This window comes from Chryseobacterium sp. SIMBA_028, assembly GCF_046535285.1.
GTDB lineage: Bacteria > Bacteroidota > Bacteroidia > Flavobacteriales > Weeksellaceae > Chryseobacterium.
Window position 1 is genome coordinate 114,473 of sequence record NZ_JAWRWZ010000005.1, and the last position, 57,671, is coordinate 172,143.

53 protein-coding genes and 3 tRNA genes (2 of these 56 running past the window's edge) are annotated in these 57,671 nt (G+C 35.5%); 33 read left to right on the top strand and 23 right to left on the bottom strand.

The features are described from left to right. Both SCA31_RS08150 and SCA31_RS08155 read right to left on the bottom strand, forming a co-directional pair. Nucleotides 1-33: the beginning of a DUF3575 domain-containing protein gene (locus SCA31_RS08150; protein ID WP_410696458.1), read on the bottom strand. The gene continues 588 nt to the left of window position 1, outside the view; 33 of the gene's 621 nt are visible here — the first part of the coding sequence; it begins with the start codon at nt 31-33; its stop codon lies beyond the left edge, outside the window. A 9-nt stretch (nt 34-42) separates the two neighbouring features. Next, entirely contained in the window at nt 43-1,218 is a 1,176-nt protein-coding gene (locus SCA31_RS08155) for a thioredoxin family protein (RefSeq protein WP_410696459.1), read from the bottom strand. A gap of 352 nt (nt 1,219-1,570) precedes the next feature. Here SCA31_RS08155 and SCA31_RS08160 point away from each other — a divergent pair, with 352 nt between their 5' ends. The 14 genes from SCA31_RS08160 to SCA31_RS08225 all read left to right on the top strand — a co-directional run bounded on the left by SCA31_RS08160 (nt 1,571) and on the right by SCA31_RS08225 (nt 17,385). Continuing rightward, nucleotides 1,571-3,154 carry a histidine kinase gene (locus SCA31_RS08160; RefSeq protein ID WP_410696460.1) on the top strand — a complete coding sequence of 528 codons (1,584 nt, stop codon included), beginning with the start codon at nt 1,571-1,573 and terminating at the stop codon, nt 3,152-3,154. Nucleotides 3,155-3,266: 112 nt separating this feature from the next. Beyond that, nucleotides 3,267-5,849: a zinc-dependent metalloprotease gene (locus tag SCA31_RS08165; protein ID WP_410696461.1), complete on the top strand. Its 2,583-nt coding sequence runs from the start codon at nt 3,267-3,269 to the stop codon at nt 5,847-5,849. 10 nt (nt 5,850-5,859) lie between these two features. Next, a complete protein-coding gene (locus SCA31_RS08170) occupies nt 5,860-9,192 on the top strand; it encodes a SusC/RagA family TonB-linked outer membrane protein (RefSeq protein ID WP_410696462.1) in 3,333 nt (1,110 codons plus the stop codon). A 12-nt stretch (nt 9,193-9,204) separates the two neighbouring features. Then, the gene (locus tag SCA31_RS08175; protein WP_410696463.1) at nt 9,205-10,524 is read left to right on the top strand and encodes a RagB/SusD family nutrient uptake outer membrane protein; all 1,320 of its coding nucleotides are present in this window, start codon (nt 9,205-9,207) and stop codon (nt 10,522-10,524) included. Between the two features lie 74 nt (nt 10,525-10,598). Further along, on the top strand, nt 10,599-11,357 hold the full coding sequence (locus tag SCA31_RS08180) for a LytR/AlgR family response regulator transcription factor (protein ID WP_410696464.1): 759 nt from the start codon (nt 10,599-10,601) through the stop codon (nt 11,355-11,357). 40 nt (nt 11,358-11,397) lie between these two features. Continuing rightward, nucleotides 11,398-12,036, top strand: coding sequence for a hypothetical protein (locus SCA31_RS08185; RefSeq protein WP_410696465.1), 639 nt, complete (start codon nt 11,398-11,400; stop codon nt 12,034-12,036). Between the two features lie 219 nt (nt 12,037-12,255). Further along, nucleotides 12,256-12,594, top strand: coding sequence for a hypothetical protein (locus tag SCA31_RS08190; protein ID WP_410696466.1), 339 nt, complete (start codon nt 12,256-12,258; stop codon nt 12,592-12,594). 866 nt (nt 12,595-13,460) lie between these two features. After that, nucleotides 13,461-14,099: a hypothetical protein gene (locus SCA31_RS08195; protein WP_410696467.1), complete on the top strand. Its 639-nt coding sequence runs from the start codon at nt 13,461-13,463 to the stop codon at nt 14,097-14,099. 38 nt (nt 14,100-14,137) lie between these two features. After that, nucleotides 14,138-15,466 (top strand): hypothetical protein, encoded by a 1,329-nt coding sequence (locus SCA31_RS08200; protein ID WP_410696468.1) that lies wholly within the window; start codon nt 14,138-14,140, stop codon nt 15,464-15,466. Nucleotides 15,467-15,549: 83 nt separating this feature from the next. Continuing rightward, nucleotides 15,550-16,125, top strand: coding sequence for a hypothetical protein (locus tag SCA31_RS08205; protein WP_410696469.1), 576 nt, complete (start codon nt 15,550-15,552; stop codon nt 16,123-16,125). A gap of 33 nt (nt 16,126-16,158) precedes the next feature. Continuing rightward, nucleotides 16,159-16,338, top strand: a complete 180-nt coding sequence (locus SCA31_RS08210; RefSeq protein WP_410696470.1) for a hypothetical protein — start codon at nt 16,159-16,161, stop codon at nt 16,336-16,338. A 42-nt stretch (nt 16,339-16,380) separates the two neighbouring features. Continuing rightward, on the top strand, nt 16,381-16,611 hold the full coding sequence (locus SCA31_RS08215; RefSeq protein WP_410696471.1) for a hypothetical protein: 231 nt from the start codon (nt 16,381-16,383) through the stop codon (nt 16,609-16,611). Next, a complete protein-coding gene (locus tag SCA31_RS08220; protein ID WP_410696472.1) occupies nt 16,587-16,823 on the top strand; it encodes a hypothetical protein in 237 nt (78 codons plus the stop codon). Before SCA31_RS08215 ends, SCA31_RS08220 begins: the two co-directional genes overlap by 25 nt. 250 nt (nt 16,824-17,073) lie before the next feature. After that, nucleotides 17,074-17,385, top strand: a complete 312-nt coding sequence (locus tag SCA31_RS08225) for a hypothetical protein (RefSeq protein WP_410696473.1) — start codon at nt 17,074-17,076, stop codon at nt 17,383-17,385. A 158-nt stretch (nt 17,386-17,543) separates the two neighbouring features. Here SCA31_RS08225 and SCA31_RS08230 read toward each other — a convergent pair. Next, nucleotides 17,544-17,616 (bottom strand) — tRNA-Phe (locus SCA31_RS08230). Between the two features lie 379 nt (nt 17,617-17,995). Between SCA31_RS08230 and SCA31_RS08235 the strand changes: the two genes are divergently transcribed. The 3 genes from SCA31_RS08235 (at nt 17,996) to SCA31_RS08245 (ending at nt 20,919) form a co-directional block, all read left to right on the top strand. Then, nucleotides 17,996-19,009 carry a terpene synthase family protein gene (locus SCA31_RS08235; protein ID WP_410696474.1) on the top strand — a complete coding sequence of 338 codons (1,014 nt, stop codon included), beginning with the start codon at nt 17,996-17,998 and terminating at the stop codon, nt 19,007-19,009. A gap of 56 nt (nt 19,010-19,065) precedes the next feature. Further along, nucleotides 19,066-20,055, top strand: coding sequence for a terpene synthase family protein (locus tag SCA31_RS08240; RefSeq protein ID WP_410696475.1), 990 nt, complete (start codon nt 19,066-19,068; stop codon nt 20,053-20,055). A gap of 174 nt (nt 20,056-20,229) precedes the next feature. Then, nucleotides 20,230-20,919: a hypothetical protein gene (locus SCA31_RS08245; RefSeq protein ID WP_410696476.1), complete on the top strand. Its 690-nt coding sequence runs from the start codon at nt 20,230-20,232 to the stop codon at nt 20,917-20,919. Between the two features lie 107 nt (nt 20,920-21,026). Here the strand turns inward: SCA31_RS08245 and SCA31_RS08250 are convergent. The 4 genes from SCA31_RS08250 to SCA31_RS08265 form a co-directional block, all read right to left on the bottom strand. After that, nucleotides 21,027-21,099, bottom strand: a tRNA-Phe gene (locus tag SCA31_RS08250). 262 nt (nt 21,100-21,361) lie between these two features. Then, nucleotides 21,362-21,434: transfer RNA gene (locus tag SCA31_RS08255), tRNA-Phe, on the bottom strand. Between the two features lie 109 nt (nt 21,435-21,543). Next, nucleotides 21,544-23,385, bottom strand: a complete 1,842-nt coding sequence (locus SCA31_RS08260) for a lysophospholipid acyltransferase family protein (protein WP_410696477.1) — start codon at nt 23,383-23,385, stop codon at nt 21,544-21,546. Between the two features lie 22 nt (nt 23,386-23,407). Beyond that, the gene (locus SCA31_RS08265; RefSeq protein ID WP_410696478.1) at nt 23,408-24,646 is read right to left on the bottom strand and encodes an aspartate kinase; all 1,239 of its coding nucleotides are present in this window, start codon (nt 24,644-24,646) and stop codon (nt 23,408-23,410) included. A 325-nt stretch (nt 24,647-24,971) separates the two neighbouring features. Between SCA31_RS08265 and fbp the strand changes: the two genes are divergently transcribed. After that, nucleotides 24,972-25,988 (top strand): class 1 fructose-bisphosphatase, encoded by a 1,017-nt coding sequence (gene fbp / locus SCA31_RS08270; protein ID WP_106915080.1) that lies wholly within the window; start codon nt 24,972-24,974, stop codon nt 25,986-25,988. Then, complete coding sequence (locus tag SCA31_RS08275) at nt 25,989-26,993, top strand: o-succinylbenzoate synthase (protein WP_410696479.1); 1,005 nt, start codon at nt 25,989-25,991, stop codon at nt 26,991-26,993. It abuts the gene before it with no gap. Between the two features lie 7 nt (nt 26,994-27,000). Here the strand turns inward: SCA31_RS08275 and SCA31_RS08280 are convergent, their stop codons facing one another. The 3 genes from SCA31_RS08280 to SCA31_RS08290 all read right to left on the bottom strand — a co-directional run bounded on the left by SCA31_RS08280 (nt 27,001) and on the right by SCA31_RS08290 (nt 29,158). Continuing rightward, a complete protein-coding gene (locus SCA31_RS08280) occupies nt 27,001-27,156 on the bottom strand; it encodes a bacteriocin-like protein (RefSeq protein WP_410696480.1) in 156 nt (51 codons plus the stop codon). Nucleotides 27,157-27,370: 214 nt separating this feature from the next. Next, on the bottom strand, nt 27,371-27,538 hold the full coding sequence (locus tag SCA31_RS08285) for a bacteriocin-like protein (protein WP_273007021.1): 168 nt from the start codon (nt 27,536-27,538) through the stop codon (nt 27,371-27,373). Between the two features lie 489 nt (nt 27,539-28,027). Next, nucleotides 28,028-29,158, bottom strand: a complete 1,131-nt coding sequence (locus tag SCA31_RS08290; protein ID WP_410696481.1) for an alpha/beta hydrolase — start codon at nt 29,156-29,158, stop codon at nt 28,028-28,030. Nucleotides 29,159-29,313: 155 nt separating this feature from the next. Between SCA31_RS08290 and SCA31_RS08295 the strand changes: the two genes are divergently transcribed. Next, nucleotides 29,314-30,984, top strand: coding sequence for a glutamine--tRNA ligase/YqeY domain fusion protein (locus SCA31_RS08295; protein WP_410696482.1), 1,671 nt, complete (start codon nt 29,314-29,316; stop codon nt 30,982-30,984). A 217-nt stretch (nt 30,985-31,201) separates the two neighbouring features. On the opposite strand, the gene SCA31_RS08300 is transcribed toward SCA31_RS08295, so the two are convergent. After that, complete coding sequence (locus tag SCA31_RS08300) at nt 31,202-33,142, bottom strand: oleate hydratase (protein WP_410696483.1); 1,941 nt, start codon at nt 33,140-33,142, stop codon at nt 31,202-31,204. A gap of 89 nt (nt 33,143-33,231) precedes the next feature. Further along, entirely contained in the window at nt 33,232-34,110 is an 879-nt protein-coding gene (locus SCA31_RS08305) for a helix-turn-helix domain-containing protein (RefSeq protein WP_410696484.1), read from the bottom strand. Between the two features lie 304 nt (nt 34,111-34,414). On the opposite strand from SCA31_RS08305, the gene SCA31_RS08310 reads away from it, so the two are divergent. Next, on the top strand, nt 34,415-35,608 hold the full coding sequence (locus SCA31_RS08310) for an MFS transporter (protein ID WP_410696607.1): 1,194 nt from the start codon (nt 34,415-34,417) through the stop codon (nt 35,606-35,608). Between the two features lie 393 nt (nt 35,609-36,001). On the opposite strand, the gene SCA31_RS08315 is transcribed toward SCA31_RS08310, so the two are convergent. After that, nucleotides 36,002-36,289 (bottom strand): hypothetical protein, encoded by a 288-nt coding sequence (locus SCA31_RS08315; RefSeq protein ID WP_410696485.1) that lies wholly within the window; start codon nt 36,287-36,289, stop codon nt 36,002-36,004. Between the two features lie 27 nt (nt 36,290-36,316). After that, nucleotides 36,317-37,297 (bottom strand): YpdA family putative bacillithiol disulfide reductase, encoded by a 981-nt coding sequence (locus SCA31_RS08320; protein WP_410696486.1) that lies wholly within the window; start codon nt 37,295-37,297, stop codon nt 36,317-36,319. Nucleotides 37,298-37,441: 144 nt separating this feature from the next. Here SCA31_RS08320 and SCA31_RS08325 point away from each other — a divergent pair, with 144 nt between their 5' ends. Next, nucleotides 37,442-38,083, top strand: coding sequence for a hypothetical protein (locus SCA31_RS08325; protein ID WP_410696487.1), 642 nt, complete (start codon nt 37,442-37,444; stop codon nt 38,081-38,083). 35 nt (nt 38,084-38,118) lie between these two features. On the opposite strand, the gene SCA31_RS08330 is transcribed toward SCA31_RS08325, so the two are convergent. The 8 genes from SCA31_RS08330 to SCA31_RS08365 form a co-directional block, all read right to left on the bottom strand. Continuing rightward, nucleotides 38,119-39,414 carry a glycosyl transferase family 1 gene (locus SCA31_RS08330; protein WP_410696488.1) on the bottom strand — a complete coding sequence of 432 codons (1,296 nt, stop codon included), beginning with the start codon at nt 39,412-39,414 and terminating at the stop codon, nt 38,119-38,121. A 32-nt stretch (nt 39,415-39,446) separates the two neighbouring features. Next, nucleotides 39,447-41,981: a YfhO family protein gene (locus tag SCA31_RS08335; protein WP_410696489.1), complete on the bottom strand. Its 2,535-nt coding sequence runs from the start codon at nt 41,979-41,981 to the stop codon at nt 39,447-39,449. Nucleotides 41,982-42,012: 31 nt separating this feature from the next. After that, nucleotides 42,013-42,240, bottom strand: coding sequence for a hypothetical protein (locus SCA31_RS08340; RefSeq protein ID WP_410696490.1), 228 nt, complete (start codon nt 42,238-42,240; stop codon nt 42,013-42,015). 85 nt (nt 42,241-42,325) lie between these two features. Continuing rightward, nucleotides 42,326-43,375 (bottom strand): DUF6263 family protein, encoded by a 1,050-nt coding sequence (locus SCA31_RS08345; protein WP_410696491.1) that lies wholly within the window; start codon nt 43,373-43,375, stop codon nt 42,326-42,328. A gap of 35 nt (nt 43,376-43,410) precedes the next feature. Then, on the bottom strand, nt 43,411-44,148 hold the full coding sequence (rlmB, locus tag SCA31_RS08350) for a 23S rRNA (guanosine(2251)-2'-O)-methyltransferase RlmB (protein ID WP_076352383.1): 738 nt from the start codon (nt 44,146-44,148) through the stop codon (nt 43,411-43,413). 56 nt (nt 44,149-44,204) lie between these two features. After that, a complete protein-coding gene (locus tag SCA31_RS08355; protein ID WP_410696492.1) occupies nt 44,205-44,597 on the bottom strand; it encodes a four helix bundle protein in 393 nt (130 codons plus the stop codon). 33 nt (nt 44,598-44,630) lie between these two features. Continuing rightward, nucleotides 44,631-45,101: a DinB family protein gene (locus SCA31_RS08360; protein ID WP_076352382.1), complete on the bottom strand. Its 471-nt coding sequence runs from the start codon at nt 45,099-45,101 to the stop codon at nt 44,631-44,633. 332 nt (nt 45,102-45,433) lie between these two features. Continuing rightward, on the bottom strand, nt 45,434-46,771 hold the full coding sequence (locus SCA31_RS08365; RefSeq protein WP_410696493.1) for a peptide-N-glycosidase F-related protein: 1,338 nt from the start codon (nt 46,769-46,771) through the stop codon (nt 45,434-45,436). Nucleotides 46,772-47,011: 240 nt separating this feature from the next. Between SCA31_RS08365 and SCA31_RS08370 the strand changes: the two genes are divergently transcribed. The 11 genes from SCA31_RS08370 (at nt 47,012) to SCA31_RS08420 (ending at nt 57,292) form a co-directional block, all read left to right on the top strand. Further along, nucleotides 47,012-48,313, top strand: a complete 1,302-nt coding sequence (locus SCA31_RS08370; protein ID WP_410696494.1) for a hypothetical protein — start codon at nt 47,012-47,014, stop codon at nt 48,311-48,313. A 240-nt stretch (nt 48,314-48,553) separates the two neighbouring features. Next, complete coding sequence (locus SCA31_RS08375; protein ID WP_076352379.1) at nt 48,554-49,558, top strand: AAA family ATPase; 1,005 nt, start codon at nt 48,554-48,556, stop codon at nt 49,556-49,558. Continuing rightward, complete coding sequence (locus tag SCA31_RS08380) at nt 49,558-50,016, top strand: GNAT family N-acetyltransferase (protein WP_410696495.1); 459 nt, start codon at nt 49,558-49,560, stop codon at nt 50,014-50,016. The genes SCA31_RS08375 and SCA31_RS08380 overlap by 1 nt, the downstream gene beginning before the upstream one ends. Nucleotides 50,017-50,052: 36 nt before the next feature. After that, nucleotides 50,053-50,916 (top strand): DUF58 domain-containing protein, encoded by an 864-nt coding sequence (locus tag SCA31_RS08385; protein ID WP_410696496.1) that lies wholly within the window; start codon nt 50,053-50,055, stop codon nt 50,914-50,916. 53 nt (nt 50,917-50,969) lie between these two features. Further along, a complete protein-coding gene (locus tag SCA31_RS08390) occupies nt 50,970-51,866 on the top strand; it encodes a BatD family protein (RefSeq protein WP_410696497.1) in 897 nt (298 codons plus the stop codon). Next, nucleotides 51,859-52,851: a VWA domain-containing protein gene (locus SCA31_RS08395; RefSeq protein ID WP_410696498.1), complete on the top strand. Its 993-nt coding sequence runs from the start codon at nt 51,859-51,861 to the stop codon at nt 52,849-52,851. The genes SCA31_RS08390 and SCA31_RS08395 overlap by 8 nt, the downstream gene beginning before the upstream one ends. Further along, complete coding sequence (locus SCA31_RS08400) at nt 52,851-53,858, top strand: vWA domain-containing protein (protein WP_410696499.1); 1,008 nt, start codon at nt 52,851-52,853, stop codon at nt 53,856-53,858. The genes SCA31_RS08395 and SCA31_RS08400 overlap by 1 nt, the downstream gene beginning before the upstream one ends. Nucleotides 53,859-53,957: 99 nt before the next feature. Then, nucleotides 53,958-54,701: a tetratricopeptide repeat protein gene (locus SCA31_RS08405; RefSeq protein WP_410696500.1), complete on the top strand. Its 744-nt coding sequence runs from the start codon at nt 53,958-53,960 to the stop codon at nt 54,699-54,701. After that, complete coding sequence (locus tag SCA31_RS08410; protein ID WP_410696501.1) at nt 54,701-56,440, top strand: BatD family protein; 1,740 nt, start codon at nt 54,701-54,703, stop codon at nt 56,438-56,440. Before SCA31_RS08405 ends, SCA31_RS08410 begins: the two co-directional genes overlap by 1 nt. Before the next feature lie 44 nt (nt 56,441-56,484). Beyond that, entirely contained in the window at nt 56,485-57,087 is a 603-nt protein-coding gene (locus SCA31_RS08415) for a MarC family protein (RefSeq protein WP_076352372.1), read from the top strand. Nucleotides 57,088-57,091: 4 nt separating this feature from the next. Then, on the top strand, nt 57,092-57,292 hold the full coding sequence (locus SCA31_RS08420) for a hypothetical protein (RefSeq protein ID WP_076352749.1): 201 nt from the start codon (nt 57,092-57,094) through the stop codon (nt 57,290-57,292). 67 nt (nt 57,293-57,359) lie between these two features. Here the strand turns inward: SCA31_RS08420 and SCA31_RS08425 are convergent, their stop codons facing one another. Further along, on the bottom strand, nt 57,360-57,671 hold the 3' end of the coding sequence (locus tag SCA31_RS08425; protein WP_410696502.1) for a chorismate-binding protein. It continues 657 nt past the right edge of the window; only the last 312 of its 969 coding nucleotides appear in the window; the start codon falls outside the window, past its right edge; its stop codon occupies nt 57,360-57,362.

A 57,671-nucleotide genomic window follows, 5' to 3' on the forward strand; every position in this document is an offset into this window, starting at 1 on the left:
TGCTAAGGCACCTGCTAATACTCTGTACTTCATCAATATGTGTTATTTTATTTGATTTAATAATTCTTCTGCTAATTTAGAGTCCTTATTGGATTGGGTTGCTATATTCCTAGACATTTCAGCATAATTTTTTGCCATTTCCTTGTTACCGGTTAAAAAGTAAAGCTTACCAAGAATATAGGTGTTTTCAGATGTTTCTCCTCTCATTACTGATTTTTCAGCCCATTCAGTAGCTTTCTTTAATGAGGATGGGGTTTTTACATGATCTAAAAATACCCATGCAGCCCTTAACAATTCATCAGGATTAAATGAATCTGAGTTTTTGTAATAATCCAAGGCTGCTTTTTCATATTCAGGAAAATTGGCATTTTGTTCGTAATAGCTAAGTTTAGTCTGGTTAAGTTTAGCTGTAGCTACCTGCTTGCCAACCAATGGTTCTGCCATTTTCAGAAAATACTCATCATTGATTCTTTTATTTTTATCATCAATGGATTGTTCTACAATTTTTGATAGCTTCAGCTGGGCGTCAAATTCTTTATAAGTTTCTTCTGGAAGGTACTTGATAATGTCTGCCTTTCTTGCAGAAAAAGTTTTATAATTAGAATCTTCAGTTGATTTTAGGAAAAACAATAAAAATCCTATTTCATCCTTTGAAAACTCTTCAGTATTTTTTTTGTTTTCAAAATATCTTTCAGAGGCTTTCTTGGCAAATGCATAATCAGTATCAGAATTAAGTTTCATAATATTGATCAGGAATGTAGGATCCTTTTCTCCCTTGGCAAAGCGGTCTTTTAGTGAGTTTTTATTGTTTCCTGGTGAATTGATATCCTGAGCCATTGCTACAAATAGGCTTTCCTCCATATAGCCTGTATTTCTGGAAACAAGTTCACCGTCACCATTTAGGAAAAGATAAGTAGGATAGGAGCGGACTCCATACTTGGAAGCAATGTCTCTTCCTTCTCCTTTTTCCATGTCAAATCTTGCATTGATGAAGTTGGTATTGTAATAGTCTTTTACCGATTTCTGTGGGAAAACATTTTTCTCCATCATTTTGCAGGGGCCACACCAAGAAGCATATGCGTCAATAAAAACCAACTTTTTTTCTTTTTTGGCTTTTGCAATAATTTCCTTGAAAGGGAGGTCCTGGAACTGAATAGATTCCTGTGCTGAAATAATGATAGAACAAAAAATAGAGATTCCGGAGATGATCTTCTTCATTTTCAAATTAGATTTGTAGGCGAAGATAACTAATTTCAGAATATTTAAGAGCGTAATCTGCTGATTGAACATCTATATTAACTAATTTTAAGATTTGTAGCTTTTCGAATCCTGATCTAGGCATAGAGAAACTTATTTTTTTGGAAAAAATATTTTAACGACTAATTTTTACCTCCCAAAATAGTCCTATCCATTACTTGTTTTCATTTATTTTTAATTCACTTTTTGGTCCTGAAATCTTTGTTATATCTTTGCAAATTAATAAATTATCTACGAAAGAGATCATAAAATAGGTTTTACTATAAGTATTGCCTGGGTCTTACTTTTGAGGAAAATGACAATGTAGAAGAACTTGAGTATTCAATTTAAACATACCCTATCCCGAAAATCCGTTTACATTACAGCACTTTCTGTCTGCTTCATTGCAGTGGCGGCATTTGCTGTTCTAAGTCTTTTAATTACAGAAGACAGCCGAAAAAACACTGAGGATTTTGCAAGAAAAACTTTCTTCCGAAAATATGAATCGGTAGAAAATGAATTTAGAAATATTGAAGACTATCAATATCTGCTTCGTGAATTGATTCAAAAAGATGGTTTGAAGAATTATAAGGATTATTCTTTGGTTTTAAATGGGTTAAATAAAAAAAGAAATCTTTTAACTTACAGTTGGTACTATTATGACAAGAATGGAACCGGAAAGTCTGAAAGTAACAATCCTTTAGCTGATCTTTTTAAAAATAGGGAAAGTACGGAAAAGTCTGTCACGATAAAAAATAATGGTTCTGGACATTTTAGAGATCTGTTGATCACTCGCAGAGACAGCATGTACTGGGTAAGTTATGACTCTCTTGTACTTCCGCGTAAAAACATACTGTATTATGGTTCCACAGTGAGCCTTGATGATCTTCACCAGTATTTTATCAATGTAGATAAAAGCTCAAATACCTATGCCTATGTTTTTACAAAGGAGGGAATTTGTATGACCCATCCGGAAAAGAAATACCTGGGAAAGAATATTTTCGATTTTACAGATATCAAACCACAAGATACGATATGCAATGCTATAAAGTCAGGGTATACAGAAAGAACTGCTGTTTCTGAGTATCTTGGAGTGGAAGTTACTCGATTTATAAAGCCACTAAAAACGGATAATTTTGATGGGTATACAGTAGTTAATCACGTTAATTTTATTATTGATGAGAATACCAACAAGGTAAAAGCGTATACCGTTTACATATTTCTTGCTGCTTTATTCCTGATTGTAACAGTCTTTATTTTATTTCAAAGATCTGCAAATATTGCTTACAGGGAAAATGAAAAGATACAAACGGAAAAAAATCTACTGTTGATAGAAAATGAAAAAATGCACAAGGCAGAAGTGATTAATCAGCTTCAGCAACTTAAAAATAATATCAATCCGCATTTTTTGTTCAATTCATTGAACTCACTTTATATGTTGATTGGGATTAATAAGGAGAATGCTCAGAAGTTTACCATGAACCTTTCCAAGATTTATAGGTATCTGATTGTCCCTCCAAAGGAAAATATTGTTTCTGTTGCCAAAGAAATTGATTTTATCCAAAAATATATGGAGCTTCTGAAAAGCAGGTTTGATGAAGAACTTAGATTTGAATTAATCATCAACTGTCCGGAAAGTTTAGAAAAACGGATTCCTTATCTATCTCTTCAAATTGTAGTAGAGAATGCTATAAAACACAATATTGCAACAATAGATCAACCGCTGGAAATCATTATTATCGTAGAAAAGGAGGGGATTACGGTGAAGAATACCTGGCAGCCCAAAATGGAAGTTGTTCAGGGTGAAAAATTCGGAATTGATTATTTGAATCAGGTTTATGAGTATTTTAAGAATAATCTGCTTCATATTTCTGTAGATGGTGAAAATTTCATATGTTTTTTGCCATTAATGAAGTAAAATAAAAAAATCCACTCACTCCCAAAAAACAACCTCTCACTCCCTAATATTATTTAATAATTCACTATACCTATAGCTTTGCTAGCTGAAACTAAGATATTTACTATTTGGAATGAATCGGACTATTTTAATGAAGAATTACAGACTTGCCCTGTATCTAGGACTTGCATTGGCTTCGCCGGCAGTAATGGCACAGAAAAAGGACACTGTAAAAACGGCCAAGGATAAAGCTGAAAAAACAGATGTTTCATCATCAAAAAAAGCAAAAAAAATTGAGGAACTGATCAAAAAAGGAACCTACAAAAAAGGTCTTTTTAATACGATACAGGTAAAAACAGATGTTTATTTTGAAATACCTGACAGTTTGATGGGACGCCAGTTTTTGGTAGTCAACAAGCTATCTCAGGTACCTATGCAGGTGAATGAAGCAGGCTTAAACAAAGGAATGAATTATGAAAATAAGATCATTTCTTTTCACCGTGACAGACTAGCCAAGAAAGTATGGGTGAAAACCTCTGAAGCTAAAGTGTCGTCACCTAAAAATGATGCTATTACAAAATCTGTTAAGGATAACTTTTCAGAATCTGTGATTGAGGTTTTTGATATTGAAGCACAAAACAATGATTCCACCTCAGTAGCCATTAAAGTGAATAAAGTTTTTGACGGAAATCAGAAAAGCTTTAATGATGTTTTGGCGAATGTAGGCCTTGGAGGATCAGTAAAATCAAGTCTTTCCTATATAGAAGGCGTAAAAACATTTCCACAAAACCTTGTTGTGAAGTCACAATTGAGTACTTCCGTAAATGAAGGGGGTGTAGATTTGCCAGTGACATTGGGCGTTACGAGTAATCTTGTATTGCTTCCTAGCGTACCTATGAAACCCAGAATCTCAGACGCAAGAGTAGGGTTTTTCTCTGAAAAGCATTGGAATTTCAATGACCGTCAGCAGAAAATGGATGAAAAATTTTTCATTACCAGATGGAACCTTGAGCCTAAAGACGAAGACAAGGAGAAATATCTGAGAGGAGAATTGGTAGAACCTAAAAAACAGATTGTTTATTATATAGATCCTGCCACTCCAAAACAATGGCGTGAAAAGATCATTGCAGGAGTACACGATTGGCAAGTTGCCTTTGAGCAGGCTGGTTTTAAAAATGCTGTGGTTGCAAAAATGCCGGACGAAAAGGATGAAGACTTTGATATTGATGATGTAAGATATTCTGTGATCACCTATGCGGCTTCACCTAAGTCGAATGCCATGGGACCATCAGTAGTAGATCCAAGAAGTGGTGAAATTATTGAAGCAGATATCATTTGGTGGCATAATGTAATGACTTCTCTTCATGACTGGATGAGAATTCAGACAGGAGCAATAGATCCAAAAGCCAGAGGAAATAAATTTAGTGATGAGCATATGGGAGAAGCTATCCGGTTTGTTTCATCCCATGAAGTAGGACATACATTTGGGTTGAAGCACAATATGGGGTCATCTTTCTCATTTCCGGTAGAATCACTTCGCTCAAAGGAATTTACAGATAGAATGGGTGGAACTGCACCTTCCATTATGGATTATGCACGTTACAACTATGTTGCCCAGCCAGAAGATGGTGTTACGGCAATTACTCCGAAAATCGGGCTTTATGATAAATATGCCATTGAATGGGGCTATCGTTGGTACCCGGATGAATTTGTTGAGAAAAAAGCATTGAGAAATCTGATTGAAAAACATCAAGATGATCCCATGTACTTCTACGGAGAACAGCAGAGTTATCTGGAAACAATAGATCCGCGTTCGCAGTCTGAAGACCTGGGAGATGATGCAATGAAGGCAAGCGAATACGGAATGAAGAATCTGAAAGTAGTTGTAGATAATCTTTTAAAATGGACCTATGAAGATGGTAAAGATTACACAGCGACAGGTAAATTGTATTTGGAAGCTATCGGCCAATGGGACTTGTATACAGGTCATGTGATGGCTAATGTAGGAGGGATTTACCTGAATAACACTGTTTTTGGTAACAAGAAAAAGGCATATGAGCCGGTTCCTGCCGAAATACAGAGAAGAGCAGTTGATTACCTTGTTAAAAATGCAATCAACCTTCCGGAATGGTTATTCTTCAACCCAATTACAGAAAAGACGTATCCTGTTAAAAATTCACCGATGGGACCATTTGAGCAGACTCCATATACCTTGGCAAGAGGAATGCAGTATGCCAATATTTACTCTCTGTTTATGGATGACAGATTGCTTAGGTTACTTGAAAATGAGTTAAAGCATGAAGTTTCAGGTTCTAAGGATGAGATTTATACCGTTGCAAATCTATTTGATCAGGTGAGAACTGCCATTTTTAATAAAAGGGGAAGTTTGACAATTTTTGAAAAGATGGCACAGAAGAATTATGTGGATGCGATGATTGTTTCAGTGAATAAATTGTTTGAAAAAACAGCAGTAAAAGGGTTAAAGACAGATCATAATCTGAACATGCCAATGATCTGTAATTATCACGAAGAAGATAAAAACCTTAGAAACATTAATTACTCATCCATGAAAAGAGTATCTGAAGTAACGACCTATAAGAGAGCAGAGCTACAGAAAGTTCTGGACTTACTGAATAGAACCAGATACAAAGGTGATGACTCCTCAAGAGCTCACTACACAGATTTAATCATTCGTATTGAAGAGGCTTTAAAATAAATAAACAGCTATGAAAAAAACTCTAATACTTTTACCTCTTTTAGCTGCTCAGGTTGCGTTTGCTCAGGAAAAGAAAACAATCACAGGAAAGATAGAAGATGGTAATACTTCCGGCGCAATTGCCGGTGCATCTATAAAAATAGAAGCCCAGTCTGTTTCTACAAAAACTGATTTGGACGGAATTATTGAAAGTGTATCAGTAGGTACAGTTGCCGATAAGGACGGAAAGTTTATACTTGAAGTACCATCAGGCACAAAATCTATATTGGTAAGTTATCCAGGATATGAATCCAGGATGATTTTGATCAATGAAGATAAAACCAATTATACGGTGAGGCTGAGCCCTGAGGTTTCAGATAAAAATAAAATTCAGGAGGTGATCATTACCGGATATCAGAAGATTGAAAAGCGTAAGCAGACTTCAGCAGTTGCTACGGTAAAAATGGATAATATCAGCCAGGCTGGAGTAGCAAGTGTAGACCAGATGTTGGCAGGACAGATTGCAGGGGTTGCAGTTGCTCCTCAAACTGGGGCACCGGGAGCACCAGCGAAGATTAGAATTCGTGGGACAGCTTCGTTATCCGGTCCACAGGATCCGCTATGGGTAATTGACGGGCTTCCATTAGAAGGAAATGATGTCCCAAACTTTACAGATAAGGATAATATTGATCAGCTTCAGAATTTTTCTATTGCAGGATTAAATCCTAATGATATTGAGGATATTACGATTCTGAAAGATGCTGCTGCAACGGCAATTTATGGAGCAAGAGCTGCTAATGGAGTAATTTCCATTACCACAAAAAAAGGGAAAAAGGGAAGTATGAAATTAAACTTCTCAGCTGATACTTTTATTACTGCCCGTCCTGATTTTGACCGTCTGAACCTTTTGAATGCATCTGAAAAGGTAGACCTTGAGCTAATGCTTGCAAAACGTGCAGATCTTACGTATCGTGCAGACAAAGGTGAGGTGATGAGAATTTTAACTCAGAACCACCAGCTTGAGGATTTTAGAAATGGAGGCTTAGATGCTTTGAACCCGCTGACCCGTCAGCAGCTCAACACATTAAGAAATGATAATACCGACTGGGGAAAATTACTATACAGAAATGCCATCAATAAACAGTATGGAGTAAGTATTTCCGGAGGTAGCGATAACTCTGATTATTACTTCTCACTAGGATATTTTGATGAAGAGGGAACAACAATTGGGACAGGTTTTAAAAGATATAACCTAACCCTAAAAAACAATTATAAACTAAGTGATAAGTTAAATGCGGGCATCTCTATTTTTGGTACCCAGAGCGAGAGACAATCGTTCATGACGGATGCGGATGCTGCAGCGAGTCCTATCAACTATTCAAGAAATGCCAATCCATATATGAATCCTTTCAATCCGGATGGAAGTTACAGATATGATAAGGATATAGATGGTTTTGCGGATGCTTATATTCCATTCAATTTCCTTGAAGAAAGAGAGAATACCAGCTATACCCTGAAGAATCACTCGTTAAAGGCAATATTGGACTTAGAATATAAAGCGACCAAAAACCTGAGATTTACTTCACAGTTGGGTATTCAGTATGATACCAATAAAACAGAAAAATATGCCGGACAGGAAACCTACTTTACCAGAAAGATGAAGGAGGGAACCCGTTACTATAAAGATGGTGCATATCGTTATTTCCTGCCTGCCGGAGATATTAAGCAAAACTGGAATAATGACTTCTTTCAGTATAACTGGAAGTTGCAGGGAACCTACAATACAAAAATCAATTCTGTACATGAAATTGATTTGATGGCGGGAACAGAACTTCGTAAAACGGAAGATAATACTACGCTTACAAGAGCTTTTGGTTATAATAGAAATACAAGAACAGGAACTCCTATAGCTTTCCCTACCGCCAATTTTGCAGCGGACAAGAGGTATGAAACCTATCGTGAAATACCTCCTGTAGAAAACGCTTATGCATCCATGTTTGCTACGGCTTCCTATACTTATGATCAGAAATATACTTTTTTTGGAAGTGTAAGATATGACGGGACCAATTTATTCGGGGTTAATAAAAAGTACAAGTATCTTCCAATATGGGCTGTTTCAGGGTCTTGGTTGGTAACAAAGGAAAACTTCATGAAGAATATCACAGCTGTTTCCAATCTTAGGCTAAGAGCTTCTTATGGTCTGCAGGGGAATATTGATCGTAATACTTCACCATTCTTTATTGGTGAATACAATTATGCATCAATTCTTCCAGGGATGAGAGAAGATGTGATCAACGTGATTAGCCCGCCAAATGATAAACTTCGTTGGGAAAAAACAACCAATATCAACGTTGGGCTTGATTTGGGGTTATTTAATAACCGTGTGAATCTTACCGCGGATGTTTACAACAGAAAAGGGACGGATATGATCAGTATGAAGGAAACTCCCCTTGAAACCGGATTCGAATATACCATGATGAACTGGGGTAGCCTTACCAACAAAGGTTTTGAATTGGCATTATCTACCAGAAACATCAACAAGGAGAATTTCAAATGGTCAACCACGATCAATTTTGCACACAATAAGAGTAATGTCCTTAGCGAGCAGCCTCGTGATAATGCAATGCTTCCATCCAGAGAAGGACTTCCCGTAAATGCTGTTTTTGCACTAAAAACTGCAGGAATCGATGAAAATGGAAACCCACTGTTCTGGAAAGGAAATGAAAAGGTAAAAGCTGCAGATTTCTTTAAGCTTTATGATGTATATGCAGATTTTCTTCCGGGTCAGTTTGTAGATACAAAACTTTCAAATGAAGAATTAAGAAATCTGTTTACCTATGTGGGAGATAGAGATCCTAAGTTTACCGGAGGAATTATCAACACCTTTAAGGTTCATAGTTTTGACCTTACTGTTGCGGCTACATTCAATTTCAAGCAGACGGTAATGCGTACTCCATCTTATAGAGGAATGGATCTAGACAGAGGAAGAAATTATACAAGGGAAATTTACGAAGCAGGAAACTCATTGCCGGGAATTACAAGTCCTGATATGGATGCAAATCCTGATGGATGGATGGCTAATAAATGGTTTACCGGTAACCGTTCCAATACCTACGGATTACTGGATATATGGGCTAAAGAGGTGAGCTATGTAAGAATCAGTAGTATTCGTTTAGGATATACGCTTCCTAAGGAATTTACTGCTCCTATGGGAATTACTAGTCTTAGGCTAAGTGTTGAAGGACGTAACCTGTTTGTATTCAGTAATGGCTACAAAGGATATTTTGATCCGGAAACTTATGGTAATATTTATGCACAGCCTATTACCAAGTCTGTTACAATAGGGTTTAATGTTTCTTTTTAAAACTTGAAAACAATGAAAAAAATAACTACAATTATAGCATTAGCAGTAATCAGCTTTACCAGTATAGGATGTGACAGATTTTTGGATGTACAGCCGGAAGGAAAAGTTATTCCGGTAACTGTAGATGACTATCGTAAGGTTCTTACATCTGCTTATGCAAAATATCCGTCTCACAAATCGTTGTCTGTACTTCGTACTGATGAGGTAACGATTAATGAAAATATAAGTGATTTTACTGTTTATCGTGAAATTGCAATGTGGAAGGATAACAATAATGATTCGGTAACAGCAGAATTTCCATGGGTAAAGTTTTATTCAGTGGTCTTTTATCTGAATCAGATCATCAATGAAGGAAGCAAGACAATGCAAGACTCTCCAGAGAAACAACAGATTCTTGCGGAAGCCTACGCATTGCGTGCCTATGTGTATTTTGACATGGTTAACTTATACGGAAAGCCGTACAATAGTGCTACAGCCTCTACAGACAGAGGTGTCCCGATCAATCTTGAAATGGATCTTGAAGCAGTACTGAAGCCGTCCTCCGTACAGGAAGTGTATAATCAGGTTCATGCTGATATCAGCAAGGCAGAAGGACTTATGGTAGAACAGCAGCAGTCTGCAGGTATCAATTATAGATTCTCTAAGATCGCATTATTGGCTTTGCAGGCAAGAACTGCCCTTTATGAGAATGACTGGAATAAAGCCTTATCCTACGCAGATCAGGTATTGGCAGTAAAAGGAGAACTGAGCAACTTAAATACGAGCAATACAGCTCCTCATCATTATATGTCTGTAGAGTCTATTATGGCTTTGGATGATGTATTTGACAGTGCTGCACAGAATTTATCTTTTGCATCTACTGAGTTACTTTCAAAATATAATGAGACTACAGATAAAAGGTTTAAAATTTATTTTGAAAAAAATGACAGCCAGTATAAAATCATTAAAAGAGGAAGTTCTGAATTCAAAGTATCCTTTAGAACTTCTGAAATGTATTTTATAAAATCTGAGGCATTATTGAAGCTTGGGAAACTTAGCGAGGCAAAAGATATCTTATCAAAAGTATTAAAAAACAGATATACACCTGAGGGATATACTTCGGTTCAAAATGATATTACCCCAATGAATGCTACAGAATTCATGAGTTTTATTCTTGATGAAAGATTCAGAGAGTTTGCAGCAGAGGGACATAGGTGGTTCGATCTGAGAAGAGCAAACCAGAAAAAAATTATACATACCATCAATGGTAAGGAATATATTCTTCAGCAAAATGACGTGAGATATACAATAGAATATCCAATGAGTGCGAAGAAGAATAATCCTAATTTATAACACTTCATATTAACAACCCTTGAAACCGCTTGAACTTGATTGTTTTAGCGGTTTTTTTGTACTTTTGCAATGTTATGAAAATTGCAATTATAGAAGATGAATTGCTGGCAGTTAATTATCTGAAGAATTTATTGGATAAACAAAACATAGTCTCCGTCACTGAGACTGTGGTTCTTCGGTCAAAAAAACAAGCAATAGAATTCTTCGAAAAAGACTCCGCAGACCTTATCTTTATGGATATCCATTTGGGAGATGGGATGAGTCTTGAAATCTTTGAACAGGTTGAGCTTTTTACACCCATTATTTTCATAACTGCCTTTGATGAATATGCCATGAGGGTTTTCAGGCATTTTACCATAGATTATCTTTTGAAACCTTTTGAAGAAGATGACTTACATAAAGCATTACAGAAATTCATTTCCATTAGTAATTTTGACCCTGAACCGGTATTGAGGTCTATTTCTACTCTGCGTCAGGATGACTCTGAGGTGATGAAACGTTTCATGGTAAGAGAAGGAAATAAGCTTAAATCTGTAGATGAGCAGAATACAGCATATTTCTTTGCTTCCGGAAAATACCTTTTTCTCACTACCAAGGACCATCAGACTTATATTTATGATGATACCATCAAGGATATTATTCAAAAACTGAATCCACAGGTTTTCTTTAAAATAAACCGTAAGTTTATCATCAACAAAGAAGCGGTCACAGAAATTATTAAACATTCCAGTCAAAAAGTTGAGCTTAAACTTTCACCCGAACCGGAAGTAAATGCTGAAGTTTTTATCAGTAAAATGCAGATTGCAGAATGTCTAAGCTGGCTGAACAGTTGATTCCATCTCGACCAATTAACTTAATTTCAGTTGTTTGATAATGGCTATACAATACAGAAATAATCATTTTAAAATAGTTCCTGAGAAAGAGGTTGAACCTAGATTTTCCGGATATAAGGATCATATCATGAATGATACCCTTAAGATCAGGGAAAAGCATATAGCGGGCTATCTCTTCGCAATACACTATTACAAGGATCTGAATGAAAATGATGAACAGATTGTAGAACAATTCAGAAGTACACCTGATCTGGAAATGCTAAGCATACGGGTAAGACAGGTGCATGGTGATTTCCGGATCGATCATGTTAAATATTTTGATTTTGATGAAAACAGGTTCTCACCACTCACCGTTCGGGAACTATATAATAATAAAGAACAGATGATTTCTTGTGAGTCAACAGACTCTTTATTGCCCTTGGATGGTGAGAATTATTATGATTTGGTGAAGTATTATTTCGCAACAGAAAAAGGAATGGAAGGCCAATTTTTTTCGTCACATTATAACTCAGGAATCTTTACAGATATTGAATACTTTCCTCAGGGTTTAGAAACTGATGACCAGGATGTGGAAAGAGGATTCTACGGAATCTATGCTGAAGAACTCATGCGTAAAATGAATATTCCTTCTAAAATGATGATCTGGTATATGAATAATGAGTTTCTGCCGGAATTATGATCTCTAATGTTTTTTTAAATTTATCCTCCTAAATAAAAGGATCGTGAAAATACAATATCGAAATTTAACTTATAAGATCATCATGGAGCAGAAAGAACTGATTATTATGGATGCTCATATAGGAGCATTTCCATGGGATTAGCATGATTACTTTCACTCAGCGGTGCCTTTCTTACCGGATACCGGCATTATTTAAAACTCAATAACTGAAAAACATCAATGGACATCAAAAAAAAATATAATCTGGAATTTATCCGGACTAAACACCCTACATTCAGTAACTCTTTTAGTTGTAGAAATAATATACCTGAGTTTCCGGGTTCGTATGTGTTGTCATCTCTGCTCACCGGTTTATCAGATTTGGAATCTAAGGCTTTTGTAGAAGAGATTGAGGCTGCTCAGGATGGGAGATATTATGAGGAAGATTATTTGTTGGACTGGGATAGTTTTACCCCTATCAAAATACGGCCACCTAATGCAGAAATCAACGGTTTTGTGATCAACTTATCAGAATTAAAACAATTACTTGAAGAATGGAACCGATTTGTAAAATCGTAAGAAACCCTAATAGATCTTTCCAACAGTTCTTATAACCTCCACAAATACCACCATTGAAAGAGTGAATATTCCTTACTTTTAAAAATAAAGTATATGATGAGGGAAACAAGGGAGAACTATTAATAAAATATTGACTGGACAGTTAATCATATTGACTTTGATCTGGCTGAAGACGGCTGCCCAAGAATGGACCGTGTAACAATTGACAAGGAAAAATGTATCATAAAAAGTCATAAAGAAATAATTCCTTTAGATATTCCAACTGAAGGTCTATAGTAGATCTTGATAGAATAGACGAAATACTTTGAAATACTTAACATTAAGTGTATGGGAGTTTCATATGCAAACAGATAAATTTGTATGGAGAGATCTGAAACAATATAAGAATTTAAAAAAGAGAATTCACACGTAGCAGAACTGCTTTTGGGAATCCAGATCAGGTACCACACAACTTTTATAACCAAAGAAAACAACCTCAATGAAATGAACCAAAATATCATCGATACCTATGAAATGGAACTTAAAACAAAGTATTACGTTGGGAAAGCATTAAAAGAAAAAGAAAAGTTAAAACTATAGAAACCAATATTATATATTTAACTGACTTTCTAAACTGCTGGCGGTTAGTTGAAGATATCAATACTTCATTATTACCAGATATTGATAAGGTATTACTCAGTCCGGATGTTGAAATAGAGGCTTATTCTCCTACGGTGGACATTATCATGATCAATAATTCAGTGGACTTTTATGATAAAACAGGATCTGTTATGAGTATGCCATTGCAGGACTTTAATGAAATTGTAACAATATGGAGGGATTTTTTAATTAAAACTCCACTAAGTGAATTATAAAGTTTAATTAAAATGACAACACATACAAACAGAATTGAAAAAGAAATATGGGCTCTTCATCAGGCTGATCCAAGAACTTTAGAAAAAAATATACAGGATAAAGTTTCAAGTGTTCTATTGTTTAAAGATTATATTACACGATTAAAAGCCTGGAAAAAAGTATTACAATTGGAGTATATTCCTTTGGGATTGAATATAAATGTGGATAGAAATAATGTGCTTATGGATATCGCTCCAGAGTTAGGGAATGAAATGATGTCCTATCTGGATTTTTGTGATTATGTATTTAAAATATTAAGTATCAATATTCCAGGGGAGAGATATAAAAATGGAGTTTTTATTTATTTGTATGTTTATTGGCAAGTGTTCAAGGATCACCCTAAAGTAAAATCGACAATGATACAGTATCCTGGACTACAACATCCTTATGATGGCATAATTAAAATGTTTCGGCATGATTATATTTTTAGGGCTGAGGGAATTAGTGTCCGTGGTTTAACGATGAGTAATTCAGGGATATATTTGCCATCAGTAGATGATGTATTTCTGGATTTTATTGATAGGAATTGTCAATCTGTTAGTGGATTTACAATCCCTGAACAACCTAAAGTAGATGAATTATGGCAGGCGTTTCAAGATGCACAGAAGTAAATAGTCTTTGTCTGTAATGAATAATAAAAACTAATGAAATGATTACAAAAATAATTTTTTTTACAAATGATGATGAGTTTATCACTGAAGAAGAAGCGTTGAAGTCGAGTAAATATACCAAACATATATGGGTCAACAAGGCGTTAAAGAAAGAAGAAATCTATAGAGAACAACAACTTTGGGGTGGGGTTTATTATTTATCACCTGAAGAGAATCTTGCAGAGGTACTTATCGCACTTAATCCCAAGCTAAATTGGACTATAAAGGACAATAAACAGATCATTAATGGGTATACAGTCTGGGATTGTAAGTTCTATGATAACCTGGAACAAGCATCTACATATTCAAAAATCGTTTTGGATCCTGATGAAAATAAAATAGCTAATATTATCTATGATGGCCTTACTCATCAGGTAAAGGGAGGGGTGAAGTTTTATAAATTTGGAAATAAACCTATTCCATGGGGAAATCCGGATGATGTATTTGATGAAGATTCTGATATTCTTTTCATATTTGGTGAAGATGGTGAGGTAGATGCTGTACATGTGAGTGATTTTCTTTTTAGTAATGATTTTACCTATAGTGCTTCTCAATTCTTTAGGGCTGCAGGGAATTTCTTTGAACAAATGGGGCTTTCTGACGACGAAATATACTATTATACCCATGCAGAACCTCTTGTTCCCAATTTTGAACATAATAAAGAGGTTGTAATCATTAGTTTTTTTGATCAGTTTAACCAAGTAGTTACTGAGAAGGAAGCGCTTGATTTAGACCGTTTTTCTAAACAGATCAGGATGGGTAATGTTTTAAAAAAAGAAGAAGAGTATAAAGATCAGCAGCTTTTGGGGGGAACTTATTATTTGTACCCGGAGGAAAATATTATAGAAGCACTTACTTCTCTGAATTCTTCTTTACAATGGAAGATAATGAGCAATAAGCAGATGGTCAATGGATACGAAGTTTGGGAATCCAGAATTTATACTGATTTAGAAGCAGGTCCAACATATTCAAAAGTTGTTTTGGATAGAGATGGAAATGAAGTAGCAATAATAGACTATGATAGGGTCTCCCATGAAGCTGAATCTGGTATGAAAGTTTATAATTATAGTCATAAGCCTATTCCTTGGAGTGATTCAGAAGATGTATTTAATGAAGACTCTGATATTAGATTCCTGCTCATTAAAGAGGGAAGAGTAGGAGATGTTGGGACTGTATTTGTAAGTGATTTTTATATTTTTGGAGATGATGTATGTTATGACGCTTTAAAGTTCTTTAGTCTTGCAGGTGACTTCTTTGAAAAGTTGGGTGTTTCTGATGAAGAATTACACTATTATACTCATTTTGAACCTCTTGTTCCCCATTTTTAATGAACAGTATAGATCTTACCATGAGACAAATATCCTGAAGATCCTGAAACTAAAGTGTAATTATAAAAACTATAAAATATAATATGAGAATTTTAAAAAAAAGCAGGATAAATAAATTGATGGCTTTATTTCCATTATTACTGTTTTTTTCCTGTAACTCATTGGATAATGATGAATACAAGATCTTAAATTTAGCAATAAGCAAATATGTTTTTAAAGAATTAGACCCGAAAGAAATATCGGAAATAGCCAATCAGTATAAAGTAAGCAGCAGTGAAGCTATGGATATTATAGACGCCAGAATGAAAAATGAGCAATATACTTTTACCATGTCTGAAACACTGGATGCAGTAGACCTACCAAAGGATAACTGGGATGCTCTTCATAATCACTATTTTTTTGAGGAGATTAAGAATCGGTCAGATCAGGCAATTCCAGTCGACTTTAGTAGAATTGAAGATTTTAAAAATATAAAAAGAGTTACGAAAGCTGTCAATAACAAAAATTACGCAGGACATTATAAATTTCATAGGGTTCTGTTTGATAAAAGTAGAAAAAGAGCTTATCTTCAGATTGATCTTCCAAAAGATCAAATTAGATTTGGGACTGTTGGGTTAAGATTAAAGAAAGAAAATGGAGAATGGGAATTTGAAAAATAGCAGTGCTGGAACTCTATATACAATTAACCAAAAATGAAAATAAACGAAGATTTTATAAAGGAGCTTGCTGTTTTTAAAAGCAAAAAGAATCCTGAGAGATTTGGTGGTCCCAGCAATATGCTGTTGTTTAAAAATTATCTGAATACTATGAAACGATGGTGTGAAGCATTGGACTTAGGGTTTTCGTACAATCTCATGCGGTATAAAGACTGAAATGATCTGATCCGGATATTGTTTCCTGAAATTAGAAATAGATTGCTGGATATAGATTTTTACAGACTTAACCTATTGGAGGGAGTTTCTATCAATACAAACAAATATAGATCCTTTGATTATTTATATTTATACTATGCCATCTACTGGAATGTATTGAAAGCAGAATATCCATCTGTTTTTGAACCTTTCAGTAATTTACCCGATCCATATGAATCTGTCTACAGGCTTTTGTTAAATGGGGGAGTATGCAGTGTTTTGAAGGATATCTAAGTGTAGCTGTTGATAGATTTTATTATGAAATCAGCAAAGAACCAGCTAATGTGAATTTTAGCTTGCCATCTATGGATGAGAGGTTCATGAATTTTATTGATGCTCAATACAAATTATTAGTACCCGAAAGCGGGTATAAAATAGATATTCTTGATCAGGAAAAAGTAAATGAAATGTGGGAAGAGTATCAGGCTTTGTCAGGCTGTTCATAGTTGTGAGTTGACATTCTTTCGAAATAATACCCTGCGTAAATCAATAAACATAACAACTGCCACTCTGAAAGAATCCAAACCCTATTTTTGATCATTTTGCAGCGACTCATGTAGTAGTTTATTTTAAAACGATCTTAAAGCCCAATGACTTATTAACCAAGAGAATCTTTGTAATCTCCTAAATCTGCGAGAAGATGATCATTCTCCGCTACCAATTTTAAGATATATTTACCAATTTAAAAGCTAAACATTGAACTTAAAAGAATCAGACAAAAGAAGAGTTAATTTTGAGGACATCGAATTCGGAGAATATGATCATGATGGAAATAGCCTTATTTTATTCAACGGACATTTATATACAGGATATGTAATCCTTGATAAGTACCCAAATGGGGATACTATGGCTGAGATGGAATACGATTCCGGAAGCCGTGTAGGGTGGCAGAATGAGTATAATGAAGCCGGAATTCTTATCTATTCATGTTATTCTGTGGGGCAGACTACCAAGGAGGTGTATGAGTATGATGATGAAGGAAATCTAATCGATCATTACGAACTTTAAATCAACATAATGCATTTTTGGGTTATCTTTTAACCCTTATCTCGATTCTGTTTACTTCTTTACAATATAAGAATCATACTTTAAAATCTTTGTGTTAAAAAAATCCTATATGAAATCCTAAATGCAAAAAAACCTCTGAATAATCAGAGGTTTTAAAGTGGTTTCTCCAGGAATCGAACCAGGGACACATGGATTTTCAATCCATTGCTCTACCAACTGAGCTAAGAAACCATTATATTTTTGTTTGACTTACTTCGTTGTTTTAAAGTGATGCAAAAGTATAATATTTTGTAATACCATGCAAGTTTTTGTGTGATTTTTTTGATGAAATTTAATTGTTATTAAGAACTATTTTTTTAATGAGTTGATATGCAGAAGATTTGTTCTTATTATAAAACTTTTAAAACATCTATTATTTTAAAACTAAATATTATTTTGAGCATTTAATGTATTTACTTTTTTTATAGTAATAATGCGTTTTTTGTAATGATTAAATAGAGTTTGACAGGAACTTTAATGTAAAATATCAAAGTTATGTGAAATAAATTAAGATTGTATTTGGATTATTTTTATATTAGTAGTCAGTTAGTTAACGCTAAAAACCATAATCATGAATACAGAAAATTTTAGTACACTTGAGCTTCTGCACAAGGAGTTTAGGTATCCGTTCCCAACGTTAAAAAATCCCTATGCTGAACAATTGCAGGAGATTACCGAGAATCAATGGATTGATGGTGAATACCTATGGCTTTATGAGCAAAATCCTGATCTTCGCAAAAAATACAAGAAGACTAAAACAGCGCATATTGCCGCTCAATGGTTTCCTACTGCTACACCAGAACGGTTTAGGCCTATTTGTAGATTAATGCTTTGGACCCTTTATAATGATGATCTTTATGAAGAAAGTGAGCCTGAAGATATTGGATATGTACATGCCCAATCAATCGCGGTGTTAAAAGGTGAAGTAAGCGGTGAAAACTCAGGAATACCTTTAGGAAAGATGCTGGCTACCCTAAGATTAGAGTTGCTGCAGTTTATTCCGGAAGAATCAATTTTCCGTTTCACACAAATGATCAGTAAATATTTCCTGGGATTAGAAACCGAGTTGAAGTATAAGAAAAATAAAACCTATCCTAGTGTATCAGAATGTATTGCTCTGCGTGAAAATTCCATCTGTTTATATCCCTTTCTTCAGCTTACAGAAGTGGAAACAGGTGTTACCCTTCCCCCGGAGATTCATGCCCATCCCGTGATCCAACGTTTGCAAGCCTTAGCCTGCCATTTAGTTACTTTTTTTAATGAAGTACAATCCGTTATAAAAGATGAGGCAACAGGTAGTATTTATTACAATATTGTAAAAGTAATCCAGAACGAACACCAAATGTCCCTGAAAGAAGCATGTCTTGAAGATTTACGCTTACATAATAAAGACCTGAAAGAATTTTTAGAATTACAAGCTTCTCTTCCTGATTTTGGAATATGGCAGGAAGCTGTGGTCAATTGGGTACATTACATGAGTATGGTACTCAGTGGGTGGAAAAACATTTCTACCAAACTGGACCGCTACAATATGATGGAGTTTCCCAATGCTGCTGAACTTCGTGAAAAGCTGAATGAAATATAAAGAAACTACAATTGGGAAATAAATTCATAGTCATTAATACAAAAAACTAAAATAACATGAAACCAGAAGAATATAATTCAAAAGATTATTTGCCGCGTGGTCATTATCCTTGGCCTGACCTTATCAATCCCCATGCAGAACAGATGGGGAAAGATATGGATGGATGGATTGACAATGACTACACTTTCCTGACGGAAAAACAACGTGGGATATACAAGAAAATGAAGCTGCATATGTGTACGGCGCGTATGTGGCCCGATCTAACCTATGAACAGACCATTCCATGCAATAGGTTTATGCTTCAGTATGTTGCTCTTGATGATCAGGTAGAAAATTCCTCGCTGGAGGAAATTCAACAATTACGGATTCGTTGTGTAGATATTCTTAGAGGTGAGCAGCCAAGGCCGGATGAGAATGCGCTCTATCAGCATATGGCGTTGATAAGGGATGAATTCCGTGCTTTAATGCCTGATATATGGGTGGAGCGCTTTATTTTCTATTTCTATCAATCTTTCAGATATGGAATTGAATTGGAATATCCCTATAAAATAGTACAACGTCCACCATCTCTTACACTTTTTAAGACCATTCGTGAATATTCTGTTCTTATGCGTCCCTATTTGATCTTGGGTGAAATTGAATCAGGCCTCGTTCTTCCGGAACATATTTTTGAACATATTGTCGTTCAGAAAATGATATCTCATATGACCCTGGTTGTTGCATGGCAAAACGATATTCATTCTCTTCCGAAGGAAATGGCAAAAGGAACAGAGGTTTTTAACTTGGTTTTTGTATTGCAGCAAGAATATAATCTCTCACTAAAAGATGCCTGTGAGCAAGCGTTTCGCATACATAATGAAGAATTGGCAAAATTACTTGCCTTACATGCAGAGTATCGTGAGTTTGGGGAGTACCAGGAGCATGTAGATAAATTTGTTTATTATGCAGGAGTTGGACTTCAGGGAGTAAACTCTTTCTATCTTGAAACTGAAAGATATCAGCATGGGGGAGTAGGTTTTGCATGGCCGGAAATAAGTAATATCTAATCAGAAAATTTTTATAAATATTTACTCCCTTAAATTTTAACTTTGAGGGGGTATTATTACTTTTATGTTTAACCGTATTTGTAGAGGTAAAAGCTATTGAATACAGAGGTCCCTAATGAATAAAAAATGACACAAATAAGCACGACGAAAAAGCACCTGTTAAAATTACTTTTTATGGCTTCTTTAGTAAGCATCATATATTCCTGTAAAAAAGAAACAAAGAAAACTGTTATCCTCAAAAATGATAGTTATAGGGCAAAGAAAGATAGTAATGCTGTAAAAAACGATCAAAATATAGAAAACCATCAAATAGTCTATAATGAGATTAAAGTCCCTAAAAAGAGGAGTAATTATGACGATGGAGCCATCCAAAGCTTTGACATGAGTTTTACAAGTCAAATTTTTAAGATCAGATATATTGAAGACAGAGCATATATTCAATATGAGATTGATGGGAAAGTTATTCAGGGCTGGCAGTTTTTAAATATCAACTTTTACTACGATAGTTCCTATGAAATAGCAGAGAAAGATTCCCATCTGCTTTACAATGAATCTGACTCTTCGGGAATTTTATTATTTCCGGGCTTTACTGAAGAGTACGCAGTCTACTTTGTGTATGAATTCAATAATAATAAACTTCAATATATAAAAGAGGTTATACTCAATAGGAACACCTCTGCTGAAGTTTGGTCCAATGTCCATACACTTAAGGCAGTTCGTGAAAAAAATACAATACAGATCACCCTTACAGATCATAAAGGGAAAGAATACCTATTTGAAGACAGGGAAGAGCTGCCGGAAATCGATTCACCTGAAAATACAAACCTTTCTAAGGATCTGATCCTGTTAAATAGTAAAAAGTAAATGCTGTAAAGATTTGTTTTAGGGTGGTAAATATTTCCCAGATTTTTACATTTACTCTTCAAATATACAAACGCAAAAAAACCTCTGACTAATCAGAGGTTTTAAAGTGGTTTCTCCAGGAATCGAACCAGGGACACATGGATTTTCAATCCATTGCTCTACCAACTGAGCTAAGAAACCATTATATTTTTGTTTGACTTACTTCGTTGTTTTTAAAGTGATGCAAAAGTAATGTATTTTTTTAGATTCTTCTAAGATTTTTACACTTTTTTATTACCGTTAGTCTGTTTTTATACCTAAGAGCAAGAATAACAGGCTGTAAAATTTTACAAATAAGGTCTTTGATGTATTCAATTCCATTTTTGCCGATCAAAATTTCTGACGTTTGCGAGCTTTTTTTCTGAAAAACAAAAAAACCTCTGACTAATCAGAGGTTTTAAAGTGGTTTCTCCAGGAATCGAACCAGGGACACATGGATTTTCAATCCATTGCTCTACCAACTGAGCTAAGAAACCATTATATTTTTGTTTGACTTACTTCGTTGTTTTAAAGTGATGCAAAAGTAGTGCGTTTTAGTATACAAAGCAAGTATTCATCGTGCTTTTTTCACTAAAATTGAAAAACTTATTGATTATCAGCCGGATTATTTTCCTGTTCCTTTCTGATTTGCTCACTCATCTCTTCCAATACCGGTTTAATCGTGTTTTCAGGAAGATCACTGATTCTGATATACATCAGTCCGTCAATCGCATCATTGAAGTTAGGGTCAACATTGAAAGCGATAACTTTTGCGTTTTGCTTAATGTATTTTTTGATCAAAACAGGTAATCTCAATTCAGGTTCAAGATCATCAATAATCTTGTCCAGCTTATTAAGGTCAGATTCCATTTCTTCAAAGAAGATATTTTTATCCCTGTCACGAAGCTTTACCTTATATTCATTTCTTGGAGTGATGTATTGAGCTACTGCAGAGTCAAAATAATTAGAACGCATAAACTCGATCATCAGAGACTTTGAAAACTCTGAGAATTTATTGGAGATACTTACACCTCCCATCAGGAATTTATGATCAGGATTTCTCAGGCATACATGTACAATTCCTCGCCACAAAAGGAAAAGAGGAAGAGGTTTCTGCTGATATTCCTGGCAGATATAGGCACGGCCCATTTCAATCACCTTTTTAAAGAAAGGGTGAATGTCCTGCTCAAACTCAAATAAAGAACTTGTATAGAAGCCTTTGATACCATATTTCTTCATGACCTCTCTACCAAGCGCCATTCTGTAGGCTCCCGCAAGTTTTTTCTCACCATTATCCCAAAGGAAAAGGTGATGGTAATGCTTGTCATACTCATCAAGGTCAAACGGAAGATTACTTCCTTCACCTACCGCACGGAAAGTAAGTTCTCTTTGACGTCCGATTTCCCTCATAATGGATGGGATTTCTTCATACGTCGTAAAGTAGATCTCGTAGTTTCCATTGCTGAACAGCATTTTATCCGTTCCTCTCAGCTTATCAACATCTTTTACGATATCTTCTAATGGAGTTTCATCAATAATATTCTGAACAATATTTTCCTCTTTTAATAAAGGGAATTTTACAGACAAATTCTGAAGATTGATGCTTTGGGCTAATGATTTTCTTTTTTCATAATAAGATTTCATCATATAAACCTTACGTTTTAGAAACTCTCCAAGCTCTTCAATCGTTTCCATATCATCCATTGCCTTTACCGTAATCGGTTTTCCGATTCTTATCCTGATGGGCTTCTCTCTATCATTCATCATTTCAGAAGGAAGCATGATCGTCTGTAAATTGGGATGAATTTTAGCCACCTGATAAAAAAGACGGCTGTTCTTGGCATGGAAATACATAGGAACTACCGGCACTTTAGCCATTCTGATAAGCTTAAGTGCCGTCTTTTCCCATTCTTTATCTAAAATTTCTCCATAAGGATTGTTCTTGTTAGAAACTTCTCCTGCCGGAAAAATACCTACACAACCTCCATTTTGTAAATGCTTAAGTGTTTCACGCATTCCTGAAGAGCTGCTGTAAGCTTCTTTTCTGTTTTCAAAAGGATTTACAGCGATTACGTAAGGCTCCATAGGTTTGATCTTTTCCAAAAGGAAATTTCCCATTACCTTGAAGTCCGGACGAACCTCTGATAAGATCTTGCACATCAAAATCCCGTCAATGGCACCCAGCGGGTGGTTGGAGACCAAAATAAATGGTCCCGTTTTAGGGATTTTTGCAAGATCCTCTTCAAAAGCTACATAGCTTAGGTTTCTTTCTCTTACAAATGAGTCGAAAAAGTCTTTGCCTTCCTTGTCTTTTAGTTTATCGTATAGTCTATTTACTTCATTTATTTTAGCAATGCTCATAACAGCAGATGCTACCGGATTCTTGAGGAACCCGATTTTACTTAAGCCGGAAGCTTTGATCAGATCGTTTTTCGAAATTAAACTCATGTGTGCTTAGTCGCAATTAATATTATTGTGTTACCATTTGAAGAGTATTCTTGGAAATCTGTTCCAATAATACATTTTTTTCATGGTAAAATCTATCAATGTGATCCATCTTCGCATTTCTTACTGTGAATAAAGATACATTTTTAATTGCTTCAGTTTTAAAAATTTTTTGAAGCTCTTCGTTAAGTTCTTCAAGATGATTAAATTTATCTTCAAGGCACAGTGCCAAGGAGATCGCAGAATTCTGCATTAAGGAAACCTTGATCTTATATTTAGATAAATATCCGAAAATTAGGCTCATATGATCTTCCGCAATGAAAGAGAAGTCTCTGGTAGAAATCTTCAAAAGCTCCTGATTTTCTTTTAAAATATAAGTTTCTTCCTGTTGGTTTTTTTCTGAAGCCCCTACTTTAGTTCCTTCTTTAGTAGGATCTACAAAGGATTTTACATAAAAAGGAATGTTTTTTTGTTGTAGCGGCTGCAATGTTTTTGGGTGAATAACGCTTGCTCCATAATAAGCCATTTCAATAGCTTCTTCATACGAGATATTAGAAAGAAGAGAAACATCCTTGAATTTTCTTGGATCTCCCGTCATTACCCCTGGTACATCTTTCCAGATGGTCATGGCTTCAGCATCTAAGCAATAAGCGAAAATAGCAGCAGAGTAATCAGAACCCTCTCTTCCTAACGTTACGGTAAAGTTGTTTTCGTCAGAACCAATGAAACCTTGGGTCACATAGCAGATCTCAGGATTTAGATTGGAAATAAAAGCTTCTGTTTTTGTCCAGTCTACAACCCCTTCTCTGTAAGAATTGTCTGTTTTTATATAATCTCTGGCATCTAGCCACTGGTTGGTAAACTGAATCTCATTCAGATATTCACTTAGAATTTTTGTAGAAATCATTTCTCCGCAACTTACCACCTGGTCATAGACAAAGCTGTAATTAGGAGACTTATTTCTTCTTAAAAAAGAATCGATGTCATCAAAAAAGATATTGATTTCAGCAAAAACCGCATGATTTTCAGGAAACAAACCGTCCGCAATCTCGATGTGTTTTCGTTTTATCTTTTCAATCTCAGTTTGATAATTATCTTTCTTGAAATAAAGTTCTACCACTTTTTCCAACTCGTTTGTCGTCTTGCCCATTGCTGAAATCACCAGCAAACATTTAGCAAATCCTTGGCTTTTTAGAACCATGGACACATTTTTTACACTCTCGGCATCCTTTACAGATGCTCCACCAAACTTGAAAATTTTCATTAAATTGTTAAAAATAAAATTGTTAGATTAAAAATTACATGAGTTTTTTACGGACGTCAAAATTATAAATTTACAACGAGATATGAAATAGCCAGAGGGGTTGATAGAATTAAGATTTCCTTAAAAATCAATAATTAATGAAATAATCTGAATTTTTCGTGAGTCTGACGTAACTAATCCGGAGGCGTAATTTTCAATAGCTACTTAATATTATGTTGGGTTTTATTTGTATTGTATTGAAATACAATAAGTAACTTCTTTTGTAATTAAATTTTCTTAATGCAATAAATTTTCCGAAATTTGGGGAAAACGTAAAAAGAAAAATATGTCAAATCAACCATTACAGACTTTAGGAGAATTTCTTATTGATAAGCAGGACGATTTTCAATATTCTACAGGTGAATTTTCTCGTCTTCTGAGTGCAATAAGACTGGCTTCGAAAGTGGTAAACAGAGAAGTAAATAAAGCCGGAATTGTAGATATAACAGGAGCTGCCGGAAACCAGAATATTCAGGGTGAAGAGCAGCAAAAACTTGATGTGATCGCTAATGAAATTTTTATTACGGCTTTGTCTCAAAGAGAGGTTGTTTGTGGTATTGCTTCTGAGGAAAATGATGACTTTATTGACATTAAATGTGGAGAAAACGGTCATTTAAGTAAATATGTTGTACTAATAGATCCTTTGGACGGGTCTTCAAACATTGATGTAAATGTTTCCGTAGGAACTATTTTCTCTATCTACAGAAGAGTTTCTGAACCTGGAACTCCTGTACAGCTGGAAGACTTTTTACAGAAAGGAGTTAACCAAATTGCAGCAGGATATGTAATCTATGGTTCTTCAACAATGATTGTTTATACAACAGGAAATGGAGTGAACGGATTTACATTGGATCCATCTTTAGGTACCTATTATCTTTCTCATCCTAATATGACGTTTCCAAAAACAGGGAAAATCTACTCTATCAACGAAGGGAACTATATCAAATTCCCTCAAGGGGTGAAAAACTATCTTAAATATTGCCAGATGGAAGAAGGGGACCGTCCTTATACTTCAAGATATATTGGTTCGTTGGTAGCAGATTTCCACAGAAATATGCTTAAAGGAGGGATTTATATTTATCCATCTTATTCCCAGGCTCCAAATGGTAAGCTAAGATTACTATATGAGTGTAATCCAATGGCATTCCTTGCAGAACAGGCAGGAGGAAAGGCTACGGATGGTTTCAGAAGAATCCTTGAAATAGAACCTACAGAACTTCACCAGAGAATTCCGTTTTTCTGTGGAAGTATTGACATGGTGGAGAAGGCAGAAGAGTTTATGCGTATTGACAGTGTGAAATAAATGATAGCATCATATCATAGATATTTATTAGAATTCAAACGCCCGAGTGGAACATCTCGCGGCGTTTTGCTTGATAAGGAAACCTTTATCCTTGAAATTTCAGAAAATGGAAAGAAAGGAGTGGGAGAGTGTGCAATCTTCAGAGGATTAAGCTTTGATGACAGACCTGATTATGAAGAGAAGCTAAAATGGCTGTGTGAGAATATTGACAGGGATCCGGATTTTTTAAAAGTAGAATTAAAAGATTTTCCGTCAATATGGTTTGGGTATGAACAAGCAGTTCAGAACCTGAAATATGGTGATAGTCTTTACTTTCCAAGTGAATTTACAGAGGGGAAATCTGCAATTACCATCAACGGATTGATCTGGATGGGTGATGTAGGGTATATGGAAGAGCAAATTCAGGATAAGCTGGAAAAAGGATTTCATTGCATTAAACTAAAAATCGGAGTTGACTGGAAATCGGAGCATATTATTCTACAGAAATTAAGAGAAAAATTCTCCAAGGATCAGCTGGAGCTTCGTGTTGATGCCAATGGTGGCTTTACTAAAGAAGAAGCTATCGTTGTTTTGCAGCAATTAGCAGATTTACATATTCATTCTATTGAACAGCCAATTAAGGCCGGAAATTGGAGTGATATGGCAGAACTATGTGCCCAAACGCCGACTCCTATTGCATTGGATGAAGAATTAATAGGAATTACTGACCCCAAAGAGAAGAAAGAACTTTTAGAGGCCATACAGCCACAGTATATTATTCTGAAACCAGCCCTGATAGGTGGGTTTTCAGGTACTGATGAATGGGTCTCTCTGGCGGAACAACAGAATATTGGCTGGTGGATTACTTCAGCTTTGGAAAGTAATATCGGTCTGAATGCTATTGCTCAGTATACATTCACAAAAAAAAGTCCAATGCCTCAAGGTTTAGGCACCGGAGCTTTATTTGTTAATAATTTTGAATCCACCCTAGATCTCAGAAATGAGCTGTTGTGGTTCAAAAAATAGAAAATAATTAAGAACAAGTCGGGTTATTCCAATGTTCAGAATCCCATTCCCTGCAGCATCTGGCTTTAAAATCCCAGTTGTTGCAGCCTATAGGTACCACCGGAATATTTCCTCCGTTAATAGTCTTCAATTCTTTTTTTTCTAGTTTTCTTAAATTTTTCATAATTGATATTTTAATGTTAAGTTGATTCGATAATGAGCGTGAAAATTATTTAAGATACATAGGTTTAATAGTACAGTTGACTTTCATCGCTATTTAATAAAAAGCCCGATGCCTCAAGGTTTAGGCACCGAGCTTTATTTGTCAATGATTTCGAATGTATATGTGGCCTCAGAAATGAGCTGTTATAATTCAAAATATAGTTGTGAAAAATTAACTAGCAAAATGGAGGTGGTGAATCTGGGCAGGTAGTATTGCCACAGTAATCAGGAGCCCATGACCTGCAGCACATGGTAGAGGGGTTCCAACTGTTACATCCAAGAGGAGGTCTTCCTCCATAAATAGTCTTTAATTCTCCTTTGTTTAACTTTCTTAGATTTTTCATTGTAAATATTTTAATTTGATTGGTAAGTAAATATCCAAAATCATTTTAAATTACACAATGAATGGTGAGTTATTTTATTGATTTTTAACACAATAATAGAATTTTTATATCAATATCAAAAAAAGTAAAAGCTAGAATATATTATCCATTATCATTAACCACTTAACATATATAAATAATATCATGAAAACAAATCCCTGCAAGCTATTTGTAGGAATTATAGAGTTGTTCGGAGGTATTTAAAGAATAAAGTAATTGTTCAGTCGGATAGTATATGGGTTTATAATTTAATATTCATTTTAGATCACATCTTTTACGAAAATGGCTTTCCTAATATACGTTAGGATATAAGAAACCTTTTTTTTAATTTTTTTCATAATAAAAAAATTGTAATTCTCTATGTTATGAATTGGCAATCTCTATGCCATTTGTATGGTTATTAGTAACTTTAACATTGAGTTAATATTATAGGATTTTTTTAATTAACCGTTAAGAAATAATTGTGAAAATATTTTCGTTATCTTTAGTTCTATTGGTAATAAGATTCCTATCTATTCCATATAAATTTTGGAAAATATCACTCTGTACCTGTGAGCTGGAAAGGTAACCCCAATGGTTTCCTACTTCAAACTTAAAGCTGTTCCGCAGGTCATCCTTCACAAAAGTACAGTCGATTATAGAAACAATATCCTTGTAATGAGCAATGTCACTCGGTCCGTTTTTGCCCAGACGCGGGGTAAGAATATTTTTGGTAAACTGTGAAATCCCAAGAATAGCATCCTGCCTGTTCAGGTAAATAGAAATTCGGTTGGCAAGCAAAGGAAGTTTATTGAAAGAATCTTCGGAATCTTCAAATACTTTATAGCTCACATCAGCATTTAAAAGTAATACCTGATCGATGACCCTAAGAATATTTTCTCTTTTGAGGCTATAGAGCATACTTTGAAGAACCCTGTTTCCCATGGAGTGAGTCATGATATGGATTCTCTGATTGCAAGGAACAAGATCCCTATTGGAAAAAATGTCTTTTAGAAATTGAGTGTAAAAGTAGAAAAGTCTCAGTAACGAAGTTCCGGAATTGATACTTGATGCTTTATCATCAAAATAAGTGAGCGGAACAATACTGCTTGATGCAGGCCAGCTTACAAATAAAATATGTTCTACAGGAGAAGCAGGGTTATCAATGAATAATTTCTTGAGGTCAAGAATAGCCTTTAATTCATCATCGAAATCATAGGCATAGCCATGGATAAATATCAGAACATCACTTCTGTCCTTGGTGGCAGACATATTTTTGTACAATTCATAGAACATCCTTTGGGTTCCGCCAAGGTTATCAGCTGTGAGGGTAGATTTTTTAACTCCCTTTTCACTCAACAGAACATCCAATACTTCTCCGTAGCCTTGTTTTTCAGGCTCTGAGAAGAGTTGATAATCTAAAATATTCCGATTCGTATAGCTTTTCTTTTTTTTGGCTTGGGCAGTAGCCTCCTTGTGATTGTCAAAATTACATTTGGCAATCCTGAAATTTGGGATTGAATATTCATCATTGGAAAAAGAATCCACTTTTTCTCCTTGATGCCGAATAATCTTCCGGTTGCTTAATATATAAACGGCCATGATTATTAATTGGTTTAAACGGTTTTAGCTTTTTCTAAATTAAGAAAAAATATTGAATTACAATGAAGAAGCTATTTAAATTATCACTTTCACAAAAGCTTATTTTTCCGTAACTTTGTACGACTTTTTTTGTACAAAAACAAAAGCTAATCTTAATGGAAGAAGAAAAAAAATCACTCAATTTTATTGAGCAAATTATTGAAGATGATCTGGCAAACGGTTTGAATAAAGATCAGATCCGTTTCCGTTTTCCACCTGAGCCGAACGGTTACCTGCATGTAGGGCATACAAAAGCCATCTGCATCAACTTCGGTCTTGGTGAAAAATACAACGCTCCCGTAAACCTTCGTTTTGACGATACGAACCCTGAAAAAGAAGAACAGGAATTCGTAGATTCTATCATGAAAGATGTTGAATGGCTAGGTTTCAAATGGGATAAAGTTTTGTATGCATCAGATTACTTCCAGCAGCTTTACGATTGGGCAGTTCAGTTAATTAAAGAAGAAAAAGCTTACGTAGATGAGCAGCCTTCTGACGTAATTACTGAACAAAGAAAGAATCCTGCAGAACCGGGAATTGAGTCTCCATACAGAAACCGTCCTGTTGAAGAGTCGTTAGACTTATTCGAAAGGATGAAAAACGGAGAATTTGAAAGTGGTTCAATGTCTCTTCGTGCAAAAATCGACATGGTTTCGCCAAACATGAATATGCGTGACCCTGTTATGTATAGAATTTTGAATAAACCTCACCACAGAACAGGTACCGCTTGGAAAATTTATCCAATGTACGACTGGGCTCATGGTGAATCTGATTATATTGAACAAATCTCACACTCACTTTGTTCTTTGGAGTTTGAAAACCACAGACCTTTGTACAACTGGTATTTGGATCAGGTTTACGAAGAAGGAAAAGTTAAAAACAAGCAAAGAGAATTTGCAAGGATGAATGTTTCTTACATGATTACTTCTAAAAGAAAGCTACAGAGATTGGTAGCTGAAGGAGCGGTAACAGGATGGGACGACCCTAGAATGCCTACCATTTCAGGAATGAGAAGAAAAGGTTTTACACCAACATCTATCCGAAACTTTATTGATAAGGTAGGAGTTGCGAAAAGAGAAAACCTGATTGAAATTCAGTTGCTTGACTTCTGTGTGCGTGAGGATCTTAATAAGGTAGCTAAGCGTGTAATGGCAGTGATAGATCCGGTAAAACTGGTTATCGAAAACTATCCTGCAGACAAGGAAGAGTGGCTAGAGACTGAAAACAATCCTGAGCAGGAAAATGCAGGAACAAGAGAAGTTCCTTTCTCAAGAGAATTATATATTGAGCGTGAAGACTTCAAGGAGGAAGCTAACAATAAATTCTTCAGACTGAAATTAGGCGGAGAAGTTCGTCTGAAATCAGGATACATCATCAAAGCTGAAAGAGTAGAGAAAGATGAGAATGGGGAGATTACGACGATCTATGCTACTTATGATGAAAAGAGTAAGTCTGGAAGCGGAACGGAAGAAAGCTTAAGAAAAGTAAAAGGAACCTTACATTGGGTATCTGCCAAGCATGCAATCCCGGTTGAAGTAAGAATTTACAACCAATTGTTTACAGTAGAACAGCCTGATGCTGAAAAAGATGTAGACTTCTTAAACTTCATCAATCCGGAATCTGTAGCTACTATTCAAGGTTTTGCAGAACCAAGTCTAAAAGATGTAGCAGTGGGAGAACCTCTTCAGTTCCAGAGAATCGGATACTTTACAAAAGATCAGGATTCTACAGATTCTACATTGGTATTCAACCGTACGGTAACTTTAAAGGATTCTTTTAAGCCTTAATAGTTTCAGAATATTAAAAATAAATAAAAGCAGGACTTATTTAGGTCCTGCTTTTTTATGTATGATGAAGACGTTCACTGGATAAGCGCAAAGACGCGGGTTTTTATGTGATGCCGATCTTAGTTTGAAACTCAAAGATAAAATCCTGTCATCTTGAAGTACGAAGTATAAAATTTTTGCGCCTTTGCGTTGTCCAGCTTCAACATCCTAATACTTTCTAGCCTTTAACTCCCTTGATCCAATCCTGGAATTTACCGACCTGCTCCATAAAGAAAGATTCATGTTCTTCTTTTTCCTCTGGACGATTAACCAATATATGTTCAAAATAAGTTCCTTTCAGTACTTTTCTTAAAATTCCCTCTCCAAGGAATGGCTTATAGTCATTCAAGGCCTGAGTTGCTTTCAATAAATGGCGGATGTCATATTGTAAAGGATTAATATCCGGAACCTGCTTGTTAAGGTTAAGGAGATTGTATACTGCTATTCTTGCTGTTCTTACAGAACTTTCCATAGTGAAGACAACATCATTGTTGGTTTCTACAAACTGTCCTACCAATCCTAAATTGGTACAGCCCTCAGGAACCACTCTTGGACGGTCTCCTTTAGCTCTTGGCATAAACATAGACGTAATATAGGGCATAAATGCAGTACGAACGATGGTGTTTTCTACTACATTATCAAGCTGATCAATAAGCCCCAAATGATGACATAATTCTGCAAGAATTTCATTTCCTGTACATTGAGGCATTGTTTTTTTGATGTAATTCCCTTCTTTATCCATTAAGAGAGCGTACACCCATACGACAAGGATATCATCAGGCTGAGTAGGGTAGTGCGGTTGTCTGTTGCAGGTGAAACTCATTACCCAGTTAGAGTCTGTAATGGTAATAATACCTCCTGTAGCTGTTTTTCCGGAATAAGGATCATTCACACAAAGCTCTTTCAATTTCTCAGTGAATGCAGAAGGTCGGCACGTTAATGTCGCAGATTCCCAAGACGATTTTTCTATGTGGCTACAAAATTTCTCTGGTTTTCCGAAGACTTCAGATTTTGCAGCAAGATTCTTCCAAAGCATCCATCCTGCACTTTGCCCTGCACTGCTGTTATCTATCGTGACTTCAGGAACAGTAGTGTTGTTTCCATAGAATGTACTTTCAGTCATGGATCCTGTTGTTACAATTACATAATCCTCTTTTCCGATTGGTATTCTTATTTCTTCTCCGTTTTGCTCTGTAATAATTCCTTCCACAGTTTTCCCTTCGGTGTTGATATGGATATCAAGATCTTTTACCAAAGTATCAAACTGTATTTGTACCCCTTTTTCAACCAAAAAGTTTTTTAATGGAGTTACGAATGTATCATACTGATTGTATTTAGGGAATACAAGGCATGAAAAGTCTTTCATCCCGTCTATTGCGTGCAGGAATCTGTGCATATAGAGCTTCAGTTCCAGTAAGCTGTGCCAGTTTTCAAAAGCAAACATGGAACGCCAGAAAAACCAGAAATTACTGTTGAGGAATGATTCAGCGAAGTAGTCTTCAATACTCAGGTCATCAAGCTCCTCTTTTTTCTTTAATAAAAGTTTGACAATCGCCAGTTGGTCTTTTTTCTCAAGTCCGAATTTACTGAAATCCTGAATCTGTCCCTGATTATGAATTAATCTAGCTTTTGAATAATTGGGGTCATTGTCATTTACAAGGCGGTACTCATCCAGTACACTATAAGGAGCAGGCAGTTCCAATGCAGGAATGTCCTGAAATAAATCCCAAAGGTTTTCATAGGTCATATCCATCTCTCGTCCACCACGAATGATGTAGCCATCCTTTGCATTTCCTGCACCATCCAGAGATCCTCCTTCTACATTAAGCTGATCAAGGAAAATAATATTTTTACCGGGAACATGGCCGTCACGGATGAAGTAGTATGCTGCAGACATCCCTGCAATTCCGCTTCCTACAATATAAATTTTACTGTTTTCGTAAGATTGTAAAGGAATTCCTTTATTTCGTTGATAATTTCCGATTTGGTCTGAAAAAGGCATTGTCTTTTCAGGAGTGTTAATCTGGACTTCTTTGCTTGAATCCGGTTCATGATTTACTTTTCCAAACTGTTCAGAAGTATTTAAAACGTTGCCGAATTTTGAATTGATCGTACTCATTTTGTATTGTTTTTAATTAACATTATAAAGGTACCTCTATTCAGAAAGCGACATATATCCCTAATGTCAGAATTAGTATCCCCAAATTCCTAAGACTGGATATTTTCCTTAATTCTGTATTCAGAGGGTGAAAGAGAAGTGTGTTTTTTGAAAAAACGACCGAAAGCAGATGCAGAATTAAATTGAAGTTCAAAAGCTATTTCAGATATTGTTACTTCCGGATTTCCAAGCATCACATAGGCTTCCTTGAGTAATGTTTCATCGATGACCTCATGAGGTGTTTTTCCACTTGCTTTTTTAATGATTTCAATAAGGTATTTATTGGAAACACAAAGTGCATTGGCATAGAACTGAACAGTTCTGTGTTGCCGGATATTTTCTCGTATTAATTTACTGAACCTGAGATAAAGGTCCTTTTTTCCTTCCTCTTTCTCAGAACCTGTAAGATTTTTTCTTTCAATCATCTCAGCGGCTTCCAGCAGAAGGTTGAAAATAATGGTACGAACAATTTCCTCAGTGAATTTTCCCTGCTTTCTGGATTTCTTTTTAAGATAGTCCAGAAGATTCTGAAGCAAAGCAGAATTCTTTTCAGTAGTTTTTACAATGCTGTAGGATCCCTTTGCAAAAAGATCCATTTTCTCAATAATGAAAGGATTGGAAATATTTTTGATCAGAAAATTTTTATCAAAAAACAACAGCTTCATCATAAAGTTATGACTCGTTTTCAGAAATTTTATGATAGTGGATGGAGCTGATATAAGGATGCTATTGGCTTCTACTTTATATTGATGACGGTCTATTTCAATACTGATCTCTCCTGCTGTACAGATGCACAAAGCATAATAATCCATTCGGAAAGGAGCTTCTGGAAATTCAAAAATAGGGTTTCCTGAAGATATATAATAGGATTGATGGCAATCAATACTGTAAAAAGATAAGGTGTCATGTAAATTTTCGTAGGTTACCATTCTTACGTATTGGTTAATTTTTTATATGTGTTTTCTGGTATTTTAGGCTGAAAACCTTGTTGTTACTGCAATTTACGAATTTTATAAAAGTATTTGAGCTTTATGTATCAAAAATATTCTCTTTTTTTAGGATACAGCTGATAGTATATTTTTATGAATGTTATTTATAAAAATAGGCATAAATAAGGGGTTTTGGGAGCTATTTTGTCTAACTTTGCAATCTTAAATTTCCCCACCAAATATTATTGTGAGATTAATTAACTTATATACGAGTTCTTTCAAGGGACTCTCGCAGGAGAGTTGGATGCTGGCGTTGGTAATGCTCATCAACAGGGCGGGTTCTATGGTACTTCCTTTTTTGGGAGTTTACATGACAAATCATTTACATTTTAGCATTGAAAATTCTGGAATAGTGTTGAGCTTTTTCGGAATAGGATCTGTTATTGGTTCATGGTTTGGAGGAATGGTAACTGATAAAATTGGTGAATACAGGGTACAGAGCTTAAGTTTATTGCTTAGTGTACCGTTATTCTGCTTAATTCCGTTTTTTAAGACAGAGGCGGGATTGGCTGGGATCATTTTGATCCAAAGTATAGTGAGTGAAACTTTCCGTCCGGCAAACTCTGTAGCCATTACGAAATATGCAAAGCCTGAAAATATTACCAGAGCTTTTTCCCTAAACAGGATGGCGGTAAACCTCGGGTTTTCCATAGGTCCTGCATTGGGAGGAATTTTATCTGCTATTTCCTATGAGTTTCTGTTTTATAGTAATGCGTTGGCTGCTTTTCTTGCCGGGTTGATGTATATCTGGTTCTTCAGAGGGCGTGCAAAACTGGCAAAAAAACAGGCGAAAAAAGTAAAAGAAGCCATAATAATAAAAAAGGAAAATTCTCCTTACCGCGACTATAAGTTTTTGATTTTCTGTGTATTATGTATGCTGTTCTCGATCTGTTTCTTCCAGTTGTTCAGTACCCTGACTATTTTTTATAAAGATACTGCTCACCTGAGCCAGCAGAATATCGGATATATTTTAGGATACAGCGGCTTTCTGATTGTTCTTCTTGAAATGGGCTTTGTACAGCTTGCAGAGAAATATTTTACGTTGGCTTTTACCATGTTAATAGGAACTTTCCTTTGTGGACTTTCATATGCAATGCTGGCTTTTGACTACAGTATGGTAATGTTATTGGTCGCCATGACAATCCTTTGCATCGGTGAGATCTGGACACTTCCCTTCATGGCAACTATTACAGCTCTTCGTTCAGGAGAAAATAATAAGGGAGCTTATATGGGGCTGAACGGGATGTCTTTTTCCATTGCATTTATCATTACCCCATATATAGGAACATTAATTGCCGAGAAATTGGGTTTCAATACCCTTTGGATTGGAACAGGAATACTAGCGACGGGTATTGCAATAGCTTTTTATTTTGTTATTCCCTGGATGTTAAAAGAGAAGAATAAAGTGGAGGAAGACCTTACTTTAAAAGAAAACTAATTTCTGATAGATATCAATAAACCTTGGCTAAATACTATTTAGCCAAGGTTTATTCATTAAATACCCTGGCCTCTGGAATAGAGGTCTGTGACAGCTCTTTTTATTTCTTTTACTCTTCACCAGAAATGTAAGACGGTTCAGCCAACAGGTATTTTCCTTTCACTTAATTATAGGAGGTTGATTTAAATAAATAATAATTTCGGAATGGTTGTGAGAGAGTATTTCTGGACCATAGATAACGTGTTTATTGAACTCCAAGCCACAAAACGAGTTTCATCCAAAATGGAAGCTGTCCGGGTAAAACCTTCATTATTAAAAGCAATGGTTCTTAATTTTTCATTGCTCATAGGATAGGCATAATTTTTTAACATAGGCTTGCGTCTCCATGATGATTTAAGAGTATTTATCAACAGCCATCATAATATAGCAAACAATCAATGTGAGTATGATAAGAATTGAAATATAGACCGGAGCCAGCCACCATTTTGTCTTTTTATTAGCTTTGGAATACATAAAGTAGGAGAATATGAATATTACAAAACTTAGGACAGCCAGAATATTTAGTTCTATAAAAAATTGAGGAATATGGCTGTTTCCATAGATATTGGAGTATACTATACGACCAATCCCCGCCAGTTGTAATAGGACTATAATTATGGGAAGAATGGTTATTTTACGCATTGTAAGTACTATGCTGGAGCGCTTCTTTTATAAGTGATTTGCGGGATATTTTGATAAAATAGAGTTGATAATCAAGCCGGCATGAATTCTTGAATTTTCAATAAACCAAAGGTGAGTGTCCTTTCCACCACAAACAACGCCGGCCAGATAGAGGTTGGAAACATTGGTTTCCATTGTTTCAGGGTTATAAAATGGATTCAGGCAATCGCCATTTAGCTCAATGCCGGAGTTTCTCAGAAAATCAAAATCAGGAAGATAACCGGTCATGGCCAGAACAAAGTCATTTTCTATCTCATGGATCTGATTATTTTCATCTTTGAAAACAACAGAATTTTCCTTTACTTCAACCATTTCAGAATTAAAGTGAGCCGTAATGCTTCCCTCGGAAATTCTGTTTTCAATGTCAGGTTTTACCCAATATTTTACACTTTTTGAAATTTCAGAATGGCGAATGATCATGGTAACTTCAGCTCCTTTTCTATACGTTTCGAGAGCAGCGTCTACCGCCGAATTACTGGAACCTACAACCACAATTTTTTGTCTTGCATAGGGATAAGGCTCCGTATAATAATGCATTACTTTTGGGAGATTTTCACCCGAAATATTCATGGGATTTGGAATGTCATAAAACCCTGTAGCAATCACTACATTTTTGGCCTTATAATTTCCTTTTGTAGTTTCAATTTCAAAGAGGTCATTGTTTTTAGAAACATGCAAAACTTTCTCATACAAATGAATATTCAAATTCTTTTGTCGGGCAATTCCCTGATAATACTCCAGGGCGTCCTGTCTTCCAGGTTTTGGAGCCGTAGAAATAAAGGGAACTCCATCAATTTCCAGTTTCTCAGCTGTTGAAAAGAAACGCATATATAAAGGATAATGATACAATGAATTGACGATGGTTCCTTTTTCCAATATTAAATATGATAGGTTGTTTTTTTCGGCCTCAATGGCGCAGTTTAAACCGATGGGGCCGGCTCCTATAATGAGAATGTCCAAAATTTCCATATAACAAATGTACGATGTAATTGGGAAAGTGTATTCATGAACTATGAATTACATCAATTTATATTTTAAATCTTTTACCTCTTATTCTATATCCTTTTTATGGCATCAGTTTTGGTGTTTTTTACCTACTACAAAATAAAAAATATGAAAAAACTACTTATTTCAATGTTGGTATTGGGTCTTGTTGTAGCCTGTAAAAAAGAAGTCGGAAAACCAGTTCCAAATGAGATTGATACTATAGTTAGGGTAAAGACAGACAGTGCCACAATTATTAAAGATAAAGCTAAGAAAGAGGAGGCTCTGAAGTTGGTAAATGATGAGGTTTTAAAAGCTTTAAAAGATAAGGATTATAAGACTTTTGCTTCACTTATTCACCCTGAAAAGGGAATTAGCTTCTCCATGTATGCCTTTGTGAATCAAAAAGAAGATAAACATTTCTCCAAAACTGATTTTGAAAAATATCAGCCCACAAAGACTTTGTTTACCTGGGGAGCAAAAGACGGATCAGGAGATCCATATAAAGCTACCATTAATGATTATCTAGGTAAATGGGTTTTCTCCAAAGATTTTACAGCATCACAATATTCACTGAATAAATTTTTAGGGGGTGGAAATTCACTGAACAATCTTGAAGAAGCTTATCCTAAGCATGACTTTACAGAAAATTATATCAAAGGAACTGAAAAAAGCAGTGAGATGGATTGGAAGACACTTCGTTTGGTATTTGAAGAATTTCAGGGGAAATATTATCTGATTGCTGTGGTGAATGACCAATGGACCATCTAAAAAAACTGAAAGCTGGAGATTCACCCCAGCTTTCTTTATGATAAAATTTTTGTAAGTTGCTTTGTAAGGCTCTTTCTTGAGAACTGTTCAATATTCTGAGTGTTTTCTGAAAGGATTCCGTTTTTCCAAAGATCAAATTTTTCCAGAATAAATGTTTTTACTGTTTCAGAATCACGATAACTGAAATGTTTTCCGGCACCTGTTTCGTCTAATATTTTTGAAACATCTGCCTTATCTGGTCCAAATGAGAGAATCTGTTTTCCGGAAGCTAGGTATTCAAATATTTTTCCGGGAATAATGCCCTTTGATGATTCATTCGGGAAGTTGGTAATCAACAATATTTCTGAATTTTGCATTTCCTCAACAGCTTTTCCATGTGAAAGGTAACCTAAATTCAGAATGAGGTTCTTCAGATTTGAATTTTCAATAGAATGAAGAATCTTATCATCAATTCTTCCTACGAATTTTAAACTGAAATGTCTGGCAAATTCTACATTTTCCTTTACCAGTTCATCCAATGCTGTCCAAAGATTTTCAGGGTTTCTAAGCTGTTCCAAAACTCCGATATAGCTTAAGGTAAACTTATCTTCAGTATTCTTCGGCGTTTTTAGCTTTTCACTTCCATCACTTTCGTCAAAACCATTGGTAATACAAAAAGCATGAGCTCCAGCCTTACGGAAATTCTCAGCATCTGTATAACTCGTAGCTAGGGTAATATCTGCATTTTTAAAAACAGCACTTTCTAACTGGCGATGTTTTTTATCTGAGCTTTTGGTTAATTTTAAATGCTTATAATAAGAAATTTCCGTCCACGGATCACGAAAATCGGCAATCCATTTAAGATTGGTAAGTTTCTCTTTAAGGCCTAATCCTATCAAATGGAGAGAGTGGGGTGGGCCAGAGGTGACAATGGTGTCAATCTTGTTTTCCTTTATATATTTTTCAAGGAACTGAATGGACGGCTTTACCCAAAAAACTCTAGCATCGGGAATGAAGAAGTTTCCTCTTACCCAAATAGAAAGCTTGGATTTCCAGCTTTGATTTTTTCCTACATCAAATTGACCTGCTTTAAATTTTTTATTGCTTTTATTAAGCTTTTCTGCCAATTGGTAAGGCTCCCAAATTTTTGTTCTGACGATTTCAATGTTTTTAGGAACATCTTTCATCAGGGTCTCATCCAGTAAAGGGTAGCTTGGGTTTTCAGGAGTATAAATAATGGGTTTCCAGCCAAAATCAGGAAGATATTTGGCAAACTTCAACCATCTTTGAACACCAGGACCTCCCGCAGGAGGCCAGTAATAGGTGATAATCAATATTTTCTTCTGTTCCATTAACTTGATACAGTCTGCATTAAAACTTAAACTTAAGCGGTTTGAGGAAGTTCTTTTTTCTTATTCTTATTCATCCAGAAAATTCCAAAGGCAGCCAATGCAATGAATAATCCGAAGCATAGAAGCGAGATCCATTTTCCTTTTTCAATCACTTCTGGTTCAAAAACCATTCTGATATGATGATTTCCTGCAGGAACATGTACTGCACGGAGTAAATAATCTGCCTTAATGTAAGGTACTTCTTGTTCATCAACGAGAACTTTCCACCCGTGAGGGTAATAAACCTCAGAGAATACCGCCAGTTGAGGGGTTTTCGACTGTGATTTAAATTCAAGCTCGTTAGGTTGGTACTTCGTTAAATTAATAAAGGCTGTAGAATCTGCCTGAACCGGTTTGTTGCTGAAATATGACTTATCAGATGATGCAATAACTGCGGTCTTCTTATTGTCGATAACCCCAATGGATTTTATTTCCTCATTAGGTGTATCTACAAATTTTAAGTCGCTTACAAACCACGCATTTCCATTGGCTTTTGGATTAGGAACAACCTGTGGCTGCTCCGGACCTCCGAAAACCATGTATTTAGCATTCAGTAAATTCAATATTTTAGGTGTTTTTACACTGTCAATATTATTGATATACTCATTAAGTACATCGTCATATCTTCTAAGTTTTACCGCATGGTAACCACCAATTGAGGCCTTGAAATAAGACGTGTTGGTTTCACTTGTAACTCCAAGGGTCTGGTTGTAAATTCTGTAGTGTGCTTTATCTTTATCAGCAATCGTTTCTAATGTCTTGTTGATATTTACATTGGATAAGATAGATTCAAGGTTTGGATTTCCCTGAACTTTTTCTGCCAACAGATCTGAACTTTCTGTCTGGAATGGGTTTTCAGCAAAGATCTTATCTACATAGTTTTCGTCATTTAAATAACGCTTGTTTACCGTCCATAGATCAAATAAACTTACGGCTCCAATAATTACCAAAGCGATATTCTGACTTAATTTTTTCTTTAAGCTTAAGAATAGAGCCGCAGCGGCAATTGCTACATAGATAAATGCCTTTATGGCATCTATTTTAAACAACTTAAATCTTTCATCTACCAGATAATCCAATAGGAAAGGAGGGAAGTAGGTCTTCTCATTTTCAGTAGAAAATCCTAGTAATGATTTTCCGAAGATTAAAAGAATTAATAATAATCCTAATGTACCTCCGCTTACATACGTTAGAATTTTCTGCTTATATTCCTCTGTCAGTTTTTCATCCGTGAAGAATCTGTATAATCCTAAGATGGCAATTAGCGGGAACAATAATTCCACAACTACCAGGATAGAAGATGGGGCTCTGAACTTATTATAAAAAGGAACAAAATCAATAAAGAAATCAGATAATGGCATAAAGTTGCTTCCCCAAGCCAGTAAAATGGTAAGGATTGAAGCTCCTAAAATCCAGTAACGATACTTTTTCCAGGCAAAGAAGAATCCTAATAAAGCAAGGAAACATACAATGGCACCCTGATAAGCAGGTCCTGAAGTTCCCGGCTGATCACCCCAATAGGTCATTCCGCTGAAACCTTTTGAAATTCTGTCCATTTCAGCCTGTGATCCTACATTTTCCTGTACAAGTTCCTGAACTTTATTCATCATTTCCTTTCCTTCGGGTTCCTGGCTTCCGCCTCCCATTAATCTTGGGATGAAAAGGTTTAACGTTTCAAGCTGCCCATAACTCCACATCAGCATGCTTTCTTTATCCATTCCGGATTTTCCTGAAGTATGGCTGTCGTTTGTTAAAATCTGCTTTCCACGAACGGTCTCCTTTACATATTCAGAGTTGGCCATGATTCTTTGTGCATTCATTCCCACTCCAATGATACATGCTGCTGCAATGATTCCTGATGAAATAAGGAAATGTTTCATTGGGGTCTTTTTCTGGATCGTTCTGATTAATTCAGACAGGAATAAAAATCCTAGAGCCAGAAATAGATAATACGTCATCTGTGGGTGGTTCGCTGCAATCTGAAGCCCCATAAATAGGGTCGTTACAATGAATCCCCAGATGTATTGTTTTCTGATATAAACGAGTAAAATTCCGGCTAAAAGCGGCGCGAAATATTCAATGGTATTTACTTTTCCATTGTGTCCAGCCGCAATAATGATGTAGAAATAGGTGGAAAGGCCAAAGAAAGTAGCTCCTAGTAAAGCATATTTCCAGTTTCTGACCACTACCATTCCCAAAAGGAAAAAACCTGCAAAAAGCAGGAATAGATAATTGACCGGCCTTGGCAGGAAATTTAGATTGCTATCGATTTTTTTGATGATGTCGCCCTTAAACTGGCTACCCATCTGGTAAGTAGGCATTCCTCCAAACATGGAGTCACTCCAATAGGTTTCATTTCCGGTATTGGCTCTATAGTCAAGCAGTTCTTTTGCTCCTCCTCTATATTGTACAATATCATGCTGAAAAAGCTGTTTTCCCGTAAATACAGGAGTAGAATATAAAAATGCTAAAACTATAAATACTACTAATGAAATTGCAATATAAATTAAGTTTTTATTTTTTGCCATGCTGGTTATTATCTTTTATTTCTTGGATTTTTTACCTTTTGTCATTACTCTCTTTCACCTCTTCATAGTCTACTGTTTCTGCATCCCATTTGAGGTTGTTATTCTTATTCGAGTTGTTTATATCTTGCTGTCTGTTATCCTGATTGCCGTTATTGTTAAAACGATACCCATAAAATGTCTTAAAGAAAATTCTTTTCAGAATGTTCCAGACGAAGAAAATAATGATGGCAGACAGTACTAACTCAAGAATGTACTTCATAATTTTAAAATTTAAAGTTTAAGGTCCAGAGTTTAAAGTTTTTAGTTTCTCCTTCTGTTCTTATCTTCAAACTCATGTACTTCAATTATTTTGCAGAAGGGTTTACCATTACAGAAGAATTGGAAACGCTTTTCATAGACTGAGATTGTTTTCCATCTGTAATAGATTCAATCTGAGTTGTTTTTACGTTGATATTCTGGTTCGTAATCCATCCCGTGTTTTCATCGAACTTAACGGTTCCATTTTGAACAAGTTCACTGCTTAGACTATGGGTAATAGGTCCCTGAGCTTTCTTTTCAGTTTTTTTAGGAATACCTCCGGATACCGTAATTTCAGCAATTCCGTTTCCTAGGCTTTTCAATACATAGTTTGAAGTTACCTTAATGCTTCCGCTTGGGTCTGCATTTTCAGAAGTAGTCCATTTTTCACCTACTTTTACTCCCTTCTTAGGAATAATTGCTAAGTTTTTCGTGAATTGGTCTTTTAATACTTTCTCATTAAAAGATTGCTTTAAACTTGCTACAACGCTTGCTTTCTCATTAGCATCCTTAATAAGAGTTCCCACAGCATTAGATACTTTTGTATAAACGGCATCAAAACCTGTAATGGAAATTACATTACCTTTTGTATCCATTTTCATATCAAGCTTGTTGCTGGTAAGCGCTCTGTTGATATTCCAGATCATTTTAAGATCATCTTCTTTAGGAAGAGGAAGTTTTGTATCTACTACTACTGTTTTTCCTTGTGCAGACTGAGAACTTCTCTTAGAAACAAGGTTAAGGGTCATTTCATATACATTTCCCTTAATATCGTTTACTGTAAAGTTCATTTCATCCGTAGATTCAGTAGTTGCTGTGATAGATTTTCCCTGAGGATCCGTCATAGTCTTTACATCTCTCTGGTAAGTTGTAAGAGGATAGGTTTTTCCTTTTTCAAGCTTAAAAGATTGTGTAACGATTCCTGCAGAATCTTTGATAGCTGGGTTTTCTGCAACTTTTGCTACAGAGTCAGCCGGTACTTCTACTGTTACCGTTTTTCCGGTTTTAGGGTCTACTTTAGTTATTTTTGCAGTTTCTTTTTTACAAGAAACAAGGGCTATAGATGAGATTAGCGCTAATGCTGCTATGTTTTTCATTTTCTGATTTTTTAAGTGTTGTGTTATCGAATTAATTATTTCAACATTTTCTGTCTTACGGCTTCATATAAGATGGCGCCACATGCTACAGAAACGTTTAGTGATTGAGTTTTCCCTTCGATAGGAAGTTTGATTTTTTCATCTGCATGATGCAATACCTCCTTAGATATTCCGGTTTCTTCATTTCCCATAACAATAGCGCAAGGTTCAGTGAAGTTAACGTCATAGATTAGCTTTTGAGCTTTTTCAGAAGCTGCAAATACAGTAATTCCGCTCTGTTGTAAGAAATCTACCACGTGTGCAAGATTATTTTCTTTACAGATTTTGATATTGTAAATACCTCCTGCAGAAGTTTTGATTGCATCAGAATTGATAGGTGCTGCTCCCTTTTCAGGAATAATGATAGCATCTACTCCTACACATTCTGCAGTTCTACAGATGGCTCCAAAGTTTCTTACATCCGTCAGTCTGTCCAAAATCAATAAGAAAGGAGTTTTCCCTTCTTCAAACAATTGAGGAACAATATCCTCTACCTTGTGAAACGGAACATCCGAAATAAAAGCTACCACCCCCTGGTGATTTTTTCTTGTAAAACGATTAAGTTTTTCAATCGGAACATAATTGGGACGAATTTTATTTTTTGCTAAAATCGCCTTCAGTTCAGCATAAATAGGACCCTGAAGTGCATTCTGCACAAAGATCTTGTCAATCGTTTTTCCTGCTTCAATTGCTTCAATCACGGGACGTAGCCCGAAAATAAAATCGTCTTTCATTGAGTTGTTTAATGTTTATGTTTAAGGTTCTAAGTTCAACGTTTAACGTTTTGAGTTTAAGGTTTGTACTTTGTCCCTTTTAAATCTGTTGTATTTAAATATTTTATAAAAGAACTAATCTTTTTACTTAATGTTTCTGTTTGTTCAATTAACGTTTCAAATTTTTCCTGTGTAATAAAACGTCTGTCATAAATTCGATACAGTTGTGATCTTGTTTCTCCGCAAGAAACTTTTGCAATGGAAAGAAATTGAAGGAATTCTCTATTTCCGTTTCTTTCAAATCCTTCAGCAATATTATCCATTATTGAACCTGAAGAACCGTCAATTTGATTGCAAAGTTTAAAATTATTTTTAAGATGAGTAGATTCAATGATATGATAAACTTCATTACAAAGTTCTTGTGACAATCTCCAGATCTCTAAATCTTCAAATCTTTTAATTGTGCCCATCACCTTAAACTTTAAACTCTGAACTTTAAACTATTAGTATTTTTCTCCTAAAATTGCTCTTTTCTGCGCCATTGCATAGCCATAATGCAAGCTTTCATGCATGTTGTTGAAGATAATAGCATCCTGAATGCTCTTCAGATCCATTCCAAAACTGGTGGTGTAAGGAGTGTAGTCTGAAAAGAAATCACTATCGTAATCCTTCATTAAAATCTTTGAAGTCTCAGTAAGTAAGAACTCTAGGTCCTCTACTTCAGATTTTTGAACATTTAAGTTAGGCAGAGTTCCTTTTTTGTAGGTTTCAATCCAGTACTTATCTATACGGAATGGGTTTCCACTAAGGTAATAATGCAAAAGTTGCTGTGTAGCAACTGTATGGGCTATATTCCAGTAGATATTGTTGTTGAAACCATCCGGAATCAGCAGAAGATCTTCGTGTGAAGTGTTCTGCAGGATATCTAAAAGGTTCTTTCTCACCTGTCTGTGTGCTTGAAAATGATAATTCATTTTGCAGAAATTTTAATCTCCAAAAATAGTTTAATAAACTGGAAATGACAATTTTTTAGGTAGGGGATTAAAGTAAAAGTTCTGCAATGTTGAAAAAATACATTATTTATAATTTTCTTTTTAGTGGGAAATTTGATGGTATACCAACAGGTTTTAGAAAATTTAACTTCTACTTTTTAGATATTTATAAGTTTTTATGAAGCTAAAATCCTCTTTTGAAAAAAAGTCAAAAGAGGATTTTTTATTGTTTTATTAACTGTTTTTTATGAATTTCTTTATGTTTTATAAAGATTTCGAAAGCGAATTACTATTCTTATGTATATTGGAATGTGTTATTTTTTTATGATTTTATGTTTAAAAGTAGTTCCGTCTTTCAGTACAATATTTAAAAAATAAACTCCTGCTGTATAAGAAGAAAGATTAATTCTGTTTTCTTTGTAGATTTCAGTGAGTTTTCTACCTTCCATACTGAAAAGAGTCATTGAGACCACGTCTTCCTTAGATTTTACAGTAACGAAATCAGCCGTAGGATTGGGGTAAATATTAACATCAATGGTTTTCACATCCTTTACATTCAGGGTAGCATCACTTTTCCCTTGCATATAAACCGATAAATAAACATCACCCTTTTGCTGGTTAAAGACAGCGGTAGGTATTGTATGCTTTAGGGTATGATTTCCAGCAGTCATGCTGGGAAGTGTGAATTTTCTGATAGGAACTGAATTTCCCGGGCACCAGTTATTCCAGGCAGTCCATTCAGCAAATGAAGAGGGTGTTGTTCCGTAGATTCCATTGCCCTGGGTATTATACACTCTGAATGGTTCACAGGATATTCCGCCGGGCGTATAGGTTAATACCTGTACATCATCTACATAGGTGTAATTTTGCCTTCTTACATACTCCTCACCACCTTCATCGGCGCCATGGGGAGTGGATATTACAGAAAAATTGGCATTGGTAACAGGGTTTGGTAAATTGAAACTTACAATTCTCACTGTTTCACCTGTAACGTCTGTACTGTTATAATTATTAAGCCTGCTATAGCTTAACAGGGGAACAAGCGTATTATAGTCAGTAGGAGTTGCTCCTGCATCTGTTGAAAAGAAAGTAAGGGTTCCGGAAAAAACATCTATTCTTCCCGTACATCCTTGAACCTGTGTTTGGGCTGCATAAGGAACTCCAAAAACATCCAGCTCCATATACATATCATAGGTATTTCGGAGTGTGGTGTCATGAAATACATTATAAAGATTACTGATATCGTAGGTATAAGGAACTTCAGTAGGAGTTCGGTTCTTGTTCATGAATGGAGTGATGTATCTGCCTACTTCAATTCTTTTAACATTGGCGTCATCCATGGTGTAGGTAGGTTGATTTTTTGGAACCATAGCCAAAAATACTTCTCCCAGACGGTCATAATTGTCACATAATGCTCCAATGCTCACCCTCATGGCGATTTTTGCTTTAAAAGAATCCAGTTCTGCATCTGTGATTTTTTTTGCGTACCGGGTATTTCCAAGTCTGATAAGACCGGGGGGGACCGGAGTTGAGACCGGTGCTGCATAACCGTCATAATATACTGCCTGAGAGATCAGATTCGTCATCGTGGTTGTTTGTGACTTAAAAAGACCTGCAAGGAAGATACTTGAAAAAAATAGCCTTTTATACATATGGTGGGTATTTCCTGTAAATATATTAAAATATGTATTAAAAATATTGTTTTAACGATTATATTTTTAGGTTAAGTGGTTTTCATTATTGAATGTGTAAATTTTTTTATTGTTATAGTGTTAAGTTTGTGGTTATTATGTTGACTTTATAGATATATGTTATTGAATATTTTTTTTTATTATAAAAATTAATATTTTATTATTAAATTAGCATCATATTCGATGTTAATATTATTAATAATGAAAAGAATTTTACTTTTGTCTTTGTTACTTACAGTATTGGGTGTTAATGCCCAAATCAATATCAATATTGGAAGTACAAACGTGGGAACTGCACCTGTAAGCAGCTTTTTTTCCTATTCCTATGTTCAACAGATATACCTTAAGCAGGAGATCAATGCCAATGCAGCAGGAAATATTACCGGCCTTACATTTTATGTGGATCCATCAGCTACCATTTCCGATTCTTCTAATTGGACGGTTTATCTGGGACATACCCCCAAAACAGCATTTGCTTCAGGTACAGATTGGGTAGCTGCAGCACAGCTTACTCAGGTCTTTGCGGGTACTGTAACAAAGAATAACGGTAAGGTTGAAGTAGTTTTTGCTACGCCATTTGCCTATAATAATACAGATAATCTAGTAGTAGCCGCCAAGGAAAATGCTCCAAGTATTGATATTAATAATTTTGATGAAGCTTTCCGTGTTTATTCACATATTCCAAACTCTACCCTTTATTACAAAGGAGATAATGCAGTTGTTGATCCAGCATCTCCTCCCGGAGGGATAAGAGCTGATTACAAATCATCAATAACAGTTTCAGGATTAACGGCTAACTCTACTCCAGGATGTCCTTTCATACTTTATCCTACAAATAATGCTCAGTTTATTTCTTTGTCTCCTAATATTAGTTGGCAGCCCGTTATAGGAGCTACTTCTTATAAGGTTTCATTAGGAACAACTTTCGGAGGTACAGAGGTTATCAATCAGCAGACGGTAAATGCTGCTAATTTTAATCTTTCACCATCCATTGTTCTGACTCGGGATACCAATTACTATTTAAAAGTGACAGCTGTTTCAGCTAATGGAGAATCTACCGGTTGTGCGAATAATATTTTTAAAACGATTCCCCCAATACCGGCAAATGATGCTTGTTCAGGAGCTCTGCAGGCAACTGTTTTTCCATATACCTACGTGCAGACTGATGGGATGTCTTCTACTAATAACACAGGTTTTGTAACAGCATGCCTTAATGATGGAATGAATGATGGGCTGTGGTTTAAATTTACAGGAGATGGAGGCCAATTTACAATTAAAGCGGCTCCTGGGACTATTACTTTTGATCCGAAAATTGGAATATACAGCGGTACATGCAATAATTTAGTTTGTGTAGGGACACAAGATAATGGTGGAGGCGGTAGTTCCGAAACTAAGACCATTACAACTACTGCAGGAACTGAATATTATATAAATGTAGGATCTTACGAAGATTCAGTAGATAAGCCGGAGGATATATTTACAATTACCATCACAAAGCTTTAATACATTTATAAATTCTTTTCTTTTAACTGATTTGTAATTTAGTATAATAAAAATGTTGCGGTATTACTATCGCAACATTTTTATTTGAAGTGCTGATGATGTGAAACAACTGAAGCAATATTGCTTTTGATTCCATATTGTGTTCGGAATATTTAACAAACTTTAACTCAAAAATGGCATTGATTGTGTTGATTAATGCAAGTATTTATCAGAAATTTACCACCTATTTTAAATCAAGCTATGTCAGATATACATCAAGCAGAAGATATTCGCCAATTGACGGAAAAAGTAAAAGAAAAAAACTACTTATTTTCTCTTCTGAGACAAGAAATCAACAAGGTTATCATTGGACAGGAATATATGATAGACCGCCTTTTGATAGGGCTTCTAGGGAATGGTCACGTACTTCTTGAGGGAGTTCCGGGACTAGCAAAAACCTTAGCCATTAAAACCTTGGCAGATGCTGTTCATGGTGAGTTCTCAAGAATTCAGTTTACACCGGATTTGCTTCCTGCAGATGTGGTAGGAACCATGATCTTTAATATCAAAGACAACGATTTCTCTATAAAAAAAGGCCCTGTATTTGCGAATTTTGTACTTGCAGATGAAATTAACCGTGCTCCGGCAAAGGTACAGTCTGCACTTTTGGAAGTGATGCAGGAAAAACAAGTGACTATAGGTGATGAAACCATGAAGCTTCCAAAGCCGTTTTTGGTACTGGCAACACAGAACCCGATTGATCAGGAAGGGACTTATCTTTTGCCGGAAGCACAGAGTGACCGTTTCATGCTGAAGTGTACCATAGATTATCCCTCTTTCGAAGATGAAAGAAAGGTAATGAGAATGGTTTCCACATCACATCAGCCCACTGTAAATCCCGTAATTTCACTTCAGGATATTGTAGAGGCTAAGGAAATAATTAACCAGATCTACCTGGACGAAAAAATAGAAAAATATATTCTGGATATGGTTTTTGCAACCCGTTATCCTGAAAATTATGGACTTTCTGAGCTTAAAAACTATATTAGTTTTGGGGCTTCACCAAGAGCTTCCATTAACCTTGCCATTGCTTCAAGAGCGTATGCATTCTTAAAAGGAAGAGCCTTTGTTATTCCTGAAGACGTAAAAGCTTTGGCTAAGGATGTATTAAGACATAGAATGGGCTTAACCTTTGAAGCCGAAGCCGAAGAAATTTCAACAGAAGAGATTATTAATAGAATTTTAGCCAAAATCCAAGCACCATAATGGATAATGTTATTATTAGAAAAGCCGTTCAGGAAGACTGCGCTTCGATGCTGGAATTAATTAAGGAGCTGGCGGAATATGAAAAAGCATTGCATGAAGTAACCGTAACCTTAGATGATTTTACCAAAGATGGATTTGGAAAATCTCCGGTGTGGGGTGCTTTTGTTGCTGAGTTCAATGATGAGGTTGTAGGAATTTCATTGTATTATGACAGATATTCAACCTGGAAAGGAAGAAGATTGTATCTTGAAGATTTGGTAGTAACCGAAAGGATGAGAGGAAAACAGATTGGAAAACTCTTATTTGATGCAACATTGGAGTATGGAAAATCAAATGAATACAATGGAATGGTATTTCAGGTATTGAACTGGAACGAACCAGCCATTAATTTCTATAAAAAATATAGCCCAAAGTTTGATGATGAATGGTTGAATGTATCCATTGAGTTCAAAGCTTAAAGTTTGAATTTTATACATTGAACATAAAACGATCGTATGCAGATAAAAGATATTGTAAAGAAAGTAAAGCAGATAGAAATCCGTACCAGAAAAAAGACGGAGGCTGCTTTAATGGGACAATATCATAGTGCCTTTAAAGGGCAGGGAATGACATTTTCCGAAGTTCGTCCCTATCAGTTTGGGGATGAAATTAGAAGAATCGACTGGAATAAAACGGCACGTTTCCGCGAACCATTCGTTAAGGTGATGGAAGAGGAAAGAGAGCTTACCATGATGATTTTGGTTGATATTTCTGCTTCTATGGACTATGGAACAAAAGTCCAGTTGAAAAGAGAATATGTAGCAGAAATTGCTGCCAGTTTAGGATTCTCAGCAGCAGGGAATAATGATAAGGTAGGATTAATCCTTTTTGCAGATAAAGTGTATAAAGTGATTCCTCCTCAAAAAGGAAGAAAACATATTCTTTCAATTATTAGTAACATTCTAACTGCTGATTATGTTCCGGCTGAATCCAAAATAGACAAAGCTATGGAATATATGATGGGGATCTTTAAAAGAAAATCATTAGTATTCCTATTTTCAGATTTTGAAGATGAATATGATTCCAAAATGCTGAGAGTAGCATCCAAGAAACATCAGTTACTGGGAATGCGGATCTATGATGAAAAAGATAATGAAATTCCTGATGTAGGATATACATTATTATATGATGCCGAAACAGGAAAACAGATATGGGCAAATACTTCCAGCGCAAGATGGAGATATACTTTTGCTGAGGCTCAAAAACAGAAGTTGAGAGCATTGGAGGAAGATTTTGCCAACAGTTCGGCCAGTTTTATGAATATTAATACAGGCTCGGATTACTCAAAATTATTATATAATTATTTTCAGAAAAAATAACATCGGATTTTAACCGTAAATAAAACGTAAGGCCTGGCCTTTATTATTTAACATTGAAAAAAATACTTTTAATACTATCTCTTCTAGTCTGTGCAAATGCTTTTTCACAGATATTATCCTCGAATGTAGAAAAGAAGACCATTGCCTTAGGTGAAGTCAATCACCTTACCATAAAAGTTGATAATCTTAATGATCAACAGGTGATCTCTGCTCCAAAAAATGAACTGCTTCCTTTCCATTTTGAAGAAACAAAGGACAGTATCGGGCAAAATGCCAATTCATATGAACGTAAAATAGAATTTGCAGTTTTTGAAGAAGGAAAATTTACCATCCCGGAACTGGAATTTAAAGTGGGAGATAAGATTCTTAAAACAATTCCTTACGAAATAGATGTCATTAATACAGCCCAAAAAGCTGACCAGATTAATGATATTATGAAGAATAAAGAAGTTAAACTGGCGGCTAAAGATTATTGGGAATTATATAAGTTCTATATTCTGGCAGCATTGGCAGGTATTGCGTTGATTATTGCTATCATTATGATTGTAAAATGGGGAAGAAAATCAAAAAGTTCTCCGGTTGTTGCAACGAATCAAACCCTAAAGGAACTGGATTCACTTAAAAAGAAAAAATATATTGAAGGAGGAAATTTCCGTTCGTTTTATGTTGAACTGATTGATATTTCAAGGAATTTTATTGCCACACAATATCATTTGCCTGCAGATGTTCTTCTTACTGATGATCTTATTGATGTAATAAAAAAGAATAATACGATTTCCCAGGATAACGAAAAAATAATTGAAGATGTTTTTCTGAGAGGAGATTTGGTGAAATTTGCCAAGACCTTTCCGGACCAGCAAACAATGGAAAAGGATTTTGCAGATATTAAGGATTTTGTAAAAAGATCATCCAAAGATTTAGAATTTGAAAACTTAAGAAAGGATGTTTGATTTTGAGTTTTACAGTCCGTGGTTTTTATTACTTTTTCTACTGTTTATACCACTTTTTATAAAAGATGCAGGTAAACAGAAAAAGAAAGGAGTAAAAGTTCCTACGGTAAAAAATATGGATGCCAGCAATGGAATTCAAGGAGTGCTGTTTTTACTGAAATTATCAAAGTATATCATTCTTTCTGCACTCATCATTGCAATGGCAAGACCGAGAACCTTTACCGTTTCACAAGACAGAGACGATACCAAGGGAGTTGATATTATGCTGTCTATTGATGTTTCTCTCAGTATGCTGGCAAAGGATCTTAATCCGGATCGTATTACTGCACTCAAGGATATTGCGATGAAGTTTGTTCAGAAACGCCCGAATGATAGGATAGGAGTTGTTGCCTACGCTGCAGAGGCTTTTACAAAGGTTCCTGTTACCTCAGATCATCAGGTCGTGATTGATGAGATTAAAAACCTGAATTCTGCAGGCCTGGAGCCGGGAACCGCCATTGGAGAAGGACTTTCTGTTGCCGTAAACCATTTGATTAAAAGTAAAGCCAAGAGTAAAGTGGTTATTCTGATGACAGATGGTGTAAGTAATATACAAAATGCCATTCCGCCACAACTTGCAGCCGAGCTGGCAAAAAATAATAATATAAAGGTATATGCTATTGGGATAGGAACCAATGGCTATGCACTGATGCCTACATCACAGGATATATTTGGAGATCTTATCTTTACAGAAGCAGAGGTTACCATCGATGAAAATACCCTTAGAGAAGTAGCACAGACAACAGGTGGGAAATATTTCAGAGCAACTTCAAACAGCAGTCTTGAAGAGGTATACGACGAAATCAACCAGTTAGAAAAATCTGATGTAAAGGTTTCTAAATTGTATAACTACGATGAGTATTTTGCAATTTTCCTATGGATTGCTTTAGGAGTACTGGTGCTGGATGGATTATTGAGATGGGTATTTTATAAAATTTTGAGTTGATGAGTTGGTCGTTAGGAAATTATTGGTATTTATTATTACTGTTGCTTCTGCCGCTGTTAGCTTCCTTTTTGATCCGTTTTTTAAAATGGAGAAAGAAAAAGAGAGAAATTTTTGCAGCCAGTCAGTTTCATGATAATTTATTTGAAAAAGATTCAAGATTTATAAGGGTTTTCCCGGCATTATATCTGTTAGGAACATTATTCCTGATATTTTCGATCATTGATCTCTTGAATGGTTCAGAAGAGGTGAAAAGCAACCAGAAGCTGAATAATGTGATTTTTATGCTGGATGTATCCAATTCAATGAATGCAGAGGATATTGATCCGAGTCGTCTCACTGAAGCAAAGAATCTGATGATAGGAACCATGCAAAAAATGAAGAATGACAAGATCGGAATTGTTATTTTCGCAGGGCAGGCAACATCCATTATGCCTTTGACGACAGATTATAATTCAGCAGAAACCTATATTAGTGGTATTGAAACCAATTCGATGCAGATTCAAGGGACCGATTTTCTGAAAGGAATGCAGGCTGCTGTTGAGAAATTTAAAAATGTAAGCAAAGGATCGCGAAAGATTATTCTGTTGAGTGATGGTGAAGATAATGAAGGAAATGACAATGCAGCCATAAGACTTGCCAATAAAGAGGGAATAAGTATTACCTCTGTAGGAATTGGTACAGAAGAGGGCGCTCCCGTTCCGGAATATGTCTATGGTCAGTTGATGGGGTATAAGACGGATGTAAATGGAGGCACGGTAATCTCCAAAAGACAGATAGAGGCCCTAAAGAAAATGGCAGAATCTACAAGTGGAACCTATATTGATGGAAATAATATCAATGAAGCTCCGGATAGGATTATTGACGCTGTAAATAAGAAGTCTTCAGGGGCTGAAACACTAGTGAAATCACAGAATGCCAACCATTATTATCAGTACTTTTTAGCAGTATCTATCTTGTTTTTCTTTTTAATTTATATTTTTAATCCTAAAAATGATTTTAACGTGTAGTTTCTTTATTATTGATAAGGATTTAAAACCGCTACTTTAACCGAACTTTAACAAATAAAACTCTGTTTCTTAACATATAAAGGAATAATTTTGCAAGTGATGAATACTAAAATCATATTTTTATCGTTAATAGTTGCTTTCTCATTCTCAAGCCCCTTGTTTGGGCAGGAGAACTATAGAACATTGGTTCATGAAGGCAATCAGAAATTTGATGGTAAAGACTATGACGGGGCCTCTTCAAAATACATGGAAGCAGTAAAGTCCAACGACAAGGATTTTATGGCTCACTACAATATGGGGAACGCTTTGTACAAGAGTAAAAAATATGAGGATGCAAAAGTAGAGTTTGAAAAAGCACAACAACTTTCACAGACATTTGCCGATAAATCAGCAGCACTTCATAATCTTGGAAACACCTATATGCAAATGAATCAGCCGGAAAAAGCGGCAGATTATTATAAAAAGGCTCTGAAGCAGAATCCATACAGTGAGGCAACCAGAAAAAATTATGAAATTGCCAAGTTAAAGGAAAAAGAAAAAGAACAACAGAAGAACCAGCAGAATAACTCTGGAAAAGGAGGTGGCGGTAATGATCAGAACAAAGGAGAAGATCAGAAAGGAGATAAAGATCAAAAGCAGGATCAAGGAAACGGTCAACAGAACGAAGGTAAAAGTGACCAAGGTAATAACCCTCAGCAGAATCAAAATAATGAGGGCAAAATGCCAAAGAATCTTGAAAATGCAATCCTGGATAAAATAAACGAAAAAGAAAAAGAAACCGCCAGAAGAATTTTAAACAAAAATTCTTATTCGATGCCTGAAAGCAACGAGAAAGATTGGTGATGAAGCACAAATTGATTTACATATTGCTTACTCTAGCATCCGTGATTACTTACGGACAGGTAAATCTTTCCCTTGATGCTGATAAATCTGATTACGCTGGAAAGGATATTGTAAATCTTACCATTGTTCTTGAACTAAACGGAAGCGACCTTGTTCAGCAGACAGGTTTCCAGCTTCCGGATCTATCAAAATTTAATATCATAGGCAGCGGATCAGTTACCAATACGGTCATTGACCCTGCAACCAATACACTGATTACCCAAAAAGTTTCCAGAATAGCTCTTGAACCCAAGAAAAAAGGAAAAATAAAAATCGGTTCAGTACTGGTGACCGTTAATAACAAAATTTACAAAACAGAACCTTTTGACGTCAATATCCGTGATATTGTTGATAAGCGAGCATTGGCCAGTAACACTTCCAATGAGGTCTATCTGAATATGGAAATTGAAGACAGGGAAGTATATCAGGACCAGCCAACCTTTGCTGTTCTTAAGGTATATTCCAAAAATATGGATAACCTGCGAAAAGTAAAGAACATTCGTCTTCCACAGCAGGAAAATATCAACGTACATGCTGTTAATTTCAATAAATCTGAAATAGACCCGTCCGGTAATGGAAATATGGCATCTCAGGTTCTGGCAGTTTTTATGGTATTTCCGAATGAAGCAGGATATGTTGAAGTTCCTGGAGTATCGGCGTCAGTAAATACCTATTCTAATAAAAATAAGATTGTTTCCAATAAGGTGAAGCTTAATGTGAGAAAACTTCCGGAGGGAGCTCCTGAGTGCTTTAAAAATGCCGTTGGAAACTTTAATGTGAACGTTTATAATACTTCAAAGGAAAAACCAGAAGCAAAGAAACCATTAAATGTTATTGTTAAGGTTTCAGGAGAAGGGAATTTGGCGGACATGGAGCTTCCAAAAATAATGGCTTCTCCGGACTATGAGGTTTTTGCCCCTAAGATAACATCTAAGATTTCCCCGGGGTCTACAGGGATGAAAGGGGAGGTTTCTGCCAGTTATGTGATTATTCCCAATAAATCAGGAGCAATCTCCATCAAGACAGAACAATTTGCCTTTTTTAACCCTGAGAATAAAGAATACGTAGATCTTGGGCAAAAGATATTGTCTGTTAATGCTTTATCTCATGATCAGGTTTTGGAATCACGTACTGCAGTGGAAAAAGTAAATGAGTATACAAATAACCTTTTAGAAACTGTTGATACACCGGTTCTAAAGACTACCTCATTTAAACTAAAAGAAAAAAGCAAATTCCACTGGAATATCCTTTTAACCAATATTGCGATACTTTTAGGTTTATTTATTGTCTATCTGCTATTTAAGACTTGGCAAAAAAAACGTACATTAGTTAAAGAAACCGTATCCCAAAAACCTTTAGGTTCAGTAGCTGAAACAGAAAAAGAAATTAGGGAATTATTGAAAACTGATATTAATGATTATTTCAGTTATCTTGAAAACCTTAAGGATAACGGTGATTATGAGAAGTTCTTTGTAACCCTGGAGGAATTGGATCAGGAGGTGAGAAACCAGTATTTCCAAGGCTCTGCTATGGAGTTTAAGACTTTTCTTGAAAAGCACAATGGTTCTTCAGTGGCGGAAGAGTATGGAAAACTACAGCAGAAAATCCAAATGGAGAAATATTCTCCTGTGAAATCTGCTGATGTAATTGATGAACTTTTGAAAACAATTGTTAATTTATATTCACAAATTAGCAAATAGTTAATTTATTTTCATATTTTTGCGAAATTTTTAATTACAAAGAGATGGAAATTTTTGATGGTTTCTCTATTAAAGAGATCGTTACCAGCTTTATGGTTCTTTTCGCCGTTATTGATATCATCGGCTCAGTTCCTATTATAGTAAGCCTTCAACAGAAGTTCGGAAAAATTGAAGCTGGTAAGGCTGCAATTACTGCCGGAGCAATTATGATTGTTTTTCTATTTGTAGGGAATAAGATTCTAAAACTAATTGGAGTGGATGTAAATTCCTTTGCCATTGCGGGAGCTTTTGTGATTTTTGTCATAGCCCTGGAAATGATTTTAGGAATTGAGATCAATAAAACTACAGAAGCAAAGGCCGCATCCATCGTTCCCATCGCATTTCCGCTGGTTGCAGGTGCAGGAACCTTAACAACTGCTTTATCACTGAGAGCTGAATTCCATGATATTAATATTATCTGCGGAATTATTCTTAATACAATTTTCGTATATTTGGTGCTGAAATCAGCGAAATGGTTAGAGAGGAAAATAGGGGATGCCACATTGATGATCCTTCAAAAAGTTTTCGGTATTATCCTTTTAGCAATTTCCATTAAATTATTTACCGCAAATTTTGCACAGTTGGTGCTGAATTATGTTAATTTTTAAAATTATGAAGAAGTTTTATAAAGTATTTTTAGTAGTGTTTATTGCATTCATGGCCATTAATCTTTATGCGATAAACTGGCAGTTACCGGATATCTTGGCAGACGAAGATAATCTGAGGTTTGTATTTTCAGCAGGAGCCGCTGCTATAGGTCTTATCCTACTTTTTGTAATGGATACCTGGAGCAGAATCGGTTTGAAAAAATAATCAAGTATTTACATTATAGATAATATAAAACCTCTTTCAAGTTGAAAGAGGTTTTTGTTTTTTTGAATTAAGAGATAACCAGATTTTTCAAAATAGCTTCTGATTTCAATTCTGTTTCTGCCCATTCCTTTTCCGGATCGCTTTGCGAGGTAATTCCGCCACCTACAAAAACATGCACGGAGTCTTTATAAAGTCTTGCACATCGTAGGTTTACAAAATATAGAATGCTTTCTTCAGTTTCAACTTTAATATAACCAGCATAGAATTCACGTGGGAATTTTTCATATTTCCTGATGTTTTCATTGCAAAAATCTTTTGGAATACCACAAACTGCGGGAGTAGGATGGAGGTCTTTAATAATTTTGTCAAGATCTTCCGG

Bases quoted from the DNA above. Each gene is read 5' to 3' on its own strand.
- SCA31_RS08155 (WP_410696459.1), bottom strand. From the start codon at position 1,218: ATGAAGAAGATCATCTCCGGAATCTCTATTTTTTGTTCTATCATTATT.
- SCA31_RS08165 (WP_410696461.1), top strand. From the start codon at position 3,267: ATGAATCGGACTATTTTAATGAAGAATTACAGACTTGCCCTGTATCTA.
- SCA31_RS08170 (WP_410696462.1), top strand. From the start codon at position 5,860: ATGAAAAAAACTCTAATACTTTTACCTCTTTTAGCTGCTCAGGTTGCG.
- SCA31_RS08175 (WP_410696463.1), top strand. From the start codon at position 9,205: ATGAAAAAAATAACTACAATTATAGCATTAGCAGTAATCAGCTTTACC.
- SCA31_RS08180 (WP_410696464.1), top strand. From the start codon at position 10,599: ATGAAAATTGCAATTATAGAAGATGAATTGCTGGCAGTTAATTATCTG.
- SCA31_RS08185 (WP_410696465.1), top strand. From the start codon at position 11,398: ATGGCTATACAATACAGAAATAATCATTTTAAAATAGTTCCTGAGAAA.
- SCA31_RS08190 (WP_410696466.1), top strand. From the start codon at position 12,256: ATGGACATCAAAAAAAAATATAATCTGGAATTTATCCGGACTAAACAC.
- SCA31_RS08195 (WP_410696467.1), top strand. From the start codon at position 13,461: ATGACAACACATACAAACAGAATTGAAAAAGAAATATGGGCTCTTCAT.
- SCA31_RS08200 (WP_410696468.1), top strand. From the start codon at position 14,138: ATGATTACAAAAATAATTTTTTTTACAAATGATGATGAGTTTATCACT.
- SCA31_RS08205 (WP_410696469.1), top strand. From the start codon at position 15,550: ATGAGAATTTTAAAAAAAAGCAGGATAAATAAATTGATGGCTTTATTT.
- SCA31_RS08210 (WP_410696470.1), top strand. From the start codon at position 16,159: ATGAAAATAAACGAAGATTTTATAAAGGAGCTTGCTGTTTTTAAAAGC.
- SCA31_RS08220 (WP_410696472.1), top strand. From the start codon at position 16,587: ATGCAGTGTTTTGAAGGATATCTAAGTGTAGCTGTTGATAGATTTTAT.
- SCA31_RS08235 (WP_410696474.1), top strand. From the start codon at position 17,996: ATGAATACAGAAAATTTTAGTACACTTGAGCTTCTGCACAAGGAGTTT.
- SCA31_RS08240 (WP_410696475.1), top strand. From the start codon at position 19,066: ATGAAACCAGAAGAATATAATTCAAAAGATTATTTGCCGCGTGGTCAT.
- SCA31_RS08245 (WP_410696476.1), top strand. From the start codon at position 20,230: ATGGCTTCTTTAGTAAGCATCATATATTCCTGTAAAAAAGAAACAAAG.
- SCA31_RS08260 (WP_410696477.1), bottom strand. From the start codon at position 23,385: ATGAGTTTAATTTCGAAAAACGATCTGATCAAAGCTTCCGGCTTAAGT.
- SCA31_RS08265 (WP_410696478.1), bottom strand. From the start codon at position 24,646: ATGAAAATTTTCAAGTTTGGTGGAGCATCTGTAAAGGATGCCGAGAGT.
- fbp (WP_106915080.1), top strand. From the start codon at position 24,972: ATGTCAAATCAACCATTACAGACTTTAGGAGAATTTCTTATTGATAAG.
- SCA31_RS08275 (WP_410696479.1), top strand. From the start codon at position 25,989: ATGATAGCATCATATCATAGATATTTATTAGAATTCAAACGCCCGAGT.
- SCA31_RS08280 (WP_410696480.1), bottom strand. From the start codon at position 27,156: ATGAAAAATTTAAGAAAACTAGAAAAAAAAGAATTGAAGACTATTAAC.
- SCA31_RS08285 (WP_273007021.1), bottom strand. From the start codon at position 27,538: ATGAAAAATCTAAGAAAGTTAAACAAAGGAGAATTAAAGACTATTTAT.
- SCA31_RS08290 (WP_410696481.1), bottom strand. From the start codon at position 29,158: ATGGCCGTTTATATATTAAGCAACCGGAAGATTATTCGGCATCAAGGA.
- SCA31_RS08295 (WP_410696482.1), top strand. From the start codon at position 29,314: ATGGAAGAAGAAAAAAAATCACTCAATTTTATTGAGCAAATTATTGAA.
- SCA31_RS08300 (WP_410696483.1), bottom strand. From the start codon at position 33,142: ATGAGTACGATCAATTCAAAATTCGGCAACGTTTTAAATACTTCTGAA.
- SCA31_RS08305 (WP_410696484.1), bottom strand. From the start codon at position 34,110: ATGGTAACCTACGAAAATTTACATGACACCTTATCTTTTTACAGTATT.
- SCA31_RS08310 (WP_410696607.1), top strand. From the start codon at position 34,415: ATGCTGGCGTTGGTAATGCTCATCAACAGGGCGGGTTCTATGGTACTT.
- SCA31_RS08315 (WP_410696485.1), bottom strand. From the start codon at position 36,289: ATGCGTAAAATAACCATTCTTCCCATAATTATAGTCCTATTACAACTG.
- SCA31_RS08320 (WP_410696486.1), bottom strand. From the start codon at position 37,297: ATGGAAATTTTGGACATTCTCATTATAGGAGCCGGCCCCATCGGTTTA.
- SCA31_RS08325 (WP_410696487.1), top strand. From the start codon at position 37,442: ATGAAAAAACTACTTATTTCAATGTTGGTATTGGGTCTTGTTGTAGCC.
- SCA31_RS08330 (WP_410696488.1), bottom strand. From the start codon at position 39,414: ATGGAACAGAAGAAAATATTGATTATCACCTATTACTGGCCTCCTGCG.
- SCA31_RS08335 (WP_410696489.1), bottom strand. From the start codon at position 41,981: ATGGCAAAAAATAAAAACTTAATTTATATTGCAATTTCATTAGTAGTA.
- SCA31_RS08340 (WP_410696490.1), bottom strand. From the start codon at position 42,240: ATGAAGTACATTCTTGAGTTAGTACTGTCTGCCATCATTATTTTCTTC.
- SCA31_RS08345 (WP_410696491.1), bottom strand. From the start codon at position 43,375: ATGAAAAACATAGCAGCATTAGCGCTAATCTCATCTATAGCCCTTGTT.
- rlmB (WP_076352383.1), bottom strand. From the start codon at position 44,148: ATGAAAGACGATTTTATTTTCGGGCTACGTCCCGTGATTGAAGCAATT.
- SCA31_RS08355 (WP_410696492.1), bottom strand. From the start codon at position 44,597: ATGGGCACAATTAAAAGATTTGAAGATTTAGAGATCTGGAGATTGTCA.
- SCA31_RS08360 (WP_076352382.1), bottom strand. From the start codon at position 45,101: ATGAATTATCATTTTCAAGCACACAGACAGGTGAGAAAGAACCTTTTA.
- SCA31_RS08365 (WP_410696493.1), bottom strand. From the start codon at position 46,771: ATGTATAAAAGGCTATTTTTTTCAAGTATCTTCCTTGCAGGTCTTTTT.
- SCA31_RS08370 (WP_410696494.1), top strand. From the start codon at position 47,012: ATGAAAAGAATTTTACTTTTGTCTTTGTTACTTACAGTATTGGGTGTT.
- SCA31_RS08375 (WP_076352379.1), top strand. From the start codon at position 48,554: ATGTCAGATATACATCAAGCAGAAGATATTCGCCAATTGACGGAAAAA.
- SCA31_RS08380 (WP_410696495.1), top strand. From the start codon at position 49,558: ATGGATAATGTTATTATTAGAAAAGCCGTTCAGGAAGACTGCGCTTCG.
- SCA31_RS08385 (WP_410696496.1), top strand. From the start codon at position 50,053: ATGCAGATAAAAGATATTGTAAAGAAAGTAAAGCAGATAGAAATCCGT.
- SCA31_RS08395 (WP_410696498.1), top strand. From the start codon at position 51,859: ATGTTTGATTTTGAGTTTTACAGTCCGTGGTTTTTATTACTTTTTCTA.
- SCA31_RS08400 (WP_410696499.1), top strand. From the start codon at position 52,851: ATGAGTTGGTCGTTAGGAAATTATTGGTATTTATTATTACTGTTGCTT.
- SCA31_RS08405 (WP_410696500.1), top strand. From the start codon at position 53,958: ATGAATACTAAAATCATATTTTTATCGTTAATAGTTGCTTTCTCATTC.
- SCA31_RS08410 (WP_410696501.1), top strand. From the start codon at position 54,701: ATGAAGCACAAATTGATTTACATATTGCTTACTCTAGCATCCGTGATT.
- SCA31_RS08415 (WP_076352372.1), top strand. From the start codon at position 56,485: ATGGAAATTTTTGATGGTTTCTCTATTAAAGAGATCGTTACCAGCTTT.
- SCA31_RS08420 (WP_076352749.1), top strand. From the start codon at position 57,092: ATGAAGAAGTTTTATAAAGTATTTTTAGTAGTGTTTATTGCATTCATG.